Origin of the sequence: Pseudoalteromonas sp. Z1A8, from assembly GCF_011378855.1 — a bacterium.
Classification (GTDB): domain Bacteria; phylum Pseudomonadota; class Gammaproteobacteria; order Enterobacterales; family Alteromonadaceae; genus Pseudoalteromonas.
On sequence record NZ_WTLB01000035.1, the window covers coordinates 1 to 44547 of the forward strand.

32 protein-coding genes and 5 tRNA genes are annotated in these 44547 nt (G+C 39.6%); 16 read left to right on the top strand and 21 right to left on the bottom strand.

Annotation, left to right across the window (positions count from 1 at the left end):
• Positions 1-102 precede the first annotated feature (102 nt).
• The gene (gene queE / locus GQR55_RS13815; protein WP_002960417.1) at positions 103-768 is read right to left on the bottom strand and encodes a 7-carboxy-7-deazaguanine synthase QueE; all 666 of its coding nucleotides are present in this window, start codon (positions 766-768) and stop codon (positions 103-105) included.
• A 145-nt stretch (positions 769-913) separates the two neighbouring features.
• On the opposite strand from queE, the gene queC reads away from it, so the two are divergent.
• Complete coding sequence (gene queC / locus GQR55_RS13820) at positions 914-1570, top strand: 7-cyano-7-deazaguanine synthase QueC (RefSeq protein ID WP_007583902.1); 657 nt, start codon at positions 914-916, stop codon at positions 1568-1570.
• Between the two features lie 89 nt (positions 1571-1659).
• On the opposite strand, the gene GQR55_RS13825 is transcribed toward queC, so the two are convergent.
• On the bottom strand, positions 1660-2109 hold the full coding sequence (locus GQR55_RS13825; protein ID WP_166421062.1) for an isoprenylcysteine carboxylmethyltransferase family protein: 450 nt from the start codon (positions 2107-2109) through the stop codon (positions 1660-1662).
• A gap of 208 nt (positions 2110-2317) precedes the next feature.
• Between GQR55_RS13825 and GQR55_RS13830 the strand changes: the two genes are divergently transcribed.
• Positions 2318-2560, top strand: coding sequence for a hypothetical protein (locus GQR55_RS13830; RefSeq protein ID WP_007583900.1), 243 nt, complete (start codon positions 2318-2320; stop codon positions 2558-2560).
• A gap of 4 nt (positions 2561-2564) precedes the next feature.
• Here the strand turns inward: GQR55_RS13830 and GQR55_RS13835 are convergent, their stop codons facing one another.
• The 5 genes from GQR55_RS13835 to GQR55_RS13855 all read right to left on the bottom strand — a co-directional run bounded on the left by GQR55_RS13835 (position 2565) and on the right by GQR55_RS13855 (position 8681).
• Positions 2565-3587, bottom strand: a complete 1023-nt coding sequence (locus GQR55_RS13835) for a hypothetical protein (RefSeq protein WP_166421063.1) — start codon at positions 3585-3587, stop codon at positions 2565-2567.
• A 101-nt stretch (positions 3588-3688) separates the two neighbouring features.
• Positions 3689-4369: a tRNA (adenine(22)-N(1))-methyltransferase TrmK gene (locus GQR55_RS13840; protein WP_166421064.1), complete on the bottom strand. Its 681-nt coding sequence runs from the start codon at positions 4367-4369 to the stop codon at positions 3689-3691.
• Positions 4370-5308 (bottom strand): class I SAM-dependent methyltransferase, encoded by a 939-nt coding sequence (locus GQR55_RS13845; RefSeq protein ID WP_166421065.1) that lies wholly within the window; start codon positions 5306-5308, stop codon positions 4370-4372.
• A 2-nt stretch (positions 5309-5310) separates the two neighbouring features.
• The gene (uvrB, locus tag GQR55_RS13850) at positions 5311-7305 is read right to left on the bottom strand and encodes an excinuclease ABC subunit UvrB (RefSeq protein WP_166421066.1); all 1995 of its coding nucleotides are present in this window, start codon (positions 7303-7305) and stop codon (positions 5311-5313) included.
• Complete coding sequence (locus GQR55_RS13855) at positions 7302-8681, bottom strand: MATE family efflux transporter (RefSeq protein ID WP_166421067.1); 1380 nt, start codon at positions 8679-8681, stop codon at positions 7302-7304. The genes uvrB and GQR55_RS13855 overlap by 4 nt, the downstream gene beginning before the upstream one ends.
• 1053 nt (positions 8682-9734) lie before the next feature.
• Here GQR55_RS13855 and GQR55_RS13860 point away from each other — a divergent pair.
• The 13 genes from GQR55_RS13860 (at position 9735) to GQR55_RS13920 (ending at position 21602) form a co-directional block, all read left to right on the top strand.
• A tRNA-Asn gene (locus GQR55_RS13860) sits at positions 9735-9811 on the top strand.
• Positions 9812-9832: 21 nt separating this feature from the next.
• A tRNA-Asn gene (locus GQR55_RS13865) sits at positions 9833-9909 on the top strand.
• A gap of 21 nt (positions 9910-9930) precedes the next feature.
• Positions 9931-10007 (top strand) — tRNA-Asn (locus GQR55_RS13870).
• Between the two features lie 29 nt (positions 10008-10036).
• Positions 10037-10113, top strand: a tRNA-Asn gene (locus GQR55_RS13875).
• Between the two features lie 148 nt (positions 10114-10261).
• Entirely contained in the window at positions 10262-12205 is a 1944-nt protein-coding gene (locus GQR55_RS13880) for a GGDEF domain-containing protein (RefSeq protein WP_166421068.1), read from the top strand.
• A 206-nt stretch (positions 12206-12411) separates the two neighbouring features.
• Entirely contained in the window at positions 12412-12993 is a 582-nt protein-coding gene (gene rsxA, locus GQR55_RS13885; RefSeq protein WP_008134172.1) for an electron transport complex subunit RsxA, read from the top strand.
• 1 nt (position 12994) lies between these two features.
• Positions 12995-13549 (top strand): electron transport complex subunit RsxB, encoded by a 555-nt coding sequence (rsxB, locus tag GQR55_RS13890; RefSeq protein ID WP_002960333.1) that lies wholly within the window; start codon positions 12995-12997, stop codon positions 13547-13549.
• Between the two features lie 8 nt (positions 13550-13557).
• Positions 13558-16089 carry an electron transport complex subunit RsxC gene (rsxC, locus tag GQR55_RS13895; RefSeq protein ID WP_166421069.1) on the top strand — a complete coding sequence of 844 codons (2532 nt, stop codon included), beginning with the start codon at positions 13558-13560 and terminating at the stop codon, positions 16087-16089.
• On the top strand, positions 16086-17144 hold the full coding sequence (gene rsxD, locus GQR55_RS13900; RefSeq protein ID WP_166421070.1) for an electron transport complex subunit RsxD: 1059 nt from the start codon (positions 16086-16088) through the stop codon (positions 17142-17144). Before rsxC ends, rsxD begins: the two co-directional genes overlap by 4 nt.
• Positions 17141-17782, top strand: a complete 642-nt coding sequence (rsxG, locus tag GQR55_RS13905; protein WP_166421071.1) for an electron transport complex subunit RsxG — start codon at positions 17141-17143, stop codon at positions 17780-17782. Before rsxD ends, rsxG begins: the two co-directional genes overlap by 4 nt.
• Entirely contained in the window at positions 17779-18477 is a 699-nt protein-coding gene (locus GQR55_RS13910; RefSeq protein WP_166421072.1) for an electron transport complex subunit E, read from the top strand. Before rsxG ends, GQR55_RS13910 begins: the two co-directional genes overlap by 4 nt.
• A 47-nt stretch (positions 18478-18524) precedes the next feature.
• The gene (nth, locus tag GQR55_RS13915) at positions 18525-19157 is read left to right on the top strand and encodes an endonuclease III (RefSeq protein ID WP_166421073.1); all 633 of its coding nucleotides are present in this window, start codon (positions 18525-18527) and stop codon (positions 19155-19157) included.
• Between the two features lie 534 nt (positions 19158-19691).
• Positions 19692-21602, top strand: a complete 1911-nt coding sequence (locus GQR55_RS13920; protein ID WP_166421074.1) for an aminotransferase class V-fold PLP-dependent enzyme — start codon at positions 19692-19694, stop codon at positions 21600-21602.
• A 254-nt stretch (positions 21603-21856) separates the two neighbouring features.
• Here the strand turns inward: GQR55_RS13920 and GQR55_RS13925 are convergent, their stop codons facing one another.
• From GQR55_RS13925 to GQR55_RS13975, 11 genes are all read right to left on the bottom strand, one after another.
• Positions 21857-24889 (bottom strand): TonB-dependent receptor, encoded by a 3033-nt coding sequence (locus GQR55_RS13925; protein ID WP_166421075.1) that lies wholly within the window; start codon positions 24887-24889, stop codon positions 21857-21859.
• A gap of 325 nt (positions 24890-25214) precedes the next feature.
• A complete protein-coding gene (locus GQR55_RS13930) occupies positions 25215-27947 on the bottom strand; it encodes a poly(beta-D-mannuronate) lyase (protein ID WP_166421076.1) in 2733 nt (910 codons plus the stop codon).
• Between the two features lie 468 nt (positions 27948-28415).
• On the bottom strand, positions 28416-29378 hold the full coding sequence (locus GQR55_RS13935; RefSeq protein WP_166421077.1) for a class 1 fructose-bisphosphatase: 963 nt from the start codon (positions 29376-29378) through the stop codon (positions 28416-28418).
• A complete protein-coding gene (gene fbaA / locus GQR55_RS13940; RefSeq protein WP_166421078.1) occupies positions 29375-30457 on the bottom strand; it encodes a class II fructose-bisphosphate aldolase in 1083 nt (360 codons plus the stop codon). The genes GQR55_RS13935 and fbaA overlap by 4 nt, the downstream gene beginning before the upstream one ends.
• A gap of 14 nt (positions 30458-30471) precedes the next feature.
• A complete protein-coding gene (gene eda, locus GQR55_RS13945) occupies positions 30472-31089 on the bottom strand; it encodes a bifunctional 4-hydroxy-2-oxoglutarate aldolase/2-dehydro-3-deoxy-phosphogluconate aldolase (protein WP_166421079.1) in 618 nt (205 codons plus the stop codon).
• 428 nt (positions 31090-31517) lie between these two features.
• The gene (locus GQR55_RS13950; RefSeq protein ID WP_166421080.1) at positions 31518-32450 is read right to left on the bottom strand and encodes a sugar kinase; all 933 of its coding nucleotides are present in this window, start codon (positions 32448-32450) and stop codon (positions 31518-31520) included.
• Positions 32451-32524: 74 nt separating this feature from the next.
• On the bottom strand, positions 32525-33832 hold the full coding sequence (locus GQR55_RS13955; protein ID WP_166421081.1) for an MFS transporter: 1308 nt from the start codon (positions 33830-33832) through the stop codon (positions 32525-32527).
• Positions 33833-33834: 2 nt separating this feature from the next.
• Positions 33835-34179: a cupin domain-containing protein gene (locus GQR55_RS13960; protein WP_166421082.1), complete on the bottom strand. Its 345-nt coding sequence runs from the start codon at positions 34177-34179 to the stop codon at positions 33835-33837.
• Between the two features lie 5 nt (positions 34180-34184).
• The gene (locus GQR55_RS13965; protein ID WP_166421083.1) at positions 34185-36410 is read right to left on the bottom strand and encodes a heparinase II/III family protein; all 2226 of its coding nucleotides are present in this window, start codon (positions 36408-36410) and stop codon (positions 34185-34187) included.
• Positions 36411-36415: 5 nt separating this feature from the next.
• Entirely contained in the window at positions 36416-38674 is a 2259-nt protein-coding gene (locus tag GQR55_RS13970; RefSeq protein ID WP_166421084.1) for a polysaccharide lyase 6 family protein, read from the bottom strand.
• 148 nt (positions 38675-38822) lie between these two features.
• A complete protein-coding gene (locus GQR55_RS13975; RefSeq protein ID WP_007585320.1) occupies positions 38823-39701 on the bottom strand; it encodes an NAD(P)-dependent oxidoreductase in 879 nt (292 codons plus the stop codon).
• 647 nt (positions 39702-40348) lie between these two features.
• Here GQR55_RS13975 and gloA point away from each other — a divergent pair.
• Positions 40349-40750, top strand: coding sequence for a lactoylglutathione lyase (gloA, locus tag GQR55_RS13980; RefSeq protein ID WP_166421085.1), 402 nt, complete (start codon positions 40349-40351; stop codon positions 40748-40750).
• 55 nt (positions 40751-40805) lie between these two features.
• On the opposite strand, the gene GQR55_RS13985 is transcribed toward gloA, so the two are convergent.
• The 3 genes from GQR55_RS13985 to GQR55_RS13995 all read right to left on the bottom strand — a co-directional run bounded on the left by GQR55_RS13985 (position 40806) and on the right by GQR55_RS13995 (position 44546).
• Positions 40806-41072, bottom strand: coding sequence for a DksA/TraR family C4-type zinc finger protein (locus GQR55_RS13985; RefSeq protein ID WP_166421086.1), 267 nt, complete (start codon positions 41070-41072; stop codon positions 40806-40808).
• Between the two features lie 249 nt (positions 41073-41321).
• Complete coding sequence (locus tag GQR55_RS13990) at positions 41322-44189, bottom strand: pitrilysin family protein (RefSeq protein WP_166421087.1); 2868 nt, start codon at positions 44187-44189, stop codon at positions 41322-41324.
• A 281-nt stretch (positions 44190-44470) separates the two neighbouring features.
• A tRNA-Glu gene (locus GQR55_RS13995) sits at positions 44471-44546 on the bottom strand.
• Between the last annotated feature and the right edge of the window lies 1 nt (position 44547).

Genomic DNA, 44547 nt, shown 5'->3' on the forward strand with positions numbered 1-44547 from the left:
GTTGTGAAGAATCAAACTGAATACCAGCCTCAAGCTATTTAAAGAAAGCTTGAGGCTGGTTAGAAGAGATGGTATCTACGTACTATAACTTTAAACTGCGCTTTAACTAATTCCTAAATACTTGTGTACTTGTATTGATAGGCGCCAGTTTTTGGCAATACAGGTGTCGATTGCGAGTTTGGTTGCCGATACTTTTTGGCTAATTGGCTGCAAATAAACAAGCTTTGGATTAACGCCTGTTTTAGCAAATAATTCTTCTAGCTCTTCTACGTGTTTTTGCATAGCAACGGGGTGTTTAATCTCGTTGGCACGCTTCATGGTGCTGGTAAGTACTTCATAACCGCCGCGCATGTTGATTTTTGGCGATACCGTAACCCATGTTTGCTCTGGGGCAAGTATTTCAAACGTGCCGCTGGTTTCTATTTGTGTGCTAAAACCATGTTCGTGTAATAAGTTACATACTGGGTTTAAATCGAACATACATGGCTCGCCGCCGGTAATTACTACATGCTTTGCGGTATAACCACGCGATTGAAACAACGCTAAAATTTGCTCTGCACTGGCGTTAGCCCAATGATCTGAGTCGGCCTTTTTTTCTACGGTTTCGTCCAGCGATACTTTATATACGTTATCAACATCCCAGGTTTGCTTAGTGTCGCACCAAGAGCAGCCTACAGGGCAACCTTGCAGACGTAAGAATATTGAGGGTGTGCCAGTAAAGCTAGCTTCACCTTGAATGGTTTCAAACACTTCATTAATTTTGTACAAAAGAGATCTCACTTACTACCTAGCAGCCAAATTGCTACTATTAAAAAACCAAAAAGCGCTGTGCAAAAATTGTTATTTAAGCTGCGGCCGTGTAGTATATCGCGCCCTGATATAAACCTCTATTAAAACTAAGAGCAAAACAGATATGACGCAAAAAGTAGTTGTTATTTATTCCGGCGGTATGGACTCATTTACCGTATTAAATAAAGCCCTGCAACAAGGCCATGATGTATATGCCCTATCATTTGACTATGGTCAGCGTCATGTAAAAGAGCTTAAAGTAGCGGCAAGTGTGTGCGAAAAATTAAACGTTCCGCACAAAATTGTTGATATTTCGGCGATTAACCAACTTATTGGTGGCTCATCACTTACTGATGATATTGATGTACCTGAAGGCCATTACGAAGAAGAAAGCATGAAAAGTACGATCGTACCTAATCGTAATATGATTTTGCTCTCACTTGCTGTTGGTTACGCGGTATCGCTTAAAGCTGGCCAAGTTTATTACGGCGCTCACTCTGGGGATCATGCTATTTACCCTGACTGCCGTCCTGAATTTGTGCAAAAAATGGATGATGTGTGTCGTATTGCTAACTACGACGCTGTAGAAATTTTTAGCCCATACTTAAACAATACTAAAATTGGTATTTTAACCGACGGTATTGAAATGGGTTTAGATTACAGCCAAACGTGGACTTGTTATAACGGCCGTGAAAAGGCCTGTGGTAAATGTGGCGCGTGCCAAGAGCGCCTTGAAGCATTTGCCCTAAATAACATTACAGACCCGTTAGAATACGAATAAGCAGCAATTAATTAGTAATACAGTTGCTACAAACAAAAAAGACTATCATCGATAGCCTTTTTTGTTTAATTTTAACGAGTAGGTATAAATTACAACCAGCGTTTTACGCGCGCTTTGTAAGCGGTAAACTCTTCGCCAAATAATTTAGTGAGCGCACGCTCCTCAGGTATTATTTGGAAAAACGTTAAATACGCAATAAACCCTATAACACATAAAAGTGCCCACAATGAGCTTAACCAAATACCCCACCCTGCTAAAATAAATGCAAAGCCTACATACATTGGGTTACGCGAAATCCGATAAATGCCGCTCGTAATAAGTTTTGACGCTTGCTCAGGTTTATTAGGGTTTACGGTGGTGTTTGCTATTTTAAAACTAACCACCCCTGCAATACAAAAAACACACCCTATAATGAGCAAACTTGCTGCTAAGTAGGTAATAAATGCGGTGAAATCAATAACACTATAATGCGCAATAAGCGCCATTATGCCTGCAAAAAACAGCACAACAATAACGGGAGGTATTTTATTATTTAACATGGCAACTCACTGTATTGGCTAAAATATGTTTATTATATGGTGACACTGACGTTATTAAACAATATCTAAAGTGTATAAATGATGAACACGCTCAAAGCTGAGCTTAAGTGAACTATACAAATTAAGTTACAATTGTCAGCTTTATCAAAAGCGCTTAAAGGTTATACTTTAACCATAAACGAATAATAAAATGATAAGGAATGAGATTATGTCTGGAACTACGATGATTGTACTTATTGTGCTAATTTCGGTTGGCTCAGGAGTGGTTTACGATATGTATAAAAAGCATCTTGAGTTTAAGCATAAAATGCAAAACAACAACAGCGATGCCCATAAACAATTAGCTGAAACAAACGCACAAGTGCTTGCATTAAAAGAGCGTGTACAAACACTTGAGGCTATTGTTACTGATTCAAGCTTTAGTGTTAAAGATGAAATTAATAAGCTTTAAATTGTTATAAATAATTTGGATATAAATGCGCGTTTTCTGGCTGCTCAATGCCATGAGCAGCTAAAAAGCCACCAATAGCTTGCCCGCATCCCTGTGGTGCTCGCCCGCTGTCTATCTCAAAATTTAACTGATTAGCATGTTGCTTACCCATAGAGCAAAGCCCTACAGTACTTGGTGAGCGCATAGCAATGCTTAAGTTACCTATTTGCTCAACCGCAACGTGTTTACTAAAGCGAGCAAAATCTTTGTACTTAAATTGCTCGTTTACGTAGTCATTACTTGTAGCTACTAGTGCCGCAATTAAGGCGTGTAAAAAACTATTAGCAGATGAGTCTGCTGTTAAAAACGAAATAGTTTTGTTATTAAACTCGCTAAGTTGGCAACCCTCACATAAAAGCTCAACGGTGTATAAATGTTGCTCAGCTACTTGCTGTTGGCTTTTAAGCTCAATACTTTTTCCTGCAAATACAATGCGTTTAAGCACTTCATCAACACGGCTTTTTGCACTTGCGCTTTTAACAAGCTCAGGATTTTGCGCCATTACCGGTAAGTCGTGATGGTTATTAAATGGCGTGCTTGTTGCGCCGCTTTGCGTTAACTGAAATAGCTCTCTTACTTCATGCTCACGCGCTACTTTTAACGCTAAAAATGCGGTTTGAATAAGCTCTGATGTTGGTAAGTTTGGCTCTATTATCCAGCGTCTACCAAATAATAGCTTTTTGGCTTTGCCTTCATTTACAGATGCACTTTTTTGATAGTTATCTGGGCTCAGCACTGCTACTTGCAGGTAAATTTCTTCACCTTTTTGTGCAGCAAGCACTCTAAAGTGAGCCGAAAACTCTATACTATCAAGCACTTCGTTTACGCTTTCAAGCGTGTGCTTGTAACGTAAAAAATGTTGTGGCACTACCCAGCTACTATCAGCCAATTGCACAAGGGGTGCATAAGAAATAGGTTGCTCGTAACTGTGTTGCCATTTTTGCTCATTGCTAAGCAAATGATTAATGTGACTCTTGTTATCTGACATAAATAAACCAAATAAACTCGCGTTGTGCGATATAAACTATGAACACATTACGTCGTCAATGTCGTAATTAGATCACATGTGCGCCCTACTTTCGGGCTTTTTTAACTATCGGTGAGTTCTTGATAGTCTGTTATAACTTTTTGATAGTATGGCTTATCTTTATTGAGCATTTTATTATAATGATTTATGAGTTGGCGCTGGTACATAGCGTGCTCTGCACTAGCAAAGTCCCACATTTTATTGCCGGTATGACTAATCTCATTATTGGTACTAAAGCTCACTTCAATCACTTCATAAAAACGTTTGTTGTCGTAAACTATTTGCTCACTTATAAGCCCTAAACCAAGCTGTTTTAAACCAGCTCGTAACTTATAAGTGTGATGCACTGGGCATAAAATAAAACGAACATTCTGTAAATTATCAACGGCGTTATTAGCAATAATTTGTTGTATTAAACTTAACAACAGCTCACCGCCAACACCTGCAATTACAACTACTTGGCTTTTACTTTGAGCAATTTCAATTTTGCCTACGTCCTGACATAAGACCTGCCACTGCGGTTTTTTATTACAGTTTTTTTGTAATTTATTAATCGATGATAATTGCGCGCTTAAATCGTCCATTAAAGTGGCGACTATATCAACAAATATGACTTGGTTTGCAGCCGCGCGTTTTAGTAGCGCCATGCCTAAATAACCATGGTCGCAGCAGCAATCCCAAATAATATCGTGATGCTGCGAAATTAATGTATCAATGGCAGTTAGGCGTTTGCTGAGCTTCATTTAAGCGGGTATTTGTGACGTTTTGTAGATAAGTGCTTTTAAGCTTCTGTCGCTGTCTACTTCAATAAAGCGTTCGGTAGGGGCTAAGCGCTCAACAAATTCAATTGCGCCTTCGGTGTGCTCATTTATTAAAACTTTAAACGCATCTTCACTAAGCTCTGGGCTATTAGCACACAATAACAATTGTGTTGTGTCGCAAAGTAGCTCTGGTAATCTGCGCAGCACTTTTTGATAGTCTTTAGTTAATATAAAGCTGCCTTTTTGAAAGCTTGGCGGATCAACTATTATTAAGTCAAACGGGGCTGCTTTTTTTAGTTTTCCAAACGACTTTAAAATATCATGAGGTAAAAAACTCACGCCGCGCTCAAAACCGTTTAGTTGATGGTTTTGCTTACCTACTTTAAGTACGCCTTTGCTCATATCCATGTTCATTACATGATCAGCCCCGCCTTGCATTGCTGCAAGCGAAAACCCACACGTATATGAAAACAAATTAAGCACTTTGCCATGCTTACTATTAGCCATTACAAACTCACGGCCGCTGCGCATATCGGGAAATATTCCGGTATTTTGGCGGCTCTGTAAATCAACCAAAAAACGAATGCCGTTTTCGGTTACAACATGCGGGTGAGGTAATTGCCCATAAACCACGGTGTTTTGGCTTTGTACACCAGCGCGTTGCTGATACACAAGTGACGTAATAAGTTCTGGCTGGTTTGCTTGCGCCCACTGCCACACAACATCGGTAAGCTCGCTTAGTGTTTGTTCGTCAATTTCGTCGTACGAAACCAAAAACAAACTTGGCGGATAAAAGTCTAAATTAATATGACTTAACGTCTCAACACTATGGCCACGGCCATGAAAAACACGGCACAGTTCATTTTTTAAAATTGGCGCATCTTCAAGCGCAGTAATAAGAGGAGTAAAGTTTGCTGTCATTTTTAATTAATCAACTGTTGTTGTAGTTCATGTATTTCATCGCGAACAGAGCCCGCTTTTTCAAATTCTAGGTCGCTTGCGTATGCATGCATTTTGGTTTCAAGCTGCTTAATTTGCACGGTAATTTCTTTGGCGCTAAGTACCTTTTTAGAGTCTTTACGAACAAGTCTAAGGTTATCTTTAGGGCCGGCTTCTTCGCCTACATCCATCGCATCAAGAATCTTTTTGGCTAGTGAATGCGGTTCAATACCGTGTTCAATATTATAAGCATGCTGAATTTCGCGTCGGCGCGCTGTTTCGTCCATGGCCTTAGCCATCGATTTTGTAATTTTATCACCGTATAAAATAGCGCGACCATCTAAGTGACGTGCAGCACGACCAATGGTTTGAATAATTGAACGCGCTGAGCGTAAAAAGCCTTCTTTGTCTGCATCAAGTATGGCGACTAACGCCACTTCTGGCATATCTAGGCCTTCTCGAAGTAAGTTAATGCCTACTAACACATCAAACACACCTGCACGTAAATCACGAATAATTTCAACCCGTTCAACAGTGTCTATGTCTGAATGTAAGTAACGCACTTTTACGTCGTGCTCACTTAAGTAATCGGTTAAATCCTCAGACATACGTTTGGTCAAAGTGGTTACAAGTACGCGTTCGCCCTTCTCTACACTTTTATAAATTTCTGAAAGTAAGTCATCAACCTGATCGCCTACTGGGCGCACTTCAATAAGTGGGTCAAGCAGTCCTGTTGGGCGAATTACTTGCTCTGCAATTGCGCCCACACAACGCTCTAATTCAAAATCACCAGGTGTAGCCGATACATAAATTGTTTGTGGTGAAATAGCTTCAAATTCTTCAAAGCGCAGCGGCCTGTTATCCATTGCTGAGGGCATTCTGAAGCCATACTCAACTAAGTTTTCTTTACGGCTTCTGTCGCCTTTATACATCGCGCCAATTTGCGATACGGTTACGTGCGATTCATCAATAATCATCAATGCGTCGTCTGGGAGATAATCAAGTAACGTAGGCGGCGGATCGCCAGGCGTACGGCCCGATAAATAGCGGCTGTAGTTTTCTATACCAGAGCAATAACCTAGCTCTCGCATCATTTCTATATCGTATTGCGTACGCTGAGTTACACGCTGCTCTTCTACTAATTTATTAGCACTGAGTAACTGGGCTCTTCGATCTTTTAGTTCTTCTTGTATTTTATCGATAGCACCGAGTATTTTTTCACGCGGGGTAACGTAGTGTGTTTTTGGATAGATAGTGGTGCGTATTATATGCTTTTCGACGGCGCCAGTAAGCGGATCAAAAATACTTAAGCGCTCTATTTCGTCATCAAACATTTCTACGCGAATTGCGAAGGTGCTAGATTCTGCAGGAAATATATCAACCACTTCACCGCGTACACGATACGTACCACGGCTAAAATCTATGTCGTTACGCGTATATTGTATTTCGGCAAGGCGACGTAGCATGTCGCGTTGATCTACTTTTTCGCCCACTTTTAAAAGCAGCATCATTTTCATATATGACTTAGGGTCGCCCAAACCATAAATAGCCGATACCGACGCCACAATAATGGTGTCGCGGCGTTCAAGCAGTGCTTTGGTTGCACTTAAACGCATTTGCTCTATGTGCTCGTTTATTGAGGCATCTTTTTCAATAAAGGTGTCGCTTGATACAACATAGGCTTCTGGCTGGTAGTAATCATAATACGATACAAAATACTCAACCGCATTTTTAGGGAAAAACTCTTTCATTTCTCCGTATAGCTGCGCGGCAAGTGTTTTATTGTGCGCCATTATTATTGTTGGACGGTTTAAGTCGTTAATAATATTAGCCATGGTAAAGGTTTTACCTGTACCAGTGGCGCCTAATAATGTTTGATGTGCAAGCCCTGCTTCTAGGCCTTCGCACAGCTGTTTAATCGCTGTTGGCTGATCGCCTGCTGGTTTAAAATGTGATTTTAACTGAAAATGGTCGCTCAATTATTGCACTCCTGTAACGATTCGCCGCTCAGCGTTTCTAGTTTTTTCATAAACCATTTATACGCCACTATTGCTGTAAATAAGTTACCTAAAGCAGCGCCAATAAACAGCCCTAATAATCCGGCTATTTCGTTGCCTACATAAGCAAATGGTACATAAAATATGAATAACCGAATGACACTTAAAACCAGTGCGTACATTGGTTTGTGTAAAGCATTAAACGATGAGTTTGATAATATGATCACCCCTTGTAAGCCATAGCTCAACGGGATGGTATAAATAAAGAGCTTAATTACATCTATTACGGCTTGTTCTTTACCAAACAATTGGCTTATAACGCCTGAAAATGCAATGAGTAATACGTAAATAGCAAATTGCCATACCATCACAAATTTTAGTGTACCTGTGTACGCTTCTTTAACGCGGCACAATTTGCCAGCCCCAAAATTTTGGCTAACAAACGGCGGCAAAGTCATAGATAGCGCAAGCACTAATATACTTGCAATAGATTCTATACGGCTGCCTACCCCAAATGCGGCTACAGCCTCTGGGCCGTGGTGCGCAACCATAGCGGTCATTACGGCCATTGCAACCGGTGTAAGCATGTTCGCACCTGCTGCAGGTAAACCAATCTTTAATATTTTACGAATAGCGCCAACAACCGTTTGCTTGCCCGCTTTTAGGCTCAACAAACGCTTTTTAAACATTAATATATACAAAATAATAATTACTGCGACTGCCCATGCAATAACACTTGCTATGGCTGCACCTTGAATACCTAAGGCAGGTATTGGTCCAAACCCAAATATCAACATGGGGTCAAGTATCGCGTTTATAAGCCCTGCTCCGCCCATTACTATACTTGGCGTTTTTGTATCACCACTGGCGCGCAGTACCGAATTACCAATCATGGGGGTTATTAAAAATAAGCTACCAATAAACCATACATTCATGTATTCGTGTATTAACGGTAATACTTGTGCGCCCGCTCCGAGTAAAGTAAATATTGGGTCAATCATTAAATACCCAACCGACGACAACACAATAACTAAAACCACACCAACCATTAAAGAAATGCTGGCATCAAAACGTGCTTCATCAATTTTATTACTACCGAGTGCTTTAGCAATAACCGCAGATGTACCAATACCCAGTCCTATTGCTAAGCTAATAACGGTAAAAGTAACCGGAAACGTAAAGCTCACAGCAGCAAGTGGCTCAGTGCCAAGTAAGCTTATAAAGAAGGTATCTACAATATTGAACATCATTAGCGTGATCATGCCGAATATCATCGGGATGGTCATCGTCTTTAATGTAGGCAAAATGGGATCGTTTAGTAAATCTGGGCGAGTCTGAGATTTTGAAATTGCGCGCATGGAATAAATAGGCCTCTTTTACTGAACGAATCATTTTAAAGCATCAAGGCAGTTCAAGCCACGGATTTATCACTACAATTGATGTAATTAATGAAGTAAAGATTCGAAAAAATAGTAAAACTTCATTTTTACATCTTTTTGTTAAAATAGAGCCTTAACACTCCAAAAAACAATTAAAACACATTTTTATAACTTTTATTACAAACACACTGTGTTATCTGGTGCTTTTTTACACAAAGGCATGACTTGATTTATCGTTACGAAAAAATTCACTCATCGAGTTACACCCTTTAGGCATAAAAACATAACCAATTGTTTTTAAACAAATTAAAAATAATGATTTAAAAGCTTGAAATCGTTGTAGCGCCCTAGACCATTGGTGCCGATGATGTTCTTAAAGTTTCATAAACAGAGTTATCCACAGAAACCGTGGATAACTCATTCAAACCCGCATTTATAAAGGCTTTGAGAGAGCCGCAATTTTCGATGAGGTCCAACCAATTAATCATTTGCTAATTGTGGCATTTTTATAAACTCACACTAAAAATTGTAGCTCGCCGGTTTTTCTTCTTAACATAGTTGTACGTTGGTAAACAAAAAACGTTTAAGACAAAGTTAAGTTATTGATTGTTCTATTTTTGAACGCAGAAAATAAATACCCTATTTATAAATAGTGATTAGATCACAATTAAGGGTAAAAAATACTTCTGTGAATATTCACAGAAGTATTTTTTTAGAAAATTAAAGCAAAAAAGTAAATAAATGCGAAGAATACCCACTAGGAAAAAAATGAGTTTTTATGTTTTTGGGCTGATTTTTAATTACAAGTGACTTTAATAGCGTGTTTAATTTAACCAATTTAAAGACTCAACAATAATAAAAGTCACATTGTTATTCTTAAATTTTTAAAAAAGTAACTTTAATAGAGCTACAAAACACGCAGATCGAACACAAAAACAACGAATAAACCTCTTTTTTCAATTTATGACTTTTATATGTTGACACTTTGCGGCTCGGTCATTAATATTTCGCCCCGTTGAAAGGCAAGACGCTTCCCCCTTAGCTCAGTTGGTTAGAGCGACGGACTGTTAATCCGCAGGTCCCCCGTTCGAGTCGGGGAGGGGGAGCCAAGTTTTTCAACCATAAACGATTCCCCCTTAGCTCAGTTGGTTAGAGCGACGGACTGTTAATCCGCAGGTCCCCCGTTCGAGTCGGGGAGGGGGAGCCAAGTTTATGTTTATGATGTAGTTCCCCCTTAGCTCAGTTGGTTAGAGCGACGGACTGTTAATCCGCAGGTCCCCCGTTCGAGTCGGGGAGGGGGAGCCAAATCATCATAATAATATCACTACTTTAGTTCCCCCTTAGCTCAGTTGGTTAGAGCGACGGACTGTTAATCCGCAGGTCCCCCGTTCGAGTCGGGGAGGGGGAGCCAATTCTAAGAATTTCATAGACATCTCAAGCTAATTCCACTACTCTTCCTTATATAACTAAAGCATTAGTTTATTCCTTGATGCGCTGTACTTAGTTTATTAATCAAGGACTTGATTCCTTCCCTTTTGAATTATTAAAAGACTGAAAACATGGCTGGATTTAAAAAACTTATTTTTATACAAATTATCTCTTGGTTATTGTGTGTGGCAGCAGGAAGCTACTTCATATCTATAAACTTTGATACTGCGGTGAGTGATGCGCAAAAAAGTGCACAAACTACTGTTACTAAGTATATTAATGACCTTTCTTTAGACGATATTTCTGCTCAAAATCTAAAACAATCAATTGCAGATGGTAAAACGTTTACAAGCTTTACTCTAAGAGACTACCAAGGGGCTGAAATATTCAGCGTTAACCCCCCTACCCAATTACCAATGTTTGCTGATTTTGTACTATCAAAATTGAACTCTGTACGCCCTCAATTTGCTGTAAACGATGCAGCAGATATAAAAGTTGAATTTGTACTTAACATTGAGCATTTAGCTGCTCAGCTGCAAACATCCCTTTTTATCGTTATTTTGATTTCTGCTATTTTGGTTATTATTCCAATAATCCTAATGCAATCTATTTTTTACCGTTTAAATAAAAACATAAGTACAACGGTAGCTGACATTATCGATATTTATATCAACCAAAACCAAGTTGATAATGATTTAGAAACAGCATTAGATGGCACTCGATTAAAAAAACTAGGTAAAGATTTAGTTCCTAGCTTTAATCGTTTATCTCACTTTTTGAAAAGTAAAAGTGAAGATATAAAAAGCGCTGCATTAAACATTAAACATGAAGCATATAAAGATGTAATTACTTCGCTTGGCAACCGTAATATGTTTGTTGAGTATTACGAAAAAAATATTGAAAACAGTGAGCAAAGTACATTTGGTTCTTTAGCTATGGTTCGTTGTAGCGAGCTACAAGCTATAAACCAAAGCCGTGGTTATCAAAAAGGTGACGAGTACGTTAAAGGCGTTGCCGATATTATTAAGCACATAAGCGGCACTTACACGGGTAGCCAAGTGTTTAGATTAAACAGCTCTGACTTTGCTGTAGTACTGCCCCACACTCCATTGAAAGAAGCAGAGCGCTTTGGTGAAAATCTACAATCGCGCTTTACTCAGTATCAACAAAATCAAGAGCTAAGCTCTGTTGCTAACACGGGTATTGTCGGTTACGAAAAAGGTAAGCCTTTGGGTGAGCTACTTTCGGTTGTTGATAACGCGATGAGTATGGCGCAATCAAAACAAGTAAACGCATGGCACGTACAACGCGAGACCGATTTAGTTAATAACGTAAGTGCAGGTTTTGGTAATCAAAACTGGCGTAAGGTTATTAACGAGGTAATTGAATCTAAACGAGTACATTTAGTTGTGCAAAACATTATGCCGCTTGGTAAAAGCATTAAAGCCTATGCTGAAATACAAGTGCGATTTAAAACAGAAGACAATCAAGTACTTCCTACGGCCTCTTTTTTAGCGATGGCCGAAAAGCTTGATATGGCAATAGAAATTGACCGCCTGATAATCGACTCTTCCCTTGAAAAAGTGAAAAGCCGTAATTTATCTGAAAAGTTTTTTGGTTTAAACGTTACAGCCTCAAGTGCGCACAACGATCAGTTTGTTATTTGGCTAGAACGCCGCTTATTAAAAGACACGCATATTGCATCAAAGCTTATTTTTGAAGTAAGTGAGTTTGGCTTACAACAAAATATTAAAGCCAGTAAGCGCTTTATTGATATGGTGCACCGCGTAGGCGCCCGCGTAACAGTTGAACGCTTCGGTGTTGGTTTAACCTCATTTAAGTTTTTCCGCGATTTAAAACCTGACTTTATTAAAATGGATGCAAGTTACACTCGCGGCCTAGAAGATGATAAAAACAATCAGTACTTTATGCGCTTAATGGTCGACTTAGCCCACCGTATAGGTGTTAGCGTATTTGCTGAAGGTGTTGAGAGCCAAGAAGAAAAACATATTATAGAAACTTTATGTTTAGATGGCGTTCAAGGTTATTACATAGAAAAACCTAAAGACATTTAATTAGTTTTAACAAATACAAAAAAGAGCATTCGTTGCTCTTTTTTTGTTTCTGCTATTTTATCCTTACATCAAAATCACATTAATTTTACAGCCTTGTGATCAATATGTTTGTCCTCGCGTTTATTTAACTGATAACGACTCGCAAATGTTGTTTATCGGGGCAGAAAAAAGGATAATACGCAGGACTTTAATAGCGTGAGGCACACATGACAGAATATGTCTTGTTATTGATTGGAACCGTTCTAGTTAATAACTTTGTATTAGTACAATTTTTAGGCTTATGTCCGTTTATGGGCGTATCAGGTAAGCTTGATACGGCGATTGGTATGTCTTTGGCAACCACGTTTGTGCTTACTCTTGCCTCGGTGACTAGCTATTTAGTTAATCAATATATTTTAATCCCTCTGGATATCGAATTTTTACGTACCATGAGTTTTATTTTAGTGATTGCCGTTGTAGTGCAATTTACCGAAATGGTTGTACGTAAAACAAGCCCTACCCTATATCGTTTACTAGGCATATTTTTACCGCTGATCACCACTAACTGCGCGGTATTAGGTGTTGCTCTATTAAATATCAAAGAAGATCATTCGTTTTTACAATCCGCAGTTTATGGTTTTGGTGCTGCCGTTGGTTTTTCTTTAGTGCTTGTATTGTTTGCAGCGCTACGAGAGCGTTTAGCGGCGGCTGATGTTCCTACGCCTTTTAAAGGCGCCTCCATTGCTATGATCACCGCAGGCTTAATGTCGATGGCGTTTATGGGTTTTACTGGATTAGTGAAGTTTTAATATGACCTTGTTTTATGCCTTGATAGCGATTGGCTCGCTAGCACTCGTTTTTGGACTTATTTTAGGATTTGCAGCAATACGCTTTCGTGTTGAAGGAAACCCTATTGTTGAACAAATTGATACTATTTTGCCGCAAACTCAATGCGGGCAATGTGGCTACCCAGGTTGTCGCCCATACGCCGAAGCAATTGCCAATGGCGATGAAATAAATAAATGTCCACCGGGCGGCGAATCAACCATGAAAAAGCTTGCCGGCTTAATGGGTGTTGATGAAAAACCACTTGCTGGCGGCGAGCAAGCAGAACCCATAAAAACAGTGGCTTATATTCGCGAAGATGAATGTATTGGTTGTACCAAATGTATTCAAGCCTGCCCTGTTGACGCTATTTTAGGCGCAACTCGTCAAATGCATACCGTGTTAATTGATGAATGTACCGGCTGCGACTTATGTGTTGAGCCTTGCCCTGTAGATTGCATTGATATGCTACCTGTAGCCGAAACTAAACAAAACTGGAAATGGCAACTAGATGCTATTCCTGTTACACAAATAGATTAGAGGTTTGAGTGGACAAGTTACTTGAACAAATAAAAAAAGGCACCGTGTGGGCATTTCCTGGCGGCATACACCCACCACAACAAAAATCACTCTCTAATAGTGCGAGTATTACTCGCCTACCGTTGCCCGATAAACTTATTGTTGCGCTTAAGCAACACATAGGCGCAAATGGCAAGTTACTGGTAGAAAAAGGTCAGCATGTATTAAAAGGCCAAGCACTCACAGCGCCTGCTGCTAACTGGTCGGTACCTGTGCATGCTCCAAGCTCTGGTGTTATTACCGATATAGTACCAATGCCATCGGCACATCCTTCGGCTCTACCTGAGCTAAGTGTTATTATTGAACCAGACGGCAAAGACGAATGGACAGCACTTAATAAAAATAAAAACCCTGCTGAACTTAGTCATGATGAGCTGATAAATATTATTCACCAAGCCGGTATTAGCGGCATGGGTGGTGCTGGTTTTCCTACTTATGTGAAAGCAGATACCAAGCAACCTATCGAATTTTTGATTGTAAATGCCGTTGAGTGCGAACCTTATATTACTGCCGATGACGTTTTAATGCGCGAACACGCTAAAGAAGTTATCCAAGGCATTGAAATAATGCAGCAGCTTTTAAACCCAACGCTATGCATTGTGGGTATAGAAGATAATAAGCCTGAAGCGATTGCAGCAATGAAGCAAGCAGCTGAGCATAACTCAAAAATTATTATTCAAACGGTTCCCACTATTTACCCATCGGGTGGTGAAAAGCAATTAATTAAATTACTTACCAACCGTGAAGTTCCCAGCATTGGTATACCAGCCGATATTGGTATTTTAGTGCATAACACGGGTACTTTATTTGCCGTACAGCAAGCCGTTTATGAAGGTAAACCACTGATTGAACGTGTAGTTACCGTAACGGGTAACACTATACATAATCCAGGGAATGTATGGGCGCTCCTTGGCACTGAAATAAAGCACTTGCTTGATTGCCAAGGTTTCTCGCCTGTACCGCAGCAAAGTGTTGTGATGGGCGGCCCAATGATGGGCTTTACGCTACCCACAGTACGTATTGGCATAGTTAAAACAACTAACTGTATTTTAGCGCCTGATCATAAAGAGCTAGCGGAGCCCGGCCCTGAAAAAGCCTGTATACGTTGTAGCGCCTGTGCCGATGCCTGCCCTGCTTCTTTATTACCACAGCAATTGCAGTGGTTTGCTAAATCAAAAGAGTACGACAAACTACAAGAGCATAATTTATTTGACTGTATTGAGTGTGGTGCTTGTGCATATGTGTGCCCAAGCGAAATCCCTCTTGTACAGTACTACCGTATAGCCAAAGTTGAAATTAAAGAACAACAAGCTGACAAAATTAAAGCCGACAGAGCAAAAGAGCGTTTTGATGCACGAAAAGAGCGTTTAGATCGCGAGCAAGAAGAACGTCAAAACCGCCACAAACGTAAACCTGCCGCTAAATCTGCTGACGAAAAGCAAAAAGTAGCAGAGGCACTAGCCCGCGTTAAAAATAAATCAGATAACGGCGATGAAAAATCAGCTGTTGCAGCTGCTATTGCACGCGCTAAAGCTAAAAAGCTAGGCGATCAATCTGCTGAATTAGAACCTGACAACAGCGAAGTAGCAAAAGAGCGCGCACTACGTAAAGAACAAGCGCGTAAATATAAAGAGCAAAAATCTCAAACAGATGAATCGGCCGATACTGCGCCCGTTGATGATAAAAAATCAGCAGTTGCTGCAGCCATTGCTCGAGCTAAAGCCAAAAAGGCAGCACAAGCAAGTGAAGAGCCACAAAGCGATGCGCCAGTTGATGACAAAAAAGCAGCAGTAGCGGCAGCCATTGCACGCGCTAAAGCTAAAAAAGCGGCACAAGCAGCGAGTGAAGAGCCACAAAGCGATGCCCCAGTTGATGATAAAAAAGCAGCGGTAGCGGCAGCCATTGCGCGCGCAAAAGCTAAAAAAGCGGCACAAGCACTAGAATATACCGAACAGACCGTAAATGAAGAGCCACAAAACGATGCCCCAGTTGATGACAAAAAAGCAGCGGTAGCGGCGGCCATTGCGCGCGCTAAAGCTAAAAAAGCGGCTAAAGCATTGGAAGACACTGAGCAAACAGTCAGTGAAAAGCCACAAAGCGATGCCCCAGTTGATGATAATAAAGCAGCGGTAGCGGCGGCCATTGCTCGTGCAAAAGCTAAAAAAGAAGCTAAAGCATTAGAAGAAGCCGAGCAAACCGTGAGTGAAGCGCCACAAAGCGCGGCCCCCGTTGATGATAAAAAAGCAGCGGTAGCTGCGGCCATTGCGCGCGCAAAAGCCACAAAAGCGGCTAAAGCACTTGCACAAGCCGAGCAAACTCAAGAGCTACAAATTGATAGTGTTGCACCAAAGGGTGCAGACAATAATACCGATGACTCATCCAATTCTACTGAAGCAGATAAACCTAAATCAGCCGACGATAAGAAAAAAGCCGCCGTGGCCGCAGCAATTGCGAGAGCAAAAGCTAAAAAGTTACAAAAAGAAGGAAATAATCAGTCATGAAATTAACCATGGCCAGTTCGCCGCATAATCACAGCCATAAATCGTTAACGCGATTAATGATTAGCGTTATTGCTGCGTGTATTCCTGGGCTAATTGCTCAAGTTTTCTTTTTTGGAACCGGCGTACTTATTCAACTGGTGCTCGCGCTCGTTGCTGTAAGCGCTTTTGAAGCTGCCATAATGCTAATGCGAAAGCGCCCTGTTTGGCCTGCACTGAGTGATGGCAGTGCATGGCTTACTGGCGTGTTATTGGCATTGAGTATTCCGCCCCTTGCGCCTTGGTGGGTAATTGTTATTGGTTGTTTATTTTCTATTGTTATAGTTAAACAGCTTTATGGCGGCCTTGGGTTTAATTTATTTAATCCAGCAATGGCTGCTTATGTACTGCTTTTAGTGTCGTTCCCTGTACAAATGACCGCGTGGCTGCCTGTCACCGATTTAATAAACACGCCAATAGGCTTTGCAGATCAGCTCAGGCTCATATTTACCGATTTTACGGCCTCTGGGTTCAGCCTAGATCAAGTACGTGCAGGTGTTGATGGCCTAACAATGGCAACACCACTGGACACAGTTAAAACAGATATAGCCCACGGTTTAACCGTAACCGAAAGCATGCAAAAACCATTATTTAACGAATGGGCTGGCCTTGGTTGGGTATGGGTTAACTTAGGCTTTTTAGCCGGTGGTTTATACTTATTAAAAGCAAAAATAATTAACTGGCATATTCCCGTCAGTTTTATTGCAAGTTTAGCTGTATGCAGCGCAATTGGCTATATTGCTGCACCAGGTACTGAGCCGGGCACCCTATTTCACTTATTAAGTGGTGCCACTATGATGGGTGCATTTTTTATAGCGACCGATCCGGTATCTGCAGCAACCACCAATAAAGGGCGCTTAATTTATGGCGCGCTAATTGGCTTACTAATTTATTTAATTCGCACTTTTGGTGGCTTCCCTGATGCCATCGCCTTTAGCGTATTATTGATTAATATTGCAGTACCGCTAATTGACTACTACACACAGCCGAGAACTTACGGTCATGGGGCAGTAAAATGATTATTTCTTCAATGGCCAAAAACGGCGCCATTTTAACGGCCTTTGCGCTGGTAACAACGGGTTTAGTTGCCTCTATCAACGCACTTACTGCTGATAAAATTGCAGAGCAAGAACAGCTGCAACTTACTGCGCAACTACAAGAAGTACTCGACCCAAAATCGTACGATAATCAATTATCACAAGATTGCGTAATTATTACTGATGAAAAGCTAGGCCCACACGCAGACCAAGTAATTTATCGTGCTCGTAAAAACAATAAACCGGTCGCTGTTGTTATTAGGCATGTTACGCCAAACGGTTACAGTGGCGATATTAACTTATTAACAGCCGTATTGAGCGATGGCACTATTGCTGGCGTTCGTACCACTAAACACGAAGAAACACCTGGGCTTGGTGACAAAGTAGAAGTTAAAAAATCGCTTTGGATCACTACCTTTAAAAACTTAACAGTTGAAGGTGAAGATGACGCTCGTTGGGCTGTAAAAAAAGATGGCGGCCAGTTTGATCAATTTACAGGTGCAACCATAACGCCTCGTGCTGTTGTGGGTTCGGTTAAAAACGCCGTATTGTTCGCACAAACTAATTTTGATGATATTTTTGCAGCGCCTAATGGTGAATGTGTAGAGGCAACTAAATGAGTGAGTTAAAAACATTATACAAAGACGGTATATGGGTAAATAACCCTGCTCTTGTGCAGCTGTTAGGCTTATGCCCGTTACTTGCCGTTACATCAACTATTACAAATGCTTTAGGTTTAGGTTTAGCTACTTTATTGGTACTCATAGGCTCAAACGTGACCGTATCGGTTGTACGTAACTGGGTGCCAAAAGATATTCGCATACCTGTATTTGTCATGATCATCGCAGGCTTTGTAACCATTGTTCAATTACTGATGAACGCTTATACATTTGGTTTGTATCAGTCATTGGGGATTTTTATTCCGCTCATTGTAACTAACTGCGCTATTATTGGCCGCGCCGAAGCATACGCGTCTAAAAACCCTGTTCATTTATCAGCGTTTGACGGCTTAATGATGGGTTTAGGCTTTATGATTGTGCTTGTTGTTTTAGGCGCAATGCGCGAACTAATTGGCCAAGGTACTTTATTTGACGGTGCCGACTTATTACTTGGTCCATGGGCACAAAGTTTACGCATAGAAGTGTTTAACTTTGACAACCAGTTTTTACTCGCCATTTTACCACCGGGTGCCTTTTTAGGCCTTGGGTTACTTATTGCCGCTAAAAACGTAATTGACGCACAAATAAAATCAAAACAAATTGCACCGCCAGAGGCTGAAAAAGGCCCTCGCGCACGTGTTACTAGCTTAACTTAAGGGGAAAACGTATTGACTTAGTAAATAGTTAATACGTTTTAAGTTGCATGAATAAAGAAAAACGTCACCAAATACTATCGCGCCTGCGCGACGATAATCCACACCCAGTAACAGAGCTTGAATATTCAAGTCCGTTTGAGTTACTGGTTGCCGTTACGCTCTCAGCGCAAGCAACCGATGTAGGTGTTAATAAAGCCACTCGAAAATTGTTCCCTGTTGCTAACACACCCCAAGCCATTTTAGATATAGGCCACGATACACTGCGTGATTATATAAAAACCATTGGCTTATTTAATTCTAAAGCCGCCAACGTGTACAAAATGTGCCAAATATTGGTGGATGAACATAACAGCATCGTGCCAGAAAATCGTGAAGCCCTAGAAGCTCTACCAGGCGTTGGTAGAAAAACAGCTAACGTTGTACTCAATACCGCCTTTGGCTGGCCTGTAATAGCCGTGGATACACATATATTTCGTGTTTCTAATCGTACTAAGCTTGCCATGGGTAAAGATGTTGTAGCCGTTGAACAAAAACTTGAAAAAGTAGTGCCTGCTGAATTTAAAGTAGACGTACATCATTGGTTAATACTTCACGGACGTTATACCTGCGTAGCCCGTAAGCCCAGATGTGGCAGCTGTATTATTGAAGACTTGTGTGAGTTTAAAGAAAAAACGGAATAGCCTTAGCTCCAAAAGCGCGGCATGTAGTCGCGAGTTTACCTCGCGCAATGAAGCACAAGCCTCAAAACCACAAAAGCGCGGCATAAAGCCCCGCCTACGTATATAACGCCAATCCTGTGGATGCGAGTTTACCTCGCGCAATGAAGCACAAGCTTCAAAACCACAAAAGCGCGGCATAAAGCCGCGCCTACAAACATAACGCCAACCCTGTGGATGCGAGCTTACCTCGCGCAATGAAGCACAAGCTTCAAAACCACAAAAGCGCGGCATAAAGCCGCGCCTACAAATATAATGCCACCCCTGTAGTCGCGAGTTTACCTCGCGCAATAAAGCACAAACCTCAAAACCCAAAAAGCGCCGCATAAAGCCGCGCCTACAAACATAACACCAAAATATTTCTCGACTTTCATCTTTTTCCCCAACTCACTAGGGCGTGTGAGACTAACTGCTAAAATTTTTCAAAGTATTAATTTCACAAGTCTCACTCCTTTAGTTATGCTGTTGAACATTATAAATTTTTATTGCGAAATCCCTATGCTACCTCTACTTCGTATCTTGATAATTGAGCAAGACCCAATCATCCTGCAAGAGCTTTGCGCTAACCTGTCAAAAACGATTCCTAATTTTGAGCGAGTTGATATTGATATCGATATTATTGAACGTCTCGATCTGAAGCAAGCACTGGAATGTGTAAAGGAAGATGGCGATATTCAAGCCGTGGTTCTCAGTTGGGATGTACACAACAAAGTGGGTGAACAAATTTATAGTCGCTTTATCGAAGACTTAAAGGCAATTCGTCTCGAGTTACCAGTTTATGTTATAGGCGATGACACTAAAGGACTGGAAATCATCAACGAATCGGAAGAAATCGAATCCTTCTTTTTTAAAGATGAGGTGATTTCTGACCCAGAAGCCATTTTAGGTTATATGATCAACGACTTCGATGATCGCTCTGAAACGCCATTTTGGACGGCGTATCGTCGTTATGTTGGCGAAGCGAATGACTCTTGGCATACACCTGGTCATAGCGGCGGTTCTAGCTTTAGAAACTCTCCTTATATAAACGATTTTTATCAGTTTTACGGTCGCAATGTGTTTGTTGGCGATCTGTCAGTTTCGGTAGACTCACTAGGCTCATTGTCAGACAGCACTAATACCATTGGCCGTGCTCAAGAGTCAGCAGCGGCAACGTTTGAAGTTAAGCACACCTACTTTGTTACAAACGGTTCATCTACCTCAAATAAAATCATCCTGCAGACACTACTTCGCAAGGGAGATAAAGTCATTGTAGACCGTAATTGCCATAAATCTGTGCACTATGGCATTTTGCAATCAGCTAGTTACCCCATTTATTTGGCGAGTATACTAAATCCAAAATACGGTATTTTCGCGCCACCTTCGTTGGCCGATATTAAGTTGGCAATCGAAAACAATACAGATGCTAAATTATTGGTGCTTACTGGTTGTACTTACGATGGCCTACTTAGCGATCTGAAACAAGTGGTAGATTACGCTCATCAACATAGTATTAAAGTGTTTATAGATGAAGCCTGGTTTGCATATTCTTTGTTTCATCCTAGCTTTCGTCATTATTCAGCCATACATGCTGGGGCTGACTACATTACCCATTCTGCGCATAAAGTGGTATCGGCATTTTCTCAGGCGTCTTATATTCATATTAACGACCCCGATTTTGATGCAGATTTCTTCCGCGATATTTACAGTATCTACGCGAGCACATCGCCTAAATATCAGCTTATTGCGTCTCTCGACGTATGCCAAAAGCAATTAGAGATGGAAGGTTATAAATTACTCAATGCGCTGCTAAATCATGTTGAAGAGTTTAAACAACAAATGGCGTCGCTCAAGCAAATTAAAGTGCTCGGTAAGGAAGATTTTATGAAAATATTCCCGCACTTTAGTGGCGATAACATGGGTCACGATCCGCTAAAAATCCTTATTGATATTAGTGAACTACCTTATTCATTAAAAGATATTCATAAATACTTATTGGATGAAATTGGCCTTGAGATAGAAAAATACACGCACAGCACCATTTTAGTTTTACTTACGCTTGGTGGCACGCGCTCGAAAATCATTCGTTTGTACAATGCGTTGAAAAAGCTAGACAGCGGTAAGGTAAAGCTGTCTAAATCGACGCGCAGAGCCCGCTTACCTGAAAATTTACCCGCTATCGACTTAGCATGTATTCCAAGTGATGCTTTTTATGGCGATCGCGAATCTGTGCCTATTAGCAAAAGTAACAATCGCATTTGTGCCGGTTTAGTTACTCCATACCCACCGGGCATTCCGCTTTTAGTCCCAGGCCAGCATATTACTAATGATCATGTTGAATATTTGCAAGAGTTGGCAAGCCAAGGGCTAACTATTCAGGGTAGTTTTGATGGTGAAATTTATGTTCTTAAGGGTAAAGTTAAGAAGTAAAGTATTCACTTAATACTATCTCAATAATGATTACTGGTGGCTGTGTCGCAAGACATCGCCGCTGTAATATTGAAGATTTGTATGAAACCACAGCACAGACTTGTCTAAGTAGCTTGCCTCAAAGCTACTTATTTCTGTTCTGGCTTTTTTATTAATTTACACCTTCTATCCTTTAGCGAATAAAACCCGAATTATAAACGTGAAAAAGGCGGTTCATAAACCGCCTTTTAAATTTTTTCTAATGTTTAGCTAAATTACAGCTTGTAGCTCAAACCTAGGAATAAGCGTGGGCCATAGTCATTCACTTCACCTAAATTACCTTCAACAAAGAAGTCTTGTGATTTAGGTGCACTGAACAAGTTAATTGCTTCTGCTTTAACTCTAAAGTGCTCATCAATTTTGTATGATGCGCGCATTTCCCATACGCCTACGCCATCAACATAACGAAGTCGAGTACCATTTGTAGTATATGGTTGGAAATACTCACTACGATATTTGTAAATAACAGCAGTATCAAATCCACCAATTTGGTAGTATAGCTGACTGCTAAATACATGCTTTGAGAAACCAGGTACTGAAGCCGACTCAATAATACCGTCAGTTAACTGTGTAGTATTACCATCTACGTCAGTCTCAAACGTATCGCCGTATAAGCTATCTTGGAACTCAAAATCAGTGTCTGCATAGTTGTAACCAAATTTCATACCGATGCCATTATCCCAGCGGTAAGAAAATGAAGCTTCAAGACCTAATATTTCACTGTCTTCGTCTGATGTAACAGAGTTAGTAATTGGTAATGAAACAGTTTCACCAGCAACAGTAAATTCTTCAATTACTGTTTGTTGTTGAAAGCCACCGTTGAACTGTTTGTAGTATAGGCTTAACGCTAAGATTGAATCTTCGTTAGGGTACCATTCAAATGCAGCGTCGTAGTTCCACGACATAAGCGGTTGAGTGTCTGGGTTACCAGAACCATTTACACCGACTAATAAATCGCTGATTGATGTTGCTGTACCTTCTGTATCTTCTTGGAATGTACGGCTGTAACCTAAATCAGATGGATCTGCACGCGACATACCACGGTATATACCAGCTCGTAATAAAATATCTTCACTGTAATCAATAACTAGGTTAAAGCTTGGTAAATACTTAGTGTAATCACCACCGCTTTTTATTTTATCCAATGAGCCATTATCAGATTCAACAAGAGAAAGTACACCAGTATCACTTGTTACTACATCAAAGCTGTTTCTAAAGCCAATTGATGTTACTTCTGTATCTACAATACGAAGGCCAAAGTTACCGCGAATGAATTTACCAAACATTTCAGTATCGTAGTTAGCCATTAAGTACACTGATGTGGTTTTTTCTGTTACATCAATTGTACCTGCATTTTCATATTCAACTTCTGGGTAAGCAAACACGCCATCAGCATTAGAACCAGCTACAGCTTGTGAGAAACATACGTTGTCGTATGTAGCCCATGATGAACCGGTACCGCTATCTACAACGTTACCGTCACTATCAACATTTGTTACAATATCGCCATCAGATACACTCGATAAAAAGCCTGATTCAGGGAAATCGATTTGACAACCTTGTAGTACGTCAAGTGCTTCAGTGCCTGAATCTAGTGTGTACTCATTTCTTGAACCGTTACCTTGGCTTCCGCCATACTGTAGGAAGGTCATTTCAGATGTTCTAATACCACCTTGAATACTGGTGAAAACATTGCCATCTAAGGTATAGTCAAAATCTAGTCGCGCTGAGATAACTTCGTTTTCACGAACATTTTCACGGTCAAGTCGTGTTCTTAGGCTATCTGTAAAGTTTGAAATATCTGTTACGTCAAAGTCTGATAATGTGAAATGAGGAATTTCATCGCCCATATCCCAAGAAAAGAAATTACGACCTGATGTTCTACCACGGTTAGATATTTGAAGTTCTTCGCGTTCTGTTTTTGAATACGCTAAATCTAAGTCAACAGTTAATCTATCGGTAACTGTATGTTCTATATTTATGCCGTAACCTTGGTAGTTTTCTTCACGAGAAAATTGCTCACCTGCAGATTCAATTCGCTCTTCGCCTTCCCAATGAAGGATACCGCCAACATCATTAGTAACAAGTGTTGGACCGGTTACGCCTGGTGTTGCACGTTTTTGTAAAAAGATTAAATCGTGGCGTGCTTCTTTTTGTGTTCTATCTGAAATTTGTGCATCAAAGTTAACATCCCAATCAGCTGAAGGTTGGTATTGCAGTGCAAAAAACATTGCATCACGTTCATCTGATGTCTCGTTTTGACGGTAGCTTCGGCTACTGCCAGTCCAAGCATAAGGAGTCCCATCACTTACTGCTTTACCTGTATCAGGATCAATTTTTGTATCGTAACCTTGATTTTTACTGCCGCTTACTTGATCTTCACAGTCACCTGCGCTACTGCGGTAAAAGCCTTCATTGGTATTATTAGGATCGTTTAAACACGCCCACAATGAAGAACCTGATGGGCTAGAGCTTCTGTATTCAGCTTCTGGTTGGCTGATATCTTGGCGCTGTACACCAAAAGACACACCAACGGCTTGGCCGTTATCAAATTCAAACTGGTCTACATAACTAAACGTGCCACGGTAACCCGCGTCACTTTGAAGTGAGTTATCTACATTACCTTCATCAGGGTTGTAGTTTAATTTAACTTCAGCTGATACACGTTGCTTGCCAAAATCAAGTGGAGTTATAGTTTCAAGTGCAATAACACCTGCAACACCACCTTCAATCATTGACGCATCTTGCGTTTTATAAATTGCTACTTTTTTTACAAGTTCAGACGGAAACTGCGAAAAGTTAACTGAGCGGTCACCACTACCATTAGTCGCTTCACGACCATTGATATGCGTTGCACTTAAAAATGGACCAAGACCACGAATAGTGATTTCTGTTGCACCACCGTTTTCACGGTGAGATGCAGCACCTGTAATTGATTCCAGTGCTTCACCGATAGACAGTGCTGGTAAATCACCAATATCTTCAGATGACAGGCCATCAACTACCGTTGTTGCTTCACGTTTAATTGCTATTTGGTCTTGAATCGTTCTACGTGTACCTGTAACACTAATTATTTCAACGTCTTCTTCAACTTCTGTCGCTTTTCCCTGATCTTCCTGTGCGCTTGCTGTAAATACGCAAGAACTTGCCATACCTGCGATGACCGCTGTTCTTACCCATTTTGCAACTGGGCGCATTGCAAACTGCCCTGTTGTAGAATTATTGTTATCTCGTGACTTCAACGACATTTGAATTCTCCGCTGGTTGTTGTTGTGTGATTTTAGTGTGTTAGCTTGTTATGCTTATGTATATTTTATGTGACCTTTGACGTTAATATACTTAAACGCAGCACGATGATCAACCAATTTGACGCTTTAATATTACCATAAGGTATACCAATTTTAACTTAGTGGCATTACCAGTAGGTCAGGCAGGTTTTTTACTAGAATATAAACCGCTCTAAACTAGTTTATAAATGGGTAATGTAGGTTGAGAAAAGTGTGGTGATTATTAATGAATAATAAAAAAGCCCCAAATTTGGGGCTTTTAAAAGTTAACTGATTAATTGGTTATTTAATCGTTTTGTATTTTCCATGTAGATCCAACACCGACTTCAGATGATTGAATATAATGAAGACCTTTAGCACCCGCCTCTGCCTGCAGGCCTGCAGGGTCAGTTTCTAATAACGTACTTGTTGCTGTAACGTACTCAAGTACTTCTTTGCCATTAGTTGCTGGGTCTTGGTCAATTGCACCATCAGTATCGAATGCGCCATTACCATTTAGTTTTCTAATTTCAACCCAGTCACCGCTTGCATCGCCTGATACTCGACTATCCATATAACCAAAGTTATTACTTAGCACCGAACTATCGTGATTAATTAAGTCACAGTCATATTCAAAAGCATGGTCACTATCAAGTGTATTTGGGTAAAATAGGCCTTGAGTTGTAGCACTGCTGTTTATTGTATCTTCGTCTGTTTGATCGCCTAAACCGTTTGCAATTAAATTTCCATTAAAGTTGATAACAAACGCATTTTTGGTTAGGCCGTATAGCACCGGCGCATTCGCTGCGGTTAACTCATCACAATCACTTGTCGGTGCTTTAGAGCCAATTTCAGTACTAAACACAATCGGTTGTTGCGAGTTCAAAACCGTATTATTTGTTACATTTAGTGTAAAGTCACCTGCACCATCAAGAATAGCTTGGTTACCTGAGTTTGGTACTCCGCCATCAGCTTGCGAAAATGGATTTGCAGTAAATACAATACCGCCCGCTTCTTTGTTAGCTGAGCGGATGCCTGCAATATAGTTATTGCTCACTGTATGCCCAAGCGGTGTTATTAAAATGCCTGCAGGTCTATCGCTTGAGCTCGCTATATCTGTAGTACGAATAATAATGTTGTCGGTAACACTGTTAAATCCACCATCTTCCAAAGAGATACCCCCATTAGGATTTACAATTGTATTGCCTTTGATGGTTGCACCAGAAGTTTGTACTCGAATTAAACGACGACCCGTTACAAAGTTTTCTACGCGGTTATACTGAATAGTAAAGTTTGCATCATCAGCTGCACCGCTACCCGTTGTACTACCTGCATTAATTAAATATAAACTTGATTGCCCAAAGTTTGGGTTATTACTGTCGCTAAATAAATTATATTGAATAACGTGATCAGAGCTTGATGACGATATTTTAATCACGGACCCTTTTTCAGCCACATTTCGATTAGAAAATGTATTTCGCTCAACTAATGCGCTTTGACCTTTTATCATCAGCCAATGGTATTCAGAGTTATTGAGTGTAGCTTCTTCTCCATCCATCGTGTTTTGCGAAAAAGTAAAGTTATCCCCTTCTGAGTAAATAACAGCACCTTCTTCGGTTTCACAAAATGCACCCGCTTTAGTATCTATATTCTTAAAGGTAAGCCCTGTTAATCCAGCGCCATCTACTCCAGCAGCTACATGCACACATACTTCACCGCTAAGTACAGGAGTTTGACCTTCTACAGCGCGAAGCGTTACTGCACTGGTTAATAAAACTGCGTCCATATCAGCATAAACACCGGTGTTTAAGCCAATAACATCACCATCAGCTAAACCACCACTTATAGCACCAAGGAGTGCTTCAGGGTTACTAACTAATTGTGTGTAAACTAATGTATCAAGTGAGTTTGTAACGTCACTCACAAATCCATCATTATCGGTATACGTGGCTTTTACCGACATTATTGAGCCAGCGTAAGCAGAAGGTGTAAATGTTTTACTATTACTGTCGGCTACTTCAACGCCATCAGCAGACCAAGTATAAGTAACGTTTGCCTCTTCAACACCGTTGTTATCAGTTATCTCAGCGGTTAACTCGCCACTTGTCAAATAAGGCGCTACGCCCATAATGGCGACGCTACCGGCTTCGTCAACCGCAACAGCAGAAACAGCAATTGTTTCCTCTGATGTATTATCCTCGATAAATCCATTATCATCTGTGTAAGCAACTTGAACACTTATCTTTTGACCTAAAAGTGATGCATCAACTGTAAAGGTGCTTTGTGTTGCGCCATCTATCTCTTGTGCGTCAGCAAGCCATTGGTAAGTAATATCTCCTGTTGCCCCGTCGGTATCAGCAACTTCTGCTGTTAATATATTACCAACGGTTGGCGTGCCACTAATTGTAACTTCGCCTTCTGAGTTTGTTCGTGCTACAACCTCTGTACCCGTTGAAGTCACAGACTCGTTAAACCCACGGCTATCTTCAAAAGATGCACTAACTGTTATAACTGTACCAAACTGTGCGTCTGTTAACGTGAGCGTTGAAAGTGCTTCATCTGCAATCTCTATGTCATCAGCAAACCATTTATAAGTTACTGTATCGCCATCAAAGCCATTTTCGTCAGCTACATTGGCTGTTAGTTGCGAACCAACTAGAGCGTCGCCCGTAATAGTTAAACTTGCAGGGAATGCGATTGCGGCAACATCTGCGGTTGGATCTGTAATATGCGATTCATTAATACCGCCATCATCGGTATAAAGCCCTTGAACTGTAATTGGTAACCCTATCTGATCGTCAGTCAGTGTAAACGAAGCGCTATTTGCACCTGTAATTGCCTCACCATCTGCATACCAATAGTAAGTCACGTCACCTGAGATACCATCAGGGTCACTAACTTCAGCTGTTAATGTTTGTCCGCTTGTAACCGTTCCACTAAGAGCAATAGAGCCCAAGTTGTTGTCATTGTTGTTTGAGTTTGTGTCACAACCAACTATTGCAGCTGCAATAGCGCATAGCGCAAAATGTTTTAATTTCATGGTGGCTCTATTCTCCAAATTTATGGTTTTAATATTTGGTTATCTATTGTATGTGTTACCAAATAAATTATGTATTTATTACCAAATTCATTTAAATTGCAAATAAATTGTTAACCAACTTGGTAATATAACCATAATAAAATAACTTTTTCCACTATACCCAGAGAATTAAATAACAATAAATAAACATTAATTTAACCACTCGTTATTTTAATTGGTCTAAAATTGAATGTTATCACGCACAAAGGCCACAAAAATACATAACACTTATAGTGTAAAGTTGGTTTTATAGGAGGATTGAGTAAATAAGATTTATTTAATATATATGAAGTATTCTTATTTAAAGACTGTAAAAAAATTAAGAAAAGGAGTGAGCGTGCATAAATAGGATTGTTTATAAAGATAATGAAAATAGAATTAAAAAAGGGCAATGATCTTGCCCCTTTTATTTTTGAATTGAACCTTGATTTATAACATAGCGTTATTATAAAACTCTACAGGTTCGTTTGAGCCTAAAGCAACCGGCACACGTTGATGCAAGCTAGTTGGCGCAATATCTAAAATACGCGTTCCTCTAGAGGTTGCTTTACCACCTGCGTTTTCAACTAAAAGTGCTAACGGGTTTGCTTCGTAAAGTAGTCTGATTTTTCCGTTATCATTACCGGTACGTTTATCTTGTGGATACAAAAATAAGCCACCTCGGCATAAAATACGATGAACGTCCCCTACCATCGCTGCATTCCAGCGCATTGAGCTTTTTTCAAAGGTTTCGCAGGTATATAGCAATTTATCAAAATACACTTGAGTCGGTTCGTTCCAATAACGGTAGTTAGCCATATTAACGGCAAACTCACGACTTTGCTCAGGCACACTCAATTGCTTATTTGTCAGCAAATAGCCACCATGTGTTGAGTCTAATGTATAACAACGTGTTGGGCCGCCAGTGCTCATTACAAGTAATGATGAAGGTCCGTATAACACGTAGCCTGCACATACTTGATTTACACCGGGCTGACTAAATTGCTCGTCGCTGTCGAAGGCAACATCATCACGGGCTAAGTAAATAGTAAATATAGTGCCTATTTGGCCATTAACATCAATATTAGAAGAGCCATCTAGTGGGTCAAAAGCAACAATAAACTTACCTTCAGGATGGCCACCTACTGCATGATCTTCTTCCTCTGATGCAACTGTGCGTACGCTGCTGTCGTCAAGTAGTATGTCTTTAAGTAGTTGGTTTGCAATTACATCTAGCTTTTTTTGCACTTCACCTTGGATGTTTTCATTCAATGTTGAACCTAAAACACCGGCTAATTCACCTTGGCTTACTCGAAAAGCAATTTCTTTACTGGTCGCTAAAATTGTGCGAATAAGTAAAATAAGATCGGTATCTACACCGTCTTCTTTTAATACTGTATTTAGTCTTTTCATGCGCTATACCTATTTACACAATTTAGATCGTCAAAGCATTGCTCTAGTCTTGCAACCATACTTTGCTCTGAATGACGCAGCCATACGCGAGGGTCATAGTATTTTTTGTTTGGCTTATCATTCCCATCAGGGTTACCAATTTGCTCTTGTAGGTATGCTTGGTTAACTTTGTAGTAGTCTAAAATACCTGTCCAACACGCCCACTGAGTATCGGTATCAATATTCATTTTAACTACACCATAGGTTAAAGACTCTGCAATTTTATCGTATTCAGAACCACTACCACCATGAAACACAAAGTTGATTGAGTTGCTTGGTAGATTAAATTTTTCTGAGACGTAAGCTTGTGAATCTTTTAGTATAGTTGGCGTAAGAACAACGTTACCTGGCTTATATACACCGTGAACATTGCCAAAAGACGCTGCAATTATAAAGTTAGGGCTAATACGAGTTAAACGCTCATATGCAAATGCAACATCTTCAGGCTGAGTGTATAAAGAAGAGCTGTCTAGGTGTGAGTTATCAACACCGTCTTCTTCGCCGCCTGTACAGCCAAGCTCTATTTCTAGCGTCATCCCTATTTTTGCCATACGTGTTAAGTAACGTTCACAAATTTCAATATTTTCTTCTAGAGGCTCTTCTGAAAGATCAATCATATGTGAGCTAAACAATGGTTTGCCAGTCAGTTCAAAGTGTCTTTCACCTTCGTCAAGTAAACCATCAATCCAAGGTAGTAGCTTTTTAGCTGCATGATCAGTATGAAGCATCACTGCTACTTCATAATGTGCGGCAACCATATGTACGTATTTTGCAGCACTTACCGCCCCAAGCACCGCTGATTGTTGCTCTGGTAAAGATAGGCTCTTACCACAAAAAAACTGTGCTCCACCATTAGAAAGCTGAATAATAACGGGCGAGTTTTTCTTTTTAGCAGCTTCTAGCGTCGCATTTATAGATGTTGTACTAACAACATTTACCGCTGGCAACGCATATTGATTAGTACGCGCATGTTCATACACAGCACTTACTTCGTCGCCAACGATTACGCCTGGCAGTATTGTTGGGGCTAAATAATTCATTTATAAGATCCTTTCTACTTTAAAGCTTGGATACAAGAATCGGTAATTGCTTGCCAATTTTCTTGCTCAACCCATTCTTTTTTCGCTATCCAAGTACCGCCAACGGCGAATACATTATTTAATGAAAGGTAGTCTATTTTATTACTTTCGCTAACGCCACCTGTAGGGCAAAAACTTACTGATCTAAATACTGTTGAAACAGCTGATACAAAAGGTGCTCCACCAGCAAGCGATGCTGGGAATAATTTTTGCTCTTTAAAGCCATATTCAAGCGCCATTAAAATATCACCTGTGTTTGATACACCAGGAAGTACTGGTACATTACATTTAGCAAGTGCAGTAAGTAGCGCAGGAGAAACCGCTGGCGTTACAATAAAGTCAGAACCCGCTTCAAGTGCTTGCTCTAAAATGTCAGTATTTATGACTGTACCCGCACCTACTTTTAGCTCAGGCACTTGTGCTTTAATAGCTTTTAATGCCTCTATTGATGCCTCTGTTCTAAGTACTACTTCAACTAAAGTAAGACCGGCTTTAGCCATAGCTTTCGCTATTTGAACACCTTGCTCTGGCGTATCAGCTTGAATTATAGGTAGCAGTGTTTGTCCTGACATAAGTTCAGAAAAGCGAGTCATAACGTTGTTCCTTTATAAAAAGTAATGCAGCCGATGTATGGCGGCCTTTAATGTTTGATTAACCTGAACTCTAGATAATAAATCTATCTCAAGCAGCTATTTTCAGCGCTAACTGCGTTGAATTTACTTGCAATAGGCCCGCTATTGACGCGTAAATTCGCCTTGTTTTCACTGAAAATCTCTAGCTAGAGAAAATAATTTTAAATATCACCATGATTCAATATGTTAGTAAATCTCTTAACCAGAGTTCAGGTTAATTATTTTGTTATACCAATTGCATTAAATTAATGATCTATTATAGCGACAAGAAAACAGCTCAATAACAAGGCTAAAATTATGATACATAGTTGTTCTATATAAATAATTTTTAACGTAGTTAGTGAGTTATTTAATACGCTAAGGTGATCATGTTTTTAATAAAATTGGTATCAAATACCAGCTTCAATCATTGCTAGCTGAAATATATCTTTTGGAGCAATGGCGCCTGGCTGTTGTATAACAGCACCTGCCGCTTTTGCAGCAAGTTGTACAGCACTTGAAATTGATTTATCAGATAAACGAGCACCTAAATAAACACCGTTAAAGGCATCGCCTGCTGAGGTAGTATCTACAACATTTGTTACCGGTATTATAGTGTGGCTTTGAAGCGTATCGCCCTCTTTTGTCACTACCGATTCAGGGCCATTTTTAACAATAATTTCTTCAATTTGGTAAGGTTTTAAATATTCAACAACCGCTTCTACGCTATGTACGTCATAAAGTGTTGTTAAATCTTCAACGCCTGGAAGGGTAATATCTGCAAGCGTAAAGGCTAAATGATACTGCTCTTTAGTTTCCTCTACACTATTCCACAAACGCGCTCTGTAGTTAGGATCAAAAACTATTTTAACCCCAGCATCTTTAAGCTGCTTTACAACTTTCCAAAAATGCTCACGTGCGCTTTCTTCAATTATTGCTAATGAAATTCCTGAAAAGAAAAACATATCACCTTGGCTAAGCTGCTCGAGTGCATCAGCATCTAAAAAATCAACAACCTTTTTAGCTGCAGAATCATTACGCCAATAAATAAAGCTACGCTCACCATGCTCATCGGTTTCTATGTAATACATGCCGGGTACTTTGGTATCGTGAGCAAATACGAGTTGTGTACTTATTTGTTCACTTTCAAAGCGTTCTAGCATTTTTTTACTTAAATTATCTTGACCTAAAGCCGTAACAACCGAAGTAGTAACCTGCGGGAAGCAACGTTTTAAATACACTGCAGAATTATAAACATCGCCTGCAAATGATTGGTGTAGTGTGGCTGCGCTCATAGCTCTAAGCTCGACCATGCATTCACCGATAAAGTAAATATTTTTCATCTTGGAAGTTACCCTATGTAGTTAACTGCTATGCGCTTATACAGATTATGTTGGCATAGCAGTTATTATCTAGATTATTGAGGCTTTTTAAGAGGTTCTATTTTTGGAATTAAAATCCAAACAGCTGCCATTGCTATAATGGCTAAAGAAGCACCAATAACAAATGCTGGCGTATAGTTACCATCAGCAGTAAGAATTGGCACTAGCGATGTAAGGCCTACAGCGCCAAGTTTTGCCGCCATGCCAGAGAAGCCTGATAATGTACCTACAGCTTTTTTGCCTAACAAATCACTTGGTAGTGTTTGCACATTACCAATTGCAGTTTGAAAACCAAATAAGATAACAGCCATAATTAGTACCGCAGTTGTTGGTCCACCTGGATTTGCCATTGCAAGTAACGCAGGTAGCATAATTAAACAACCCAGCGTAATAGTTAGCTTACGTGTTTTGTCTGTATTCCAGCCTGCTTTAAGTCGGTTTTGAGCCAATAAGCCACCAAACCAAGCACCAAACATAGCGCCAACATAAGGTACCCAACCGTATATACCAATAGATTTAACATCCATGCCATATACTTCGTTTAAGTAAATTGGAATCCAAAAAACAAATAACCACCAAATAGGGTCAATTGCAGCAGAGGCAATAATTACGCCCCAGCTTTGTTTACGAGAAAGTAGCTCTTTAGTCGAAGGATTATATTCTTCTTCGTCTTCACCAGTTACATCGCCGTTATCATCAACACGTCTTTGACCTGTTAAAATGTACTCGCGTTCTTGTGCAGTAAGCCAAGGATGAGAGCTAGGCGGCGCTTTAACTAAAATTAACCAAGGCACTAACCAAAGAAAACCTAATACACCGACAAAAACAAACACCATTTTCCAGCTAAAGTAGATAGTTAAGTATGCAATTAAAGGGATAGCAATAATGCCACCAATTGCAGCACCAGAGTTAAAAATACCCTGTGCTAAAGCACGTTCTTTAGTTGGAAACCATTCAGCATTACCTTTAGCTGCGCCCGGCCAGTTACCGGCTTCTGCTACACCTAAGATTGCGCGAAAAATACTAAGGCTAAGTACACCTTGTGCAAATGCATGCGCAACGGTGGCAATAGACCAAACACCTATCGATAAAACAAAACCGAAGCGTGTGCCAACCCAGTCAAATATTTTTCCAAATATGGCCTGACCAAATGCGTAAGCAAATACAAATACAATTGAAATATTAGCGTATATTTGTTTGCGTTCTAGCGCTGATTCATCAGGAAATAAATCTTCAACAATGTCCGGCCAAAGCACACTAAGTGCTTGTCGGTCTATATAGTTAATAATGGTCGCTAGCGCAATTAGCGCTATAACCCACCAACGTAAGCCTTTAAGTTGCATAATTAATCCTCAAGAAAGTCTTCACGCGCTGGGCTAAAGGTATCAATCAGGATCCCGCCTGTTGGACAGGTAGCACCATGATCAGCAAATGGAGGGATTAAGCAGCTATCACCCGGTTTTAAGATTTTAGTGACGCCATCAATGTTAAAGTGAAACTCACCTTCAACAACATACGTTACTTGAGAATGTCTGTGAGCATGGTTATACCCAATAGCCCCTTTCTCAAACCAAATTTTAACGGCCATTAGCTCTTCGTTATAACCTAGCATTTGACGTTTTAGACCATTTCCTAAATCTTCAATTTCGGTCTCGCTGCCAAATGAAAAGTGTGCGCTTTGCTTTTGCATCCTGTTTACTCCTGATTATTGTTCATCATATAAACGCCTAATCGGCCATTTAAAGTGAACTCTTTATTTTGATAATTGAATGTGTGTTTGCCAGGCTTAGCTGATTCAGCAACTTTGTTAATAGCCACTAAATACGAATTGCCTTTAATATCAAGTTCAACAAGTGTTAAATCGCCCTGCTGACTATATTCGAGCCCTGTAACTCTACTTACTGCTTCTAATGTATATTCTTTACTTGGGTTGTATTCACCGTGAGGCTCTAGTACTGATATAAATTTATGATTTTTTTGACCCTCAACACGACGAATAAAACCATTTTCGTTGCGTAAATTAAAATCTGGGTCGTTTGCGCCTATTTGAGTAAATAAGAAAGACTCATCACCTTCAACCAAACTCGTTTGCGTATAAAAGCGGCCGTTTTCGTTCAGCCACGTTACTTTAGCTAAACCACTTTGAGGTTGCGCTTGAGCTTTAAGCCATAGATGCTGGTAACCATTTTTAGTACCTAATGCAGCGAGTTGTGTTGTATTTGCTTTTAACTCAAAGCTGGTATCGATAAGTTGACCTTTATAATGCAAAGGCAAATCAAGTTGGTGTGCTTTATTTGCAGCAACATCAAATATATCAAGTGCAACTGTGCTTTGTAGTTCAGGTAAGTTAATAAGTGCAAGCGTACGCTCAAGATCAACGCCCTTATAAGCTGTGCTTATTTCGCCGCTTGAAACCGTGCCGTATTTATTTGTTTCGAAAAAGTTAAGTGAAGGGTAATTACTATTTCCTACTTCAACATTTGCATTAAAATGCGTTGTTTCGTCAACCACTACCGTATTGTGCGCAACAGTGTGTTTAGCGTAAGTTTCGTTTTCAGGTAAATAACGACCGCCGTATTTAGCTTCTACATTTAAAAAACGTGCTGCGCCATAATCAGATACAATTTCATTTCCGTGGTCGTAAAACTGCCATGTTAATTTATCAAAATGACCGTGACCTAAGCCTTGTGCAGCAGGTTTAAATAGTAGAGCTTGATCGCCACCTACCTGCGTTCTCATTACAACTAGAGCACCTTGCTTTCCGTCATTACCATCACCGAAGGCAACAGATTTAAACGAATAAGGTTTTGCCATGTTGTTATCAAGTGCTTGAGCTACTTTTAGCCCATCACCAGAGAGAATTATTTGGTCTTGTTGCTTAGCAATATCTAAATAACCCGCATCGTTGGTTAGGCCATATGCTGCCGTTACCCCATTTACTAACTCAATGGTATCGATACCTTTACTTTTTATTGCATCGTTAATTGGGAAAAACAAACCGTTGTAGCTAAGTTGAATCGTCGTATCAATCGCTTTTAATAATATGCCATCGCGATATTCAAATATTTTTCTTTGTGGTTCGTTGTTTTCAATCGCTTTAGCAAACGTTACAAATGGTAATAGTGCAAAGCGTTGATAGTAAGGACCTTCGTTATAGTAACCTTGTGGTGAAAACAGCATCTCTAGCTGCTTAATAAACCCACCCTTACCCGACTTTTCTAAATCGTATAATGATTTTTCTACCCACTCAGGTTCGCCTAATACATACCCTGCCATGCCAACACCCGCTGTTGCCCATGTTCCATGATTATGTACTTTATTAAATGTAGACGGTTGTCCTACAGATGTGAACAACGAAACAGGACGTAGTAAGTCATTTTCGATTGTTTTAATGTTATTGGCATTTAACGAGTCATGAATTAGATCATAAGCTTGTATTGTGTACACAAGCCACATTGCTTCATTTAGGCTTTGCCAAAAAAACTTACCTGGATTTTGCGAGTCCATTTTACGTTTTGGATGCAGACCAAGCGTTGGGTATAATTTTGCGTACTCAAGCAACATATCACGTACATAGTTTGCATATTTATCATCTTGGCTTAATTGATAAATAATGCCCGCGTTGTACATAAGTTGGTAATTTTTCTTATGACGCTCATGTGTATAACCACCACCGCCATCTTTTGGAACTGGTACAGTTATAGGTTGAGCAATTTGCTCATCAACTTGTGTTTTTAGCGATTCAAACGCAGTTGCAAACTTTGTGCTACCGTTGCTACTAATAGCTTGGCGCATTTGTTTAACATCATCAGTAGTAATCACTAAGTTTGGGTGCGCTGCATGCGCACCCAATGATGTAAGTAATGTAATTGCAACTACAGCAGCTATTTTAAAACGTGTTTGGCATTTTAATAAGTACATAGTATTTACCCTGCCTTATTTAAAATGTTGTTGTTTTTTAATACTGCCGTGTGTGGGCCTTTTACTCTTAGCTCTTTAACGTTTGGTGCTTTGGTTGCATCAAATGTATTGTTAGAGATTTCAGTTTTAGGCTCGCCTACAGTGTGTTCTACAACAATAGGAGCAGATTTAACAAATTTATTTTCTTTAATATTAGTAACCTGAACACCGTGAACATAAATGCTCGCTTGCTCTTTATTACGCTTACCAAGGCCGACGTTATTAAGCGTGTTATTCGTCATTTCAAAATGAGGGCCAAATGTACTTTCATCACTGCCGCCACGGTAAAGCTTAACTATGCCGCCTTCCACATCATTAAATGTATTATTATTTACAATAACGTATTCAGCGTTATAAACACCTAAGTCTTCAATCTCGGTGTTTAGGCGTAAAATGTCACCGGTTACAGTATTAAAGGTATTACCTGTAAGAATAATTTCATCAGCCATTGCACCTTTACCCGTGATAAAGAAATGGAATGAATGATTAATATCTAAAGCATTTAACTCTGAGTTGGTCATTACAAAGCGGTAATTATCAACCATACCCCATTTTTGCGTACGAACAATGCTGTTACCAATTGCATCTGGTGCGTTTTCACCTGAAATTGATAAACCATCTAGTTTTAAGCTGCCGCCATCATGTATTTCAAACAAGGTAGAGCGTTGAAAAGTAAGTTTAGACTTTGTGCTCTGCTTCGCTTTAATTGTCAGTGTTTTATCAATTTTAACCAGTTTAGAAACATCATACTGGCCAGGCGCTAGTTCTAGAATATCGCCCGACTCTGCATTATCAATAGCGTCTAGTAATGCACTTACATCAGCTTTAACAGAATGTGTCTTACCAGAATCAAAATCAACTAAAGCAGGTACTTTTGCATACCAGCTAACACCGGTATCTTCTTTTTTAAGTACTTTTAAATCGCGCTTTGCACCTACATTTAAACTTTTAGATGTTGGGTAAAGTAGACCATTACTTGCTTTTTTAAGCGTGATTTTTTCTTTTTTTACACCGTACGTTAGCTCAGAAAGTACTTTTGTATCAGCAATGTTGTTACTTAGTACCAGCCCGCTTACATCATCAAATGTTGTAAATGGCTGTTCACCATCTTGATTTATGATTAAGTTGTTTTTCATTACGCTATCTTTAGGTGCAGCGCTACGCTCAGCATCGCTACCTGCGGCAAGTTGAATATGACGCACATTTATAAATGTGTTGTTTTCAATTGTCGCATTTTCAACTTGGTGATAACGATTTATAGATGAATTTGGTACGCCGTTCATCACAGTAAAACCACTGCCAAAACGGTACCCTGTTAGACCTTGTAGGTAGTTATTTCTTACAATTTGGTCTTTATTGATAACGCGGATACCACCGGTATGGTCAACACCATTACCAATGAAAATATTTTCTTCAATAAGGTTACCGTTACCATGGCGCAGCGTTAATGTACCGCGCGCTTCATAAAATACGTTATTACGAAGGATGTTTTTACCTGACTTAACCGAAACAATTTCTACTTCACCATTGGTGCGTTCAAAATAGTTATTTTCTACCAATGTATGCGAATCAGTTAATGAGTAATGGCTGGTGCCAATACGTAGGGTTTCACCACCGTTCGAACCAAAAGTAGGACGGTAGCCAAAATAGTTATTGTCTATGCGGTGATAGTTTTCTTGGCTTGCTTGAGTGTTTAAACGAACAGCAACTGTCACGCCTTTATTCCGTTTGCCAACTAAATGACTATGATCAAAGCGGTTATGTTGTCCATATAATGCAACCCAATAATCAGACTCTCGTTTGTCTGGATTACTGTAATTATCGATTACTGTTTGAGTAACTCGTGAATTGTAGGCTAACTCATTTTTATTTTTACGAAACTCTATTACAGCTGAGCTCGGTGTGTAGCCGTCTTTAAATACTAAACCAGAGGCTTCAAGGTATTTACCTGCAAGTCTTAGGTTCGATTGACCCGATAAAATCACTTTACCGTTAGTTTCAGCGGTCAATAAAATAGGAGAGTTTTTTGTACCTTGGCCTTCAAGTAGGATTTCGAAGTCAGACCAAGTACCATCTTTAAGTACTACTTTGTCGCCAGCAACTAGATTAGCTGCGATATCATTAAAAGCTTGTTTACTTTCTACAAAATAATCTTTGGCCGCTATTTGTGTGGATATGCAACCGATGAGAACTAGACTAAGCTTTATTGTGTTAATCAAACGCATAGTTAACTCTTTTTCGTTGTGACTGAAAGTAGTGCTTCATCAGAATTTAAAAAAGCTGACATTGCACAAAGACTTTAGTCAATTGGTGTCATGTGTGTTAAAGCGCCTTAAGCTAAAAGCCTAAAGCGCTCAATAAGGTCGAGAAGTATTACTTTTCTAGCTTTTTGAAGTAATCAAAAATTTCAGGAACGTTACCTTGACCCATACCAGCGTCAAACGCTGCTTGTAGGTTAGCTGATGAACCTTCAGCGATTTTTGATTCAGTACCTAGGTCTTCTACCATTTGTAGGAAGTAGCCTAAATCTTTGTTTGCATTAGCAATCGAGAAACCAAGGTCGCTAACATTATCAACTGCATAGTTTTTACAAAATTGCATAAACGGTGAGTTAGATGGACCAGTCGACATGATGTCAAAAAGTTGTTGACGGTCAACACCAGCAAGCTCTGCAACTGCAAATGCTTGTGACATAGCACATACTGTAGTCATGCCCATGAAGTTGTTGATAAGTTTAGTTGTGTGACCTGCACCTAGCTCGCCAAGATGGAAAACGTTTTCACCTTGATCCTCTAGTACTGGTTTAACTTTATTGAATGTATCAATATCGCCTGCAGCCATGATGTTTAAAAGGCCGTCTTTAGCATGTGCTGGTGTACGACCAAGAGGAGCATCAATCATGCCTGCGCCTTTAGCTGCTAAATCAGCACCAATTTTTTTAGTAGATGATGGGATAGAAGTACCAAAATCAACTAGTACTGCACCTTCTTTAATACCCGCTAGGATACCGTCTTCTGCATAAATGATTTTTTCTACAACGGCAGAAGTTGTAAGACAAAACATAACAATATCTGAACCTTCAGCTAGCTCTTTAGCAGTGCTTGCTGTTTTTGCGCCTCTAGCGACACATGCTGCAACCGCATCTTTGCTAAGGTCCATAACAATTAGCTCATAGCCTTTGTTTTGTAAATTTTCGGCCATGTTGCCGCCCATTAAGCCTAAGCCGATGAAACCGATGACTGGTTTTGACATGAATAACTCCTAAATATGTGGCGCATACTTTTATAAGAACAAGTAAAATCTACTCTAAAATACGCTGTGTCTTTGTTTCAATTTGTAGAGTAACTTTAAGCTTGAGTTATTTATAAATTAACCTGTGCAAAACGTAACTCTGATTAATTACCAATACATTGTATTCACTCAAACCAAGCAACTTACCAATTGGTATGCAAAAACTGTATTACCATACGCCTTTTTTGTCAACCAATAAGTTAACCAAGTAAATCCCATATTTTTACAAATTACATGAAAATAAATTTAATATCAATCAAAAACAAATAGTTAGATATGAAAAACCCAATCAGACATAGGTTAGATTTTGTTGAACAATCAGTAACTTTTTTTATACTAATAGGTTGACCAATAATTGAGTGTTCTTTATTTAAATATGCAAAATTCAATAAAATGGTTCATTAATTGGTAATTTACAATTGATGTTATTGGTAAAATTATAAAGACCATACGTGAACAGCTTCCAACTCTAAATGGTATTGAGGTTGTGATTTATACGTAACGCCTACATATATGGCTAATACATATAAAAACCACAAAATGTGCTTAATAATAGCGCTTAGTTAAAAATATACTGAACTTTGAAAAATCACTAAAGGAACTGAATAATGCGTTTATTACATACTATGCTGCGTGTAGCGGATTTAGAAAAATCAATTGCTTTTTATACTGAAGTATTAGGTATGAAAGAGTTACGACGCGCAGACAATGACGAGTATCGATATACATTGGCTTTTATTGGGTATGGAGATGAGAAGGACACGACAGTCCTAGAATTGACATATAACTGGGATGAGGATAGCTACGACCTTGGTAATGCTTATGGCCATATAGCCATCGAATTTGATAATATTTACAAAGCCTGTGCTGATATTAAGGCAGCCGGTGGTAATGTTAGTCGTGAACCAGGGCCTGTAAAAGGCGGTACTACTGAAATTGCTTTTGTAAAAGACCCTGACGGTTATTCAATAGAACTTATTCAGAAAAAAGAAGATATGAGTAACTTTTAAGTTATGTAAGTTGTGGGTGCTAGTTTAAATTAAAAAAGGTGCTTTTTAGCACCTTTTAACGCAACTGACTGTCTTTGCTGCCACGTCTATTAAACGATTTAGCGCTAGCATCATTACCTTCTATTGCAGCTTGGCATGCAACACAATAGCGCACTCCTGGTAACGCGAGCCTTCGTGCTTGTGGGATTTCCTCATCACACTCATCACATAGCTCTGCACTTGCACCTGATATTAAATTGCTTCTCGCATACTGTACGGCGTCGTTAACACTCGCATCAATTTGATCTTGAATTGCACCGTCTCGTGCCCATCCACTTGCCATAAATCCTCCTAATAAAGTTGGATGTTTAAACTTATGCTACCAAATCGAATCTTTATAAGTACTGAATAAAAAAGCTAGGAATGTGATGTTCTTTGAAGGCTTAAGCTACGAAACTATATTTTATATCTTAAGGAAAGATGCTGTAGTTACTCCTTGTAATCTACTTCACAAAAAGTTCAACACTCTACAATTAGGCAAAAAAAAGCAGCTAAAAAAGCTGCTTTATAATTCCAATGATTTATTTAAATATTAAAGACTGTAGTCAACAACCTTCATACCTAATTTTTCGAGCTCTGGACGAAGTGTTTTAGCATCACCCACTACTAAATAAATCATGTCTTTAGTATTTAAGTGTTTTTTAGCTAAGGTGTTAACTTCTTCCTTGCTGATATTACTAACAATTTCATTTCTTTCTTTTACAAAGCTAGGTTTTAAATCAAACTCTAGTATTTGTGCTAAAAAGCCAAGTTTTGCATTAGGCGTTTCGTATTTAAGCGCATCTTTTTGATTAATAGCTTTGCGCATAAACATAAGCTCTTCGTCTGTTACACCATTTTGAGCATAATTATTAAGCTCGTTGGTAAACTCTGTAATAGACGCTGCAGTAGAGTCGGCTCTCACCGCTGCAGAAGCGGTAAAGCCACCTGATGTTTTATCACCCCAGAAACGAGAGCGAGCACCGTAAGTGTAGCCTTTATCTTCTCGTAAATTTAGATTGATACGGCTGTTAAACGTGCCACCCAGTGCAAAGTTCATCAAGTTAGCTTTAAAGAACTCACCTGTAATATCTTCAACCATATCGCGTTTACCTATTCGAATTTCTGATTGAGGAGCGTCTGGTTTATCAACCAAATAAATTACATTAGTTTCTACTTTAGGTTCACTGAAATCAACCGCTACTGAGCTCGATTTACCTTTCCAATTTGTAAGTGTAGCTTTAACTTTTGGTTCAATTGTTGACTCTTTTAAATCAGAAACAATAATTACTTGAGCGCCCTGCGGTTTAAAGTTTGCATTATAAAAAGCTTTAACATCATCTAGTGTAATGGCTTCTATACTTTCAACAGTACCACCACTTGGTAGTGAAGCTATGTTATTCCCGTATAGTAATTTGCTATATGTATTAGATGCTAAATAACCTGCATCTTTCATTGAATGCTGGATGTTTTGAATGCTTTGCTTTTTATTACGCTCAAAGTCATCTGCATTAAATGCCGGTTTAAATAACTTTTCTTCTACAAGCTTTAATGTTGCATCTAGATTTTTAGTTAAGCTAGAAACATATACATTTGTATGTGTTTTATCTGAATATATGCTTACTTGGCTACCCAACTTTTCAAGCGCGTTACTCATTTGCTCTGTCGAGTAGTTTTGCGTAGCCTCACTCATTAGCGATGCGGTCATTGACGATAAACCCACTTTACTCGCTTGCTCATTATATAAGCCACCCGGGACTTTAATAAAAATAGCCGTCGTTGGGGTTTCGGTGCTCTGAGTGCCTAATATTTTAATACCGTTTGCGGTATTAGTTTGCCAAAGTGCAGGCACATCAACGGCAGGGTTTGCACCTGCTACTGGATGTACACTTCGATCAAACGTATCAACAGCTCTTCTCGCTACTAAATCATCAGCAGAAGTTGTAGACGGGCCACCAAAGTCATGCGTTTTAGGGGTAAAGTTATCTGCAGCCGCAATAAGCTGAGTTTGCCCTTCTGGCACAACACTCATAATAACGGCAGGTTTATCTTTGATATACTGGTTAAAAACACGCATAACATCGGCTTTTGTAACCTTGTTATAACGTGTAATTTCATCTTTTGCTGAGTTTGGATTACCAGTAAATGTTTCAGACGCAGCAAGCTGAGAAACTTTGCCTGATACGCTTTGCAGACCAAAAATAGCACCTGATTCTATTTTAGCTTTTACTTTATCTAAATCGTCTTGTGTAACACCACGCTTTTCAAATTCTACAAATGAATCACGAACAATTTTTTCCATATCAGCTAACGTTTTTCCTGCTGTTGGATTAGGTAAAGCATAAATACTAATTGAACACGCTAACTCTTGGCATGGATGGTTTGCACTTGCTTGAACCGCAAGCTGGTTTTTAACTAGATTTTTGTATAGTAATGAATTGTTACCACCACCTAATATTTCCGCAAGTATATCAAGAGGTGCTTCATCTTCAGAGCGAGCGTAAGTAGTTGGGAAACTCATACTTAATAAAGGTAAATGTACCTTATCTTCCATTGAAATATATCTATCAGCATTGAGTGTTACAGCTGTTTTTTCTACTGTAGGGATTTCAGGGCCTTTTGGAATTGGTGCAAAGTATTTAGTAACTAATGGCAGTATTTCATTAGCGTTGATATCGCCACCAATAGTAAGCGTTGCATTATTAGGACCATACCACTTTAAAAAGAATGCTTTTAAATCATTTACATTTACGCGATTAAGATCGTCCATAAAACCAATTACTGGCCATGAATATGGATGACCATCTGGATACATCGCTTGAGCAACACGTTCACCTAAACGACCATAAGGGCGATTATCAACACGTTGGCCGCGCTCATTTTTTACTGTTTCGCGTTGTACTTCAAATTTTTCTTGGGTTACAGCATCGAGTAAAAAGCCCATTCGATCAGCTTCTAGCCACAACATTTTTTCTAATTGATTTACAGGTACTGTTTCAAAATAATTTGTTCTATCTGAGTTAGTTGTACCATTTAAAGTACCGCCTGCTTCAGATATTATTTTAAAATGTTCCTCATCAGCAACATTCTCTGAACCTTGAAACATCATATGCTCAAAAAAGTGAGCAAAGCCTGACTTACCCAGCTCTTCGCGAGCAGAACCAACGTGGTATGTTACATCAACGTGTACTAAGGGATCTGAATGATCCTCATGCACAATTACAGTTAAACCGTTATCTAGTTTATATTTTTTATACGGTATGTTGATTTCACCTGCATTAGATTTCACTGATTCAATAAGTGTAACGCCAGGAATTGATGTTTCTGTAACAATATTTTTATCAACAGCTTGAGTTGAGCTATTACATGCAGCCAACCCTGATGCAAGTAAAACAGCAAGTGCAATTTTTGTTAGTTTCATTTTTTAGTCCATATTTAAATTAACTCAATGAGTTTAAAGACTAATTAAAAGTACAACAAGGAATATGGAGCGATTATGGGTTTGGTTTTGTAACAAAGTGTAAATAGATTGATATGATAATGAAGTGTAAAATGAGGGTATTAATTTGTGGTTTTATTCTAATAACACTGCACTTCCCTATCTAAGTAGTAAATGTTATAGCTAAGAGATTGATACTCTTAATAACATCGTGCATATAGAGTGTTATGTAACACTGCTTATACAATACTTAAAATAGTAAGTGGCGTCCCCAAGGGGATTCGAACCCCTGTTACCGCCGTGAAAGGGCGGTGTCCTAGGCCTCTAGACGATGGGGACA

Bases quoted from the DNA above. Each gene is read 5' to 3' on its own strand.
- queC (WP_007583902.1), top strand. From the start codon at position 914: ATGACGCAAAAAGTAGTTGTTATTTATTCCGGCGGTATGGACTCATTT.
- GQR55_RS13825 (WP_166421062.1), bottom strand. From the start codon at position 2,109: ATGTTAAATAATAAAATACCTCCCGTTATTGTTGTGCTGTTTTTTGCA.
- GQR55_RS13830 (WP_007583900.1), top strand. From the start codon at position 2,318: ATGTCTGGAACTACGATGATTGTACTTATTGTGCTAATTTCGGTTGGC.
- GQR55_RS13835 (WP_166421063.1), bottom strand. From the start codon at position 3,587: ATGTCAGATAACAAGAGTCACATTAATCATTTGCTTAGCAATGAGCAA.
- GQR55_RS13840 (WP_166421064.1), bottom strand. From the start codon at position 4,369: ATGAAGCTCAGCAAACGCCTAACTGCCATTGATACATTAATTTCGCAG.
- GQR55_RS13845 (WP_166421065.1), bottom strand. From the start codon at position 5,308: ATGACAGCAAACTTTACTCCTCTTATTACTGCGCTTGAAGATGCGCCA.
- GQR55_RS13855 (WP_166421067.1), bottom strand. From the start codon at position 8,681: ATGCGCGCAATTTCAAAATCTCAGACTCGCCCAGATTTACTAAACGAT.
- GQR55_RS13880 (WP_166421068.1), top strand. From the start codon at position 10,262: ATGGCTGGATTTAAAAAACTTATTTTTATACAAATTATCTCTTGGTTA.
- rsxA (WP_008134172.1), top strand. From the start codon at position 12,412: ATGACAGAATATGTCTTGTTATTGATTGGAACCGTTCTAGTTAATAAC.
- rsxB (WP_002960333.1), top strand. From the start codon at position 12,995: ATGACCTTGTTTTATGCCTTGATAGCGATTGGCTCGCTAGCACTCGTT.
- rsxD (WP_166421070.1), top strand. From the start codon at position 16,086: ATGAAATTAACCATGGCCAGTTCGCCGCATAATCACAGCCATAAATCG.
- rsxG (WP_166421071.1), top strand. From the start codon at position 17,141: ATGATTATTTCTTCAATGGCCAAAAACGGCGCCATTTTAACGGCCTTT.
- GQR55_RS13910 (WP_166421072.1), top strand. From the start codon at position 17,779: ATGAGTGAGTTAAAAACATTATACAAAGACGGTATATGGGTAAATAAC.
- nth (WP_166421073.1), top strand. From the start codon at position 18,525: ATGAATAAAGAAAAACGTCACCAAATACTATCGCGCCTGCGCGACGAT.
- GQR55_RS13920 (WP_166421074.1), top strand. From the start codon at position 19,692: ATGCTACCTCTACTTCGTATCTTGATAATTGAGCAAGACCCAATCATC.
- GQR55_RS13925 (WP_166421075.1), bottom strand. From the start codon at position 24,889: ATGTCGTTGAAGTCACGAGATAACAATAATTCTACAACAGGGCAGTTT.
- GQR55_RS13930 (WP_166421076.1), bottom strand. From the start codon at position 27,947: ATGAAATTAAAACATTTTGCGCTATGCGCTATTGCAGCTGCAATAGTT.
- GQR55_RS13935 (WP_166421077.1), bottom strand. From the start codon at position 29,378: ATGAAAAGACTAAATACAGTATTAAAAGAAGACGGTGTAGATACCGAT.
- fbaA (WP_166421078.1), bottom strand. From the start codon at position 30,457: ATGAATTATTTAGCCCCAACAATACTGCCAGGCGTAATCGTTGGCGAC.
- eda (WP_166421079.1), bottom strand. From the start codon at position 31,089: ATGACTCGCTTTTCTGAACTTATGTCAGGACAAACACTGCTACCTATA.
- GQR55_RS13950 (WP_166421080.1), bottom strand. From the start codon at position 32,450: ATGAAAAATATTTACTTTATCGGTGAATGCATGGTCGAGCTTAGAGCT.
- GQR55_RS13955 (WP_166421081.1), bottom strand. From the start codon at position 33,832: ATGCAACTTAAAGGCTTACGTTGGTGGGTTATAGCGCTAATTGCGCTA.
- GQR55_RS13960 (WP_166421082.1), bottom strand. From the start codon at position 34,179: ATGCAAAAGCAAAGCGCACACTTTTCATTTGGCAGCGAGACCGAAATT.
- GQR55_RS13965 (WP_166421083.1), bottom strand. From the start codon at position 36,410: ATGTACTTATTAAAATGCCAAACACGTTTTAAAATAGCTGCTGTAGTT.
- GQR55_RS13970 (WP_166421084.1), bottom strand. From the start codon at position 38,674: ATGCGTTTGATTAACACAATAAAGCTTAGTCTAGTTCTCATCGGTTGC.
- GQR55_RS13975 (WP_007585320.1), bottom strand. From the start codon at position 39,701: ATGTCAAAACCAGTCATCGGTTTCATCGGCTTAGGCTTAATGGGCGGC.
- gloA (WP_166421085.1), top strand. From the start codon at position 40,349: ATGCGTTTATTACATACTATGCTGCGTGTAGCGGATTTAGAAAAATCA.
- GQR55_RS13985 (WP_166421086.1), bottom strand. From the start codon at position 41,072: ATGGCAAGTGGATGGGCACGAGACGGTGCAATTCAAGATCAAATTGAT.
- GQR55_RS13990 (WP_166421087.1), bottom strand. From the start codon at position 44,189: ATGAAACTAACAAAAATTGCACTTGCTGTTTTACTTGCATCAGGGTTG.